At 72.1% G+C, this 57170-nt stretch carries 49 protein-coding genes, 5 tRNA genes and 2 pseudogenes (1 of these 56 running past the window's edge); 40 read left to right on the forward strand and 16 right to left on the reverse strand.

The features are described from left to right. From AB0F03_RS20605 to AB0F03_RS20620, 4 genes are all read right to left on the reverse strand, one after another. On the reverse strand, positions 1-242 hold a 242-nt coding region (locus tag AB0F03_RS20605), incomplete at its 3' end, for an ATP/GTP-binding protein (RefSeq protein ID WP_361993800.1). After that, positions 223-621, reverse strand: coding sequence for a DUF742 domain-containing protein (locus tag AB0F03_RS20610; RefSeq protein ID WP_019058642.1), 399 nt, complete (start codon positions 619-621; stop codon positions 223-225). The genes AB0F03_RS20605 and AB0F03_RS20610, both read right to left, overlap by 20 nt. Positions 622-732: 111 nt before the next feature. Continuing rightward, positions 733-1146: a roadblock/LC7 domain-containing protein gene (locus tag AB0F03_RS20615; RefSeq protein WP_023546525.1), complete on the reverse strand. Its 414-nt coding sequence runs from the start codon at positions 1144-1146 to the stop codon at positions 733-735. Between the two features lie 9 nt (positions 1147-1155). After that, a complete protein-coding gene (locus AB0F03_RS20620) occupies positions 1156-4944 on the reverse strand; it encodes a nitrate- and nitrite sensing domain-containing protein (RefSeq protein ID WP_361993803.1) in 3789 nt (1262 codons plus the stop codon). 557 nt (positions 4945-5501) lie between these two features. Between AB0F03_RS20620 and AB0F03_RS20625 the strand changes: the two genes are divergently transcribed. The 11 genes from AB0F03_RS20625 to AB0F03_RS20675 all read left to right on the forward strand — a co-directional run bounded on the left by AB0F03_RS20625 (position 5502) and on the right by AB0F03_RS20675 (position 11604). Further along, the gene (locus AB0F03_RS20625) at positions 5502-5696 is read left to right on the forward strand and encodes a hypothetical protein (RefSeq protein WP_361993806.1); all 195 of its coding nucleotides are present in this window, start codon (positions 5502-5504) and stop codon (positions 5694-5696) included. 335 nt (positions 5697-6031) lie between these two features. Continuing rightward, the gene (locus tag AB0F03_RS20630) at positions 6032-6817 is read left to right on the forward strand and encodes a fumarylacetoacetate hydrolase family protein (protein ID WP_361993809.1); all 786 of its coding nucleotides are present in this window, start codon (positions 6032-6034) and stop codon (positions 6815-6817) included. Further along, positions 6810-8291: a glutamate--tRNA ligase gene (gltX, locus tag AB0F03_RS20635; RefSeq protein ID WP_361993811.1), complete on the forward strand. Its 1482-nt coding sequence runs from the start codon at positions 6810-6812 to the stop codon at positions 8289-8291. Before AB0F03_RS20630 ends, gltX begins: the two co-directional genes overlap by 8 nt. Positions 8292-8571: 280 nt before the next feature. Beyond that, positions 8572-8643: transfer RNA gene (locus AB0F03_RS20640), tRNA-Gln, on the forward strand. 21 nt (positions 8644-8664) lie between these two features. Next, positions 8665-8737 (forward strand) — tRNA-Glu (locus AB0F03_RS20645). 29 nt (positions 8738-8766) lie between these two features. Then, positions 8767-8839, forward strand: a tRNA-Glu gene (locus AB0F03_RS20650). A 21-nt stretch (positions 8840-8860) separates the two neighbouring features. Continuing rightward, positions 8861-8932, forward strand: a tRNA-Gln gene (locus AB0F03_RS20655). 28 nt (positions 8933-8960) lie between these two features. After that, positions 8961-9033, forward strand: a tRNA-Glu gene (locus tag AB0F03_RS20660). A 393-nt stretch (positions 9034-9426) separates the two neighbouring features. Further along, complete coding sequence (locus AB0F03_RS20665) at positions 9427-10188, forward strand: GAF and ANTAR domain-containing protein (protein ID WP_361993814.1); 762 nt, start codon at positions 9427-9429, stop codon at positions 10186-10188. Further along, on the forward strand, positions 10181-10975 hold the full coding sequence (locus AB0F03_RS20670; RefSeq protein ID WP_361993817.1) for a GAF and ANTAR domain-containing protein: 795 nt from the start codon (positions 10181-10183) through the stop codon (positions 10973-10975). Before AB0F03_RS20665 ends, AB0F03_RS20670 begins: the two co-directional genes overlap by 8 nt. Before the next feature lie 278 nt (positions 10976-11253). Further along, on the forward strand, positions 11254-11604 hold the full coding sequence (locus AB0F03_RS20675; protein WP_361993820.1) for an ANTAR domain-containing protein: 351 nt from the start codon (positions 11254-11256) through the stop codon (positions 11602-11604). Between the two features lie 92 nt (positions 11605-11696). On the opposite strand, the gene ndgR is transcribed toward AB0F03_RS20675, so the two are convergent. Further along, the gene (ndgR, locus tag AB0F03_RS20680; RefSeq protein WP_356822533.1) at positions 11697-12413 is read right to left on the reverse strand and encodes an IclR family transcriptional regulator NdgR; all 717 of its coding nucleotides are present in this window, start codon (positions 12411-12413) and stop codon (positions 11697-11699) included. A gap of 205 nt (positions 12414-12618) precedes the next feature. On the opposite strand from ndgR, the gene leuC reads away from it, so the two are divergent. The 4 genes from leuC to AB0F03_RS20700 all read left to right on the forward strand — a co-directional run bounded on the left by leuC (position 12619) and on the right by AB0F03_RS20700 (position 15930). Beyond that, on the forward strand, positions 12619-14046 hold the full coding sequence (leuC, locus tag AB0F03_RS20685; RefSeq protein ID WP_361993823.1) for a 3-isopropylmalate dehydratase large subunit: 1428 nt from the start codon (positions 12619-12621) through the stop codon (positions 14044-14046). Positions 14047-14048: 2 nt separating this feature from the next. Then, positions 14049-14642: a 3-isopropylmalate dehydratase small subunit gene (leuD, locus tag AB0F03_RS20690; protein WP_361993826.1), complete on the forward strand. Its 594-nt coding sequence runs from the start codon at positions 14049-14051 to the stop codon at positions 14640-14642. Positions 14643-14915: 273 nt separating this feature from the next. Beyond that, positions 14916-15146, forward strand: a complete 231-nt coding sequence (locus tag AB0F03_RS20695; RefSeq protein WP_361993829.1) for a hypothetical protein — start codon at positions 14916-14918, stop codon at positions 15144-15146. 136 nt (positions 15147-15282) lie between these two features. Further along, a complete protein-coding gene (locus AB0F03_RS20700; RefSeq protein ID WP_361993832.1) occupies positions 15283-15930 on the forward strand; it encodes an HU family DNA-binding protein in 648 nt (215 codons plus the stop codon). Between the two features lie 70 nt (positions 15931-16000). On the opposite strand, the gene AB0F03_RS20705 is transcribed toward AB0F03_RS20700, so the two are convergent. After that, the gene (locus AB0F03_RS20705; RefSeq protein ID WP_361993834.1) at positions 16001-16204 is read right to left on the reverse strand and encodes a hypothetical protein; all 204 of its coding nucleotides are present in this window, start codon (positions 16202-16204) and stop codon (positions 16001-16003) included. 98 nt (positions 16205-16302) lie between these two features. Next, positions 16303-16941, reverse strand: a complete 639-nt coding sequence (gene cofC, locus AB0F03_RS20710; protein WP_361993837.1) for a 2-phospho-L-lactate guanylyltransferase — start codon at positions 16939-16941, stop codon at positions 16303-16305. Between the two features lie 154 nt (positions 16942-17095). Here cofC and AB0F03_RS20715 point away from each other — a divergent pair, with 154 nt between their 5' ends. The 3 genes from AB0F03_RS20715 (at position 17096) to AB0F03_RS20725 (ending at position 20318) form a co-directional block, all read left to right on the forward strand. Then, on the forward strand, positions 17096-18028 hold the full coding sequence (locus tag AB0F03_RS20715; protein WP_361993840.1) for a lysophospholipid acyltransferase family protein: 933 nt from the start codon (positions 17096-17098) through the stop codon (positions 18026-18028). After that, the gene (locus tag AB0F03_RS20720; protein WP_361993843.1) at positions 18025-19035 is read left to right on the forward strand and encodes an NAD(P)H-dependent glycerol-3-phosphate dehydrogenase; all 1011 of its coding nucleotides are present in this window, start codon (positions 18025-18027) and stop codon (positions 19033-19035) included. The genes AB0F03_RS20715 and AB0F03_RS20720 overlap by 4 nt, the downstream gene beginning before the upstream one ends. Positions 19036-19160: 125 nt before the next feature. Beyond that, the gene (locus AB0F03_RS20725) at positions 19161-20318 is read left to right on the forward strand and encodes a D-alanine--D-alanine ligase family protein (protein ID WP_361993846.1); all 1158 of its coding nucleotides are present in this window, start codon (positions 19161-19163) and stop codon (positions 20316-20318) included. A 13-nt stretch (positions 20319-20331) separates the two neighbouring features. Here AB0F03_RS20725 and AB0F03_RS20730 read toward each other — a convergent pair whose 3' ends face one another. Continuing rightward, the gene (locus AB0F03_RS20730) at positions 20332-20853 is read right to left on the reverse strand and encodes a DUF3515 domain-containing protein (RefSeq protein WP_361993848.1); all 522 of its coding nucleotides are present in this window, start codon (positions 20851-20853) and stop codon (positions 20332-20334) included. Between the two features lie 20 nt (positions 20854-20873). After that, positions 20874-21107 carry an Lrp/AsnC ligand binding domain-containing protein gene (locus AB0F03_RS20735; protein WP_121786712.1) on the reverse strand — a complete coding sequence of 78 codons (234 nt, stop codon included), beginning with the start codon at positions 21105-21107 and terminating at the stop codon, positions 20874-20876. A gap of 271 nt (positions 21108-21378) precedes the next feature. On the opposite strand from AB0F03_RS20735, the gene AB0F03_RS20740 reads away from it, so the two are divergent. Further along, positions 21379-22344, forward strand: coding sequence for a thiamine-phosphate kinase (locus AB0F03_RS20740; protein ID WP_361993851.1), 966 nt, complete (start codon positions 21379-21381; stop codon positions 22342-22344). Beyond that, positions 22341-23141 (forward strand): bifunctional hydroxymethylpyrimidine kinase/phosphomethylpyrimidine kinase, encoded by an 801-nt coding sequence (thiD, locus tag AB0F03_RS20745; protein ID WP_361993854.1) that lies wholly within the window; start codon positions 22341-22343, stop codon positions 23139-23141. The genes AB0F03_RS20740 and thiD overlap by 4 nt, the downstream gene beginning before the upstream one ends. A gap of 129 nt (positions 23142-23270) precedes the next feature. Here thiD and rpmB read toward each other — a convergent pair whose 3' ends face one another. Continuing rightward, on the reverse strand, positions 23271-23456 hold the full coding sequence (gene rpmB, locus AB0F03_RS20750) for a 50S ribosomal protein L28 (RefSeq protein WP_004924906.1): 186 nt from the start codon (positions 23454-23456) through the stop codon (positions 23271-23273). Positions 23457-23713: 257 nt separating this feature from the next. Between rpmB and AB0F03_RS20755 the strand changes: the two genes are divergently transcribed. Then, on the forward strand, positions 23714-25465 hold the full coding sequence (locus AB0F03_RS20755; protein ID WP_361993857.1) for a DAK2 domain-containing protein: 1752 nt from the start codon (positions 23714-23716) through the stop codon (positions 25463-25465). An 82-nt stretch (positions 25466-25547) separates the two neighbouring features. On the opposite strand, the gene AB0F03_RS20760 is transcribed toward AB0F03_RS20755, so the two are convergent. Further along, on the reverse strand, positions 25548-28556 hold the full coding sequence (locus tag AB0F03_RS20760; protein ID WP_361993860.1) for a tetratricopeptide repeat protein: 3009 nt from the start codon (positions 28554-28556) through the stop codon (positions 25548-25550). Continuing rightward, the gene (locus AB0F03_RS20765; protein ID WP_361993863.1) at positions 28553-30391 is read right to left on the reverse strand and encodes an HSP90 family protein; all 1839 of its coding nucleotides are present in this window, start codon (positions 30389-30391) and stop codon (positions 28553-28555) included. The genes AB0F03_RS20760 and AB0F03_RS20765 overlap by 4 nt, the downstream gene beginning before the upstream one ends. Before the next feature lie 198 nt (positions 30392-30589). Between AB0F03_RS20765 and recG the strand changes: the two genes are divergently transcribed. From recG to mutM, 8 genes are all read left to right on the forward strand, one after another. After that, positions 30590-32821, forward strand: a complete 2232-nt coding sequence (recG, locus tag AB0F03_RS20770; RefSeq protein ID WP_361993866.1) for an ATP-dependent DNA helicase RecG — start codon at positions 30590-30592, stop codon at positions 32819-32821. A 392-nt stretch (positions 32822-33213) separates the two neighbouring features. Next, entirely contained in the window at positions 33214-33801 is a 588-nt protein-coding gene (gene rsmD, locus AB0F03_RS20775; protein ID WP_361993869.1) for a 16S rRNA (guanine(966)-N(2))-methyltransferase RsmD, read from the forward strand. 26 nt (positions 33802-33827) lie between these two features. Then, positions 33828-34307, forward strand: coding sequence for a pantetheine-phosphate adenylyltransferase (gene coaD / locus AB0F03_RS20780; RefSeq protein ID WP_361993872.1), 480 nt, complete (start codon positions 33828-33830; stop codon positions 34305-34307). A 57-nt stretch (positions 34308-34364) separates the two neighbouring features. Beyond that, positions 34365-35459 carry an ATP synthase F0 subunit B gene (locus AB0F03_RS20785; RefSeq protein WP_361993875.1) on the forward strand — a complete coding sequence of 365 codons (1095 nt, stop codon included), beginning with the start codon at positions 34365-34367 and terminating at the stop codon, positions 35457-35459. A 129-nt stretch (positions 35460-35588) separates the two neighbouring features. Further along, positions 35589-36233 carry a YceD family protein gene (locus AB0F03_RS20790; protein WP_361993878.1) on the forward strand — a complete coding sequence of 215 codons (645 nt, stop codon included), beginning with the start codon at positions 35589-35591 and terminating at the stop codon, positions 36231-36233. Between the two features lie 2 nt (positions 36234-36235). Then, on the forward strand, positions 36236-36409 hold the full coding sequence (gene rpmF / locus AB0F03_RS20795; RefSeq protein WP_003951102.1) for a 50S ribosomal protein L32: 174 nt from the start codon (positions 36236-36238) through the stop codon (positions 36407-36409). 8 nt (positions 36410-36417) lie between these two features. After that, positions 36418-37251 carry a ribonuclease III gene (gene rnc / locus AB0F03_RS20800; RefSeq protein ID WP_361993881.1) on the forward strand — a complete coding sequence of 278 codons (834 nt, stop codon included), beginning with the start codon at positions 36418-36420 and terminating at the stop codon, positions 37249-37251. 101 nt (positions 37252-37352) lie between these two features. Beyond that, positions 37353-38225 (forward strand): bifunctional DNA-formamidopyrimidine glycosylase/DNA-(apurinic or apyrimidinic site) lyase, encoded by an 873-nt coding sequence (mutM, locus tag AB0F03_RS20805; RefSeq protein WP_361993884.1) that lies wholly within the window; start codon positions 37353-37355, stop codon positions 38223-38225. A gap of 49 nt (positions 38226-38274) precedes the next feature. On the opposite strand, the gene AB0F03_RS20810 is transcribed toward mutM, so the two are convergent. Beyond that, positions 38275-38712 carry a helix-turn-helix domain-containing protein gene (locus AB0F03_RS20810; protein WP_361993887.1) on the reverse strand — a complete coding sequence of 146 codons (438 nt, stop codon included), beginning with the start codon at positions 38710-38712 and terminating at the stop codon, positions 38275-38277. A gap of 268 nt (positions 38713-38980) precedes the next feature. Here AB0F03_RS20810 and AB0F03_RS20815 point away from each other — a divergent pair, with 268 nt between their 5' ends. From AB0F03_RS20815 to AB0F03_RS20835, 5 genes and pseudogenes are all read left to right on the forward strand, one after another. Next, a complete protein-coding gene (locus AB0F03_RS20815) occupies positions 38981-39283 on the forward strand; it encodes a hypothetical protein (protein ID WP_361993890.1) in 303 nt (100 codons plus the stop codon). A 153-nt stretch (positions 39284-39436) separates the two neighbouring features. Beyond that, positions 39437-40033 (forward strand): hypothetical protein, encoded by a 597-nt coding sequence (locus AB0F03_RS20820; protein WP_361993893.1) that lies wholly within the window; start codon positions 39437-39439, stop codon positions 40031-40033. Between the two features lie 212 nt (positions 40034-40245). Continuing rightward, positions 40246-41633: pseudogene (gene repSA / locus AB0F03_RS20825) on the forward strand (replication initiator protein RepSA). Positions 41634-41642: 9 nt separating this feature from the next. After that, positions 41643-41750 (forward strand): annotated as a pseudogene (locus AB0F03_RS20830) (DNA-binding protein); the annotation flags it as partial. After that, the gene (locus AB0F03_RS20835; protein WP_361993896.1) at positions 41750-42991 is read left to right on the forward strand and encodes a site-specific integrase; all 1242 of its coding nucleotides are present in this window, start codon (positions 41750-41752) and stop codon (positions 42989-42991) included. The pseudogene AB0F03_RS20830 and the gene AB0F03_RS20835, both read left to right, overlap by 1 nt. 20 nt (positions 42992-43011) lie before the next feature. Here the strand turns inward: AB0F03_RS20835 and AB0F03_RS20840 are convergent, their stop codons facing one another. Then, positions 43012-44214 carry a CAP domain-containing protein gene (locus AB0F03_RS20840; protein WP_361993899.1) on the reverse strand — a complete coding sequence of 401 codons (1203 nt, stop codon included), beginning with the start codon at positions 44212-44214 and terminating at the stop codon, positions 43012-43014. Between the two features lie 210 nt (positions 44215-44424). Here AB0F03_RS20840 and AB0F03_RS20845 point away from each other — a divergent pair, with 210 nt between their 5' ends. The 4 genes from AB0F03_RS20845 (at position 44425) to AB0F03_RS20860 (ending at position 51141) form a co-directional block, all read left to right on the forward strand. Further along, the gene (locus AB0F03_RS20845; protein WP_361993902.1) at positions 44425-44706 is read left to right on the forward strand and encodes an acylphosphatase; all 282 of its coding nucleotides are present in this window, start codon (positions 44425-44427) and stop codon (positions 44704-44706) included. A 381-nt stretch (positions 44707-45087) separates the two neighbouring features. Continuing rightward, positions 45088-45291, forward strand: a complete 204-nt coding sequence (locus tag AB0F03_RS20850; protein ID WP_031167290.1) for a hypothetical protein — start codon at positions 45088-45090, stop codon at positions 45289-45291. A 249-nt stretch (positions 45292-45540) separates the two neighbouring features. Continuing rightward, positions 45541-49494, forward strand: a complete 3954-nt coding sequence (locus AB0F03_RS20855; protein WP_361993906.1) for an AAA family ATPase — start codon at positions 45541-45543, stop codon at positions 49492-49494. A 228-nt stretch (positions 49495-49722) separates the two neighbouring features. Next, positions 49723-51141 carry a sugar porter family MFS transporter gene (locus AB0F03_RS20860; RefSeq protein WP_361993909.1) on the forward strand — a complete coding sequence of 473 codons (1419 nt, stop codon included), beginning with the start codon at positions 49723-49725 and terminating at the stop codon, positions 51139-51141. A 910-nt stretch (positions 51142-52051) separates the two neighbouring features. On the opposite strand, the gene AB0F03_RS20865 is transcribed toward AB0F03_RS20860, so the two are convergent. Continuing rightward, positions 52052-53506 (reverse strand): cytosine permease, encoded by a 1455-nt coding sequence (locus AB0F03_RS20865; protein WP_361993912.1) that lies wholly within the window; start codon positions 53504-53506, stop codon positions 52052-52054. Between the two features lie 170 nt (positions 53507-53676). Between AB0F03_RS20865 and ftsY the strand changes: the two genes are divergently transcribed. Then, positions 53677-54882, forward strand: coding sequence for a signal recognition particle-docking protein FtsY (gene ftsY, locus AB0F03_RS20870; protein WP_361993915.1), 1206 nt, complete (start codon positions 53677-53679; stop codon positions 54880-54882). Between the two features lie 106 nt (positions 54883-54988). On the opposite strand, the gene AB0F03_RS20875 is transcribed toward ftsY, so the two are convergent. Further along, positions 54989-55645: a bifunctional DNA primase/polymerase gene (locus tag AB0F03_RS20875; protein WP_361993918.1), complete on the reverse strand. Its 657-nt coding sequence runs from the start codon at positions 55643-55645 to the stop codon at positions 54989-54991. A gap of 456 nt (positions 55646-56101) precedes the next feature. Here AB0F03_RS20875 and AB0F03_RS20880 point away from each other — a divergent pair, with 456 nt between their 5' ends. Continuing rightward, positions 56102-57170, forward strand: partial view of a hypothetical protein gene (locus tag AB0F03_RS20880; RefSeq protein WP_361993921.1) — the 5' portion only. It continues 410 nt past the right edge of the window; the window shows 1069 of its 1479 coding nt (coding positions 1-1069); the start codon lies at positions 56102-56104; its stop codon lies beyond the right edge, outside the window.

Raw genomic sequence — 57170 nt, forward strand, 5'->3', positions numbered from 1 at the left:
ATCAGGTCCTGGTCCAGGGTGATACGGCCGAAGTCCATGGCCACCGTGGTGGTGGTCTTGTCCCCGGTGTGGGTCAGGTCGTCGATGCCCGCGGAGGCGGACGTCATGACGGCCTCTGTGCGCAGCGGGTTGATCTCCGAGACGGCGCCGACGAACGTGGTCTTGCCCACGCCGAAGCCGCCCGCCACCACGATCTTCGCGGAGGTGGTGGCCCGACCCGCGTCAGAGCTTGCGAAGTCCACTGAGCACCCTTTCGAGCAGCGTCACGTCAGGAGCGCCGCCGTTGTTCTCGTCGCCACCCGGCTGATGGATGGCGACCAGGCCGGCCTCGGCGAGGTCGGCGACCAGGATCCGGGCCACTCCGAGCGGCATGGCCAGCAGCGCGGAGACCTCCGCGACCGACTTGACCTCGCGGCACAGGTGGCAGATGCGCTGGTGCTCAGGGAGCAGTCCCATGAGCGCTGCCGGATCGGCCGTGGTGCTGATCAGCGCCTCGATGGCCAGCTGATACCGCGGCCGGGTCCGGCCGCCGGTCATCGCGTACGGCCGTACGAGCGGCTGGTCGCCCTCGTCCCCGTACGGCTCCGCGTACGGATCATGAGAGGCGGTGGGCGGGGTCATGAATCCTCCGGGCGGGACAGCAAGTCGGTCAGTCAAGCCGTCTGACGGGGCCGGTGGGGGGATTGTGGCGGCCGGACGGTGTTTTTGTGAGGTGGGTGGTGCCGGGGGCGGTCAGTGAAGCAGACTGCCCTGGAGTTCGGCGCGCAGGTCCGGGGTGAGTACCGCACCCGCGCGGTCGACGAGCAGTGCCATCTCGTAGCCGACGAGGCCGATGTCGCACTCGGGATGGGCCAGAACCGCGAGGGACGACCCGTCCGAGACGGACATCAGGAAGAGGAACCCGCGTTCCATCTCGACGACCGTCTGCGCCACCGTGCCGCCCTCGAAGATCCGGGATGCCCCGGCCGTCAACGAGGTCAGCCCGGACGCGACGGCAGCGAGCTGGTCGGCGCGGTCACGGGGGAAGCCTTCGGACATCGCCAGCAGAAGGCCGTCGGCGGAGACCACCACTGTGTGGGACACCCCAGGGGTGTTGTCCACGAAGTTGGTGATCAACCAGTTCAGGTTCTGTGCCGCCTGGCTCATCGGACTCAACTAACGCTCCTGCTGGTGAGTGGGGCTCGGGAAGCTGCCGGTCTGGCCGCTGCCGGCCTGACGGCCCTGAGCGATGCCCCGACGAAGATTGGTCAGCCGTCCGCGTACGTCGTCAGGCGCACGCGAGACCTGCGGACCGGCTTGGTGCTGCTGCTGCTGAGCGGTCCCCGGGACGAGGTTCGCCCGGGGCACGCGGCGCGGCAGGCCGGAGGTGGTGATCCCGCCCGCGGCGGGCTGCCGTACGCGCTCGGCCTGCCGGACGAGTTCGTCGTTCGGCGAGGTGCGCCAGGAACCGGTGTTCGAGGCGGACCGCTGGGGAGCCGGGGCGGGTGCCTGCGGCTGCTGCGGCGCGGGCGCGTTCTCCTGCTGCTGGGTGCCGTGGAACCAGTTGGTCTCCAGCGTGTCGTACAGCGGGGTACGGCCGTCACCCGGTCCACTCGCCGGCGGCAGCGCCTCCGGCTCCTGGCGGACCGGACGCTGCTGCGGCTCCTGGCGGACCGGACGCTGCTGCGGGGCCGGCGGGCGCGGGGCGCCGAACTCGTCCCGGCCGGCCGGCTGCTGGCGCTCGAACTGCCCGGTCTGCGCGGGGTTCTGGCGGCCCGGCAGGGCGTGCTGACCGGTGGAGCCACTGTCGTAGCCGCCGTTGAAGCCCTGCGGAGCCTGGGGGGTCTGGGGGGTCTGCGGTGCCTGCGGGGCCGGGAACCGGCCCGTGTGCCGGTCACCTTCGTCCTGCCGCGCGGGCGGCGCCGACGTGCCGAACACGTCGGAGCGGACGAACGGATCGGAATCCTGCCGGCCGCCGGCGTCGGGACGCGCGTACCGGCCCGGCTGCTGCGCGGTGTCCGGGCGGCCCATCCGGCCGGGGTGCGCGGCGGATCCGGGGCCGTCGGACAGCTCCGGGCGCGGGTACTCGCCCGTGCCGGACGGACCCGGGCCCTGCCGGTCGTCCACGCGCGGCATGGGCGCGGTCTGCGCCGGGTCCTGCTCGTCGTGGCCGCGCGGGGTGTCCAGCGAGGCACGCGACAGCGGGGCCTGGGAGGTGCCCCAGTCGGGCGTACGGCCCTGCTGCGGTCCGCCGCCGGGCAGCTCGGCCCGCGGACCGCCGCGCGGCGGCAGCTGGGGCTGGCGGCCCTGGTCGGAGCCGGCGGGCCGCTGCGCGTTACGGCCGCCGAAGGCGTCCTGCTGCGGTCCGCCCGGGTTCGCCGCCTGGAGGCCCTGCGGGCCACCCGGCATCTGACCGCCGAAGGCACCCGCACCGGCACCGGCGGCGGGGGGCGTGCCCTGCTCGAACGCCGACGTGGGCCTGGGGCCCTGCCGGCCGTGCTGCGGACCACCGGCGCCGCCCTGCGGGCCACGCGCTCCGCCCGGCGCGCCGGGTCGGCCGCCCTGGCCCGCGCCGGGCAGCGCGGCCCGGGGACCCTGGCCGGAACCGACCTGGCCGCGCGGGCCGGGCCCGGCACCGAGCAGACCGCCACCGCCGGGGGCGCCACCGAGGGCACCGCCGGTGTTGCCGTTCGCCCGCCGGGCCGCGGCCGCGCCGGCGGCTGCCTGCGCGGCGGCCGGACCACCGGTCGACACGGGCGCGCCGGACTTGCCCGGGGCGGGCTTCTTGCCACCCTGGGCGACGTCCACGGGCAGCATGACCAGCGCGGTCGTACCACCGGAGTCGGAGGGGCGCAGCTGGATGCGGATGCCGTGGCGCTGCGACAGGCGGCCGACCACGAACAGACCCATGCGGCGGGAGACCGAGACGTCCACGGTGGGCGGCGCGGCGAGCCGCTCGTTGATCGCGGCGAGGTCCTCGGGGGAGAGGCCGATACCGGTGTCGTGGATCTCGATCAGCACGCGCCCGTCGGGCAGGGCGTGACCGGTGACCTTGACCTTGGTCTGCGGCGAGGAGAACGACGTCGCGTTCTCCAGCAGCTCGGCGAGCAGGTGCACGAGGTCGTTGACCACGCGGCCGGCCACTTCGGTGGTCGGCACGGAGGCCAGCTCGATGCGCTCGTACTGCTCCACCTCGGACGCGGCGGCACGCAGCACGTCGACCAGCGGCACCGGACGCGTCCAGCGGCGGCCGGGCTCCTCACCCGCGAGGACGAGGAGGTTCTCACCGTTACGGCGCATACGGGTGGCGAGGTGGTCCAGCTTGAACAGCGAGGACAGCTGGTCCGGGTCGGCCTCGCGGGACTCCAGCTCGGAGATGAGCGACAGCTGACGCTGGATCAGGCCCTGGGAGCGGCGCGAGAGGTTGGTGAACATCGCGTTGACGTTGCCCCGCAGCAGGGCCTGCTCGGCGGCGAGGCGGACCGCCTCGCGGTGCACGTCGTCGAAGGCCGCGGCCACCTGGCCGATCTCGTCCCGCGAGTGCACACCGACCGACTCCACGGAGGTGTCGACGTCCTGCGGGTCCGTCTCCGACAGCTGCTTGACCAGCTCGGGCAGCCGGTCCTGGGCGACCCTCGTCGCGGTCTCCTGGAGCCGGCGCAGCGACCGGATCATGGACCGGGCCACGACGAACGCGCCGACCAGCGACACACCGAGCACGAGCAGGATCAGCGCACCGGAGATGATGGCGTCACGCTGGGTGGCGCTCTTCAGCTCGCGGGCCTTCTGCTCCATCTCCTCGAGCAGCGTGTGCTCGATCTTCTTCATCTGCTCGAGCTTGGTCGAGCTGGCGTCCACCCAGTCGCGGTACGAACGCGCCGGCAGCTGCTGGAGGCCGTCCGGGGACTCGAAGGAGCGCTTGGCGTACGTGTCGGCCGTCTTGATCGTCGCGTTGCCGTCGTCGATCGGCTGGAGGAGCAGCTCGGCGTCCTGGTTGGCGTAGATCTTCCGGAAGATCGCCAGCTCGGAGCCCTCGCTCTCGTAGGCCGACTGGCCGTAGAGGCGGTCGTTCTCGGAGAGGTCACCCTTGGTGGCGTTGGTCGCGGGCAGCGCGGCGGCGATCATGGCGCGCTGCACGGACGCGTACTCCTTGGCGGTGGAGAAGGCCGCCAGGGCGCGGGTGCGCGAGATCATCTCCGGGTTGCTGGACGCCTCGGCCATGTCCTGGGAGAGGCCGATCAGCTGGGTGATGAGCCGGTGGTAGGACTCGACCGTCTGGGTCGCGTTGTCCTTGGACACGTACGCCTTGTCGCGGATCTTGGCCAGGTCGTCCAGCTGGTTGGCGAGACCGACGAGCGCGTCACGCACGCCCTGGAGGTTGCCGTCCTTGCTGGCCGCGTCGATCTGCTCGGAGGCGTCAAGGAAGTTGTCGCGGGCCCGGTTGGTCTTCTGCTGGTAGGCCTTGACCTGGTAGTCGTTCGCCTTCAGGCCGCCGTGCGACAGGGGACCGGCGGACTGGTCGCGCTCGTCCTGGAGCGCGGCGGCCAGCTCGGTCGCCTGCTTGGTCATGTCCGTCAGCAGCTTCATGTTGTCGAGCTGCTGGATGTCGTTCATGTTCTGGTCGATGCGCAGCGCGCCGAGCGAGGTCGCCGCGACCACGGGCAGCGCGAGCAGCGACACCAGGCGCGTGGAGATACGCCAGTTGCGCAGCATCAGGCGTGAACCGGCGGTCGGGACCTGCGGGGAATTCGCCGCCGGCGCGGGGCTGCCCGCGGACGCCGCCGTCGTGGCGCCCGACGAGGCCGGCGCACCGTGGCGCCCGCCACGCTCACCGCCGTCTCCGGACGGGCCCGGACCCTGGCTGTGGGCGTGCTGGGGCGAGGAGCTGCCCTTCATGGGGCCAGTCCCGTCGTGCGACTCCGGCTCCGCCGAAGCGCTGCCATCCCTCTTGAAACGTCCCTGCACTAGCGTCGCAACCTCTGGACCAGGCGCCCCTCCGCGTGAACGGAGGGACACGGTGTCGGCGTCGTGGAGAGCGCCCTGAATACGCCCCCCGGGTGGTCTTGAGTGACCGGCGCTGGTTCCCCCCTGTCCCGCCGCCGCTCGGCGCTGCGTAGCGCCCCCTGCACCGGCTCGATCCCGCGGCGGTCCGTGGAATTCCAGCACAGTGCAGGATCTCCAACAAGGGCAGTGAGCCGAGCTGTGACCTACGTGACGGGGTGTGAGGGGTGGGTTACCAGCCGTGGGGTCGATCTCGGTGCAAACCGGGCGTACCGCTGTGTGTCGCCGCTGGGTACGAGGTGTCCCAGTCGCCATGATCAGGAGCGGAATGATCGGTTCAGGGGGTCAATGTCCGTTTCGCTGAACCGGGTTGGCGGCCGGAATTGACCGATTTGCCCGTGAGTTCGTGAGCAAACTCACAGGCATGTCGTGCGCGGTCGGCGCCTTCGGCGGGGAATCGGATGTTTAGCCTGACGCTTTACAAGAGCGGCCACTCCGACCAGAGGCACAGGACGACAACGGTGAAGACGACGATGATGTTCCGCCCGATTGCCAACCCGCGGCGCACGACCCTGGCGCACCTCGAGGACGCCGGCGACCTGGCCACGCCCGAGCTGCCGGAGCACACGATCGACCTCCCCGCCCAGACGGCCAACCCCCGGCGCACGGTCCTCATGGAGGTCCCGGCCGGCGCCGGAGCCCCGGCCGGCGTGTAGCGCGGACAGCACCGCCGGGCGCGGCCGGACGGATCGCACGACGATCCCTCCGGCCGCGCCCGGCTTTTTCCGGCGAACCCCAGGCGCGATTCACGCGCGCGCGTGTCCCCCCGAGCCTCTCCGGCCGCTCCCGCGAACAACAGGCCTTTCCCGCCCGCCGACCCCGTCAACCGCGCCTGACCTGCGGCGAAGCCCCCGGAATGGCACTCCTCCGCGCCGGTTCCCGCGGCCGGGAAACGCCCGGCCGGCCGTCGTACCAGCCGAACGCGCGGCAGTCCGACCGGTTAACCTGGGGCGTCAGTACGCCGGTTCTCAGTGAGGGGCGCAAGGATCCCGTGCGCATCGCCAGGTTCTCCATCGACGGGAACGTCGCCTTCGGCGCGGTCGAGGGCGACAAGCAGGACGAACTCGTCCTCGACATCATCAAGGGCATCCCGTTCGCGGACTACGAGCTGTCCGGGACGAAGGTGCCGCTCGCCAAGGTCAGACTGCTCCCGCCGGTCCTGCCCAACAAGGTCGTGGCGTTCGGCCGCAACTACGCCGACCACGCGCGCGAACTGGGCAACGAGGTGCTCGAGGCGCCGTTCGCCTTCTTCAAGCCCTCCACCTCGGTGATCGGCTCCGGCGACGACATCCAGTACCCGTCGTTCACCGAGGAACTCCACCACGAGGCCGAGCTGGCCGTCGTCATCGGCCGCATGTGCCGCGAGGTGCCGCGCGAGCGCGTCAAGGACGTGATCTTCGGCTACACCTGCGCCAACGACGTCACCGCCCGCGACGTCCAGCGCCGCGAGAAGCAGTGGGCCCGCGCCAAGGGGTTCGACACCTCCTGCCCGCTCGGCCCGTGGGTCGAGACGGACCTCGACCTGGAGCGCGCGAACGACCTGACGATCCAGCTCACGGTCGGCGGCGAACAACGCCAGCTGGGCCGCACGAGTGAGATGCTCCACTCCATCGAGGACCTGGTCGTCAACATCTCCGAGGCGATGACGCTGCTCCCCGGTGACGTCATCCTCACCGGCACCCCGGCGGGGGTCGGCCCCCTGCACGTCGGCGACGAGGTCGCCGTCACCATCGAAGGCATCGGCACTCTCACCAACAAGGTTGTCAAGCGTGGCTAGCGCACCCGGCTCCCCCGTACGCGTCCGTTTCTGTCCCTCGCCCACCGGTAACCCCCACGTGGGCCTGATCCGTACGGCCCTGTTCAACTGGGCGTTCGCGCGGCACCACCAGGGCACCCTGGTCTTCCGCATCGAGGACACCGACGCGGCCCGCGACTCGGAGGAGTCGTACCAGCAGCTGCTCGACGCGATGCGCTGGCTCGGCTTCGACTGGGACGAGGGCCCCGAGGTCGGCGGCCCCCACGCGCCGTACCGCCAGTCGCAGCGCATGGACATCTACCGGGACGTCGCCCGCAAGCTGCTGGACGCCGGCCACGCCTACCACTGCTACTGCTCCCAGGAGGAGCTGGACACCCGCCGCGAGGCCGCCCGCGCCGCCGGCCGGCCCTCCGGCTACGACGGCCACTGCCGCGACCTGAGCGCCGAGCAGGTCGAGGAGTACGAGGCCCAGGGCCGCACCCCGATCGTCCGCTTCCGGATGCCCGACGAGACGATCACCTTCACCGACCTGGTCCGCGGCGAGCTGACCTTCACCCCGGAGAACGTGCCGGACTACGGCATCGTCCGCGCGAACGGCGCCCCGCTGTACACGCTGGTCAACCCGGTCGACGACGCCCTGATGGAGATCACCCACGTCCTGCGCGGCGAGGACCTGCTCTCCTCCACCCCGCGCCAGGTCGCCCTGTACCGGGCGCTGACCGAGCTGGGCATCGCCAAGGGGACCCCCGCCTTCGGCCACCTGCCGTACGTGATGGGCGAGGGCAACAAGAAGCTCTCCAAGCGCGACCCGCAGGCGTCCCTGAACCTCTACCGCGAGCAGGGCTTCCTGCCCGAGGGCCTGCTCAACTACCTGTCGCTGCTGGGCTGGTCGCTCTCCGCGGACAGGGACATCTTCACGATCGACGAGATGGTCGCGGCCTTCGACATCACCGACGTGAACCCCAACCCGGCGCGCTTCGACCTGAAGAAGTGCGAGGCGATCAACGCCGACCACATCCGCATGCTCGAGGTGAAGGACTTCACCGAGCGCTGCCGCCCGTGGCTGCGGGCGCCGTTCGCCCCGTGGGCGCCGGAGGACTTCGACGAGGCCAAGTGGCAGGCGATCGCCCCGCACGCCCAGAGCCGGCTGAAGGTCCTCTCCGAGATCACCGCCAACGTCGACTTCCTCTTCCTGCCGGAGCCGGTCTACGACGAGGCGTCGTGGGCCAAGGCGATGAAGGAGGGCTCGGACGCGCTCCTGCGTACGGCCCGCGAGAAGCTGGAGCAGGCCGACTGGAGCTCCGCGGAGTCCCTCAAGGAGGCCGTCCTGGCCGCCGGTGAGGCGCACGGCCTCAAGCTCGGCAAGGCCCAGGCCCCGGTCCGCGTGGCCGTCACCGGCCGCACCGTCGGCCTGCCGCTCTTCGAGTCCCTGGAGATCCTGGGCCGTGAGCGGACGCTGGCCCGCATCGACGCGGCGCTGGCGAAGCTCGCGTAACCGGACGGACCACGGCAGGGGCGGCACCCGGAGTTCCGGGCGCCGCCCCTGCGTCGTCGGTACGGGTGTCCCGCGCCCCAGCCGCGCACCCCGCCCGGGAGGCCGCCGCCCACCGCGTCCCGGCCGCCGCCGAACTCCCGGCGCTCCTCCACGCGGATAGCCGTTTTGGAGCCCCGTCCACCTTCGGGTAATGTTCTTCCTGCGCCGAGGGGAGCGGGCCGGAAGGCCGGAACCCCCGGAGCACGCTTGAACGAGATCCCCGCAGGGGCTTGAGTTCCAGTGGCCTATGGTGTAATTGGCAGCACGACTGATTCTGGTTCAGTTAGTCTTGGTTCGAGTCCAGGTAGGCCAGCTCGCAGAGCTCATCTGCAAAGCCCCCGTTGTGTAGCGGCCTAGCACGCTGCCCTCTCAAGGCAGTAGCGCCGGTTCGAATCCGGTCGGGGGTACTGATCTCGACGATGTCGGGATCGCTAGGGCCCCCGTTGTGTAGCGGCCTAGCACGCCGCCCTCTCAAGGCGGTAGCGCCGGTTCGAATCCGGTCGGGGGTACTGTCTGGTCTAAACCATCATTGGTCTATGGTGTAATTGGCAGCACGGCTGATTCTGGTTCAGTTAGTCTTGGTTCGAGTCCAGGTAGACCAGCTCGGATCTGCGGAAACGTAAGATCCAGGCCCCCGTTGTGTAGCGGCCTAGCACGCCGCCCTCTCAAGGCGGTAGCGCCGGTTCGAATCCGGTCGGGGGTACACACAGGCAAGGCCCTCCACTTCGGTGGGGGGCCTTCGCCGTTTCCGCCCCCGTAACTCCACGCGCCGCATGAGCGGTTCCGCGCCCTCGTCGTACCCGCCCCGTCGTACCCGCCCCGTCGTACCCGCCCCGTCGTACCCGCCCCGGCGGCGCAGCGGCCGGACCACCGACGCGGCCGGTGAGCCGGTGCCGGCACGCCCGCTGCCCGGGGACCGCCGCCGCGCCGCCGGTCCCCGGGCTCCGGCGGCGCGGCGGGCTACGATCGAGGAGAAGGTCTCCGAGCGCAATGGCACGTGACGGGTCGCGCCGGAGCGGGCAGAGCCGGGCCCGCTGACGCGGCAGTGATCGGACGTGTCGGTCGAGGGTTGGGCGCGCGCGGGGAGGTGAGGGCGATGTCAGGTGCGCCACCGGGCGGCGGAGACGCGGAGCGGGACGCGCATGCCCTGCGGGCCCGGATCGCCCGGGAGCTGATCGACGCGGTCCGGGACGTCCCACCCGCCTCCGTGCCCGGCGCCCTCTGCCGGATCTGCGAGACCTTCCTGCCGGACGTCTCGGGGCTGTCGCTGTCGGTCATGGGACGGAGCGCGGGGGTGGGAGTCGTCCTGTTCGCCAGCGACGGCGTGGCCGCCCAGCTCGCGGAGATCCAGTACACGCTCGGCGAAGGGCCGTGCACGGAGGCCGTCCGGCTGCGGGCCCCGGTGTTCGCCACCGACCTCGCCCTGCCCCCGGACACCCGCCGCTGGCCGCTCTTCTGCGCGCAGGCGGTCAAGGCGGGCGCCAGGGCCGCGTTCTCGGTGCCGCTGTCGGGTGTCGCGGGCGCGCTGGGCACCCTCGACCTGTACCGGGCGGCCCCGGGACCGCCCGGCATCGCCGAGGTGCGCACCGCGCTGCTGGTCGCCGACGCCCTCACCCTGGCCGTCACCACCCTCGACCACGGTTCGTCCGAGTCCGGTGGGGTCGTACTGTGGCTTCAGGGAGCCGAGTCGGAACGCGAGGAGGTCCACCAGGCCACCGGCATGATCATGGTGCGGTTGGGTGTGAGCGCGGAAGAGGCGCTGCTGAGGCTGCGCGCCCGGGCGTTCGCCCGGGGCAGTACGTCCCTCGACACCGCGCGGGCCGTCATCGACGGGACCATGGACATGGGCCATGAATGAAGAGCTGAACATGCGGGACGACAGTGCCAGGGAGGCGAGCATGAACCGCGAGCGGGAGCTGGCGACGGCGTTCGTCGACCTGGCGGACACCTATGCGCCGGGCTTCGACCCCCTGCGCCTGTTCCACCGGCTGGTGCACACCTGCCGGGGACTGCTGGCCGTGGACGCGGCGGCGGTGATGATCGCCGACGCCCGGGGCACCCTCAAGACGATGGCCGCCACCGAGGAGGAGGCGGCGTTCATCGAGCTGATGCAGATGCAGACCGGGAGCGGCCCCTGCATGGACTGCTACCGCACCGGCAGGGCCCGCAGAGTCCCCGACATCGCCACCGAACGCGAGCGCTGGCCCGCACTGGTCCCCGCCATGTCCGCCGCCGGATACCGGTCCCTGAACACCGTGCCGGTACGGCTGCACGACCGCTCCCTGGGCGCGCTCACCCTGCTGAACGCCCGCACCGGACACCTCCCGGACGGTGACCTCCACCTCGCGCAGGCCCTCACGGACTCCGCCGCGCTGGCGCTGATGCACTGGCCCACCGAACCGCGCGGCGACGACGTCGTCACGCGCGTGCAGAGCGCCATCGCCGCCAAGTCCGCCCTGGAGACCGCCAAGGGCATGATCGCCGCGTACCACGGGCTGCCCGTGCACGAGGCGGGACGTCTGCTGGCCGACTACGCCGACGGCCACGGCGTCAGCCTGGCCGACACCGCGCAGGCCCTGGTCGGCCGCACCATGGAACTCGCCGTCATCCTCGACGGGAACGAGAACGAGACCGCCGGGTCCTGACCGCCGCCCACGGCGTCCACCGCCGGCTCGGCCGGAACCCGTGCCCCGAGATCAGCTCCCCCGGCTCGTGGCCGAACCGGGGGAACCTCGCGCTGATGGGCTCCCGGGAACCGACCTCCGCGTACCCCCCACGCTACTCCGCGCCGGGGACACGGGACGCGGAACGGCGGTCACGGCGGGTACGGATCACCGGTGTTCGCGGGTAGAAGGGGAAAGGTCACCCTTGACCCCGACGACGGCGGAGCCGGCGCTCGGAGCACTTCCGGGATGTGATCACGATGGATGTCCGGCACGACGCCCGACCTGACCCGGCCGCGACCCGGCCGACGCCGGAGCCCGCCGGTCCCGCGGCCACGATCACCGACCTGGAGCGGGAAAGACTCCAGCTGCGAGAGGCCCTCACCTCCCGCGCCCTGATCGACCAGGCGATCGGCGTGGTCATCGCCCTCGGCGGACTGCACCCCCGGCAGGGCTTCGACGTCCTCCGGGACGCCTCCCAGCACACCAACAGGAAGCTGCGTACGGTTGCCGGCCTCGTCGTCGACGGGGTGAGCGGCGGACCGCTGCCCGACGACGTCCGGCAGGCCCTGGACGCCGCCCTGTCGCGGGCGGGCGCCCGGCCCGGCTGACCGGGAGGACCACCGGTCCGTCCGCTCCCGTCGGAGAAGGGCCGCCGCGGCGTCGGGGCCGCCCTTTCCCGGCGGGAGCGGACCGGCCGCTCTCAGCCCGAGCGGCGCAGGGCCTCGGACAGACGGCCGGCCGCGTCGATGACCGCCTGGGCGTGCATCCGGCCCGGGTGGCGCGTCAGGCGCTCGATGGGACCGGAGACGGACACGGCCGCCACCACCCGGTTCGACGGCCCGCGCACCGGCGCGGAGACGGACGCGACGCCCGGCTCCCGTTCGCCGATCGACTGGGCCCAGCCCCGCCGCCGTACGCCCGACAGGGCCGTCGCCGTGAAGCGGGCGCCCTGGAGGCCGCGGTGCAGGCGCTCGGGCTCCTCCCAGGCCATCAGGATCTGCGCCGAGGAGCCGGCCTTCATCGTGAGCGTGGAGCCGACCGGGACGGTGTCCCGCAGACCGGACAGACGCTCCGCCGCGGCCACGCAGATCCGCATCTCACCCTGGCGGCGGTAGAGCTGCGCGCTCTCGCCGGTGACGTCACGGAGGTGGGTGAGCACGGGGCCCGCCGTCGCCAGCAGGCGGTCCTCGCCCGCCGCCGCCGCGAGTTCCGCGAGGCGCGGGCCGAGGATGAACCGGCCCTGCATGTCGCGTGCCACCATGCGGTGGTGTTCCAGGGCCACGGCCAGGCGGTGGGCCGTGGGTCGTGCCAGTCCGGTGGCCCCGACCAGACCCGCGAGGGTGGCCGGACCGGACTCCAGAGCGCTCAGGACGAGGGCCGCCTTGTCCAGAACGCCGACGCCGCTACTGTTGTCCATGCAACGATACTCACGTCTCACTCTGTGAAACGCAAGTTCAATTTTCCGTGGAACGCGCCACCCTGGAATCACACAGCGGCCCGCACACCGACGGGCCCGGCGGTGCACGCCCGGAATCACGACTTCAGGGGCCCGAGAAGGGCAGTCGCCGCTCCTCAAGATCTCTAGTTGGGCCGGTGGACGTTTGCCGGCCGGAGGGAAAGCGATGGGTAGGACACTCGCGGAGAAGGTCTGGGACGACCACGTCGTCCGGCGCGCCGAGGGCGAGCCCGACCTCCTCTACATCGATCTGCACCTGCTGCACGAGGTGACCAGCCCCCAGGCCTTCGACGGGCTCCGCAAGAGCGACCGCCGGGTCCGCCGCCTCGACCTCACCATCGCCACCGAGGACCACAACACCCCGACCCTCGACATCGACAAGCCCATCGCCGACCCGGTGTCCCGCGCCCAGCTGGAGACGCTGCGCAAGAACTGCGCCGAGTTCGGGGTGCGCCTGCACCCGCTGGGCGACATCGAGCAGGGCGTCGTCCACGTCGTCGGCCCGCAGCTGGGCCTGACCCAGCCCGGCACCACCGTGGTCTGCGGCGACTCGCACACCTCCACGCACGGCGCCTTCGGCGCGCTGGCGTTCGGCATCGGCACCTCCCAGGTCGAGCACGTGCTGGCCACCCAGACGCTGCCGCTGGCCCGCCCCAAGACCATGGCCATCACGGTCGACGGCGAACTGCCCGAGGGCGTCACCGCCAAGGACCTGATCCTGGCGATCATCGCGCGCATCGGCACCGGCGGCGGCCAGGGCTACATCCTGGAATACCGCGGCTCCGCCATCGAGAAGCTCTCGATGGAGGCGCGGATGACCATCTGCAACATGTCGATCGAGGCCGGCGCCCGCGCGGGCATGATCGCCCCCGACGAGACGACCTTCGCCTACCTCAAGGGCCGCCCGCACGCCCCCGAGGGCGCCGACTGGGACGAGGCCGTCGCCTACTGGAAGACCCTGCGGACGGACGACGACGCGGTCTTCGACGCCGAGGTGGTCATCCGCGCCGACGAGCTGTCGCCGTTCGTCACCTGGGGCACCAACCCCGGCCAGGGCGCGCCGCTTTCGGCGGACGTCCCCGACCCGGCTTCGTACGAAGACGCTTCGGAGCGCGTCGCCGCCGAAAAGGCCCTGGAGTACATGGGGTTGGCGGCCGGACAGCCGCTGCGGACCATCACGGTGGACACCGTCTTCGTAGGCTCCTGCACCAACGGCCGCATCGAGGACCTGCGCGCCGCCGCGGACATCCTGCGGGACCGCAAAGTCGCCGACGGCGTACGGATGCTGGTCGTCCCGGGCTCCGCGCGCGTGGGTCTCCAGGCCGTCTCCGAGGGGCTGGACGTCGTCTTCAAGGAGGCCGGCGCCGAGTGGCGGCACGCGGGCTGCTCGATGTGCCTCGGCATGAACCCCGACCAGCTGGCCCCGGGCGAGCGCTCCGCCTCCACCTCCAACCGCAACTTCGAGGGACGGCAGGGCAAGGGCGGCCGTACCCACCTGGTGTCGCCGCAGGTCGCGGCGGCCACCGCCGTCCTGGGCCACCTGGCCTCCCCGGCCGACCTGACCGACGACCGTACGCCCGCTGGAGTCCGATAACCATGGAAGCCTTCACCACCCACACCGGCCGGGCCGTGCCGCTGCGCCGCAGCAACGTCGACACCGACCAGATCATCCCCGCCCACTGGCTCAAGAAGGTCACCCGGGACGGCTTCGAGGACGGGCTGTTCGAGGCCTGGCGCAAGGACCCGGAGTTCATTCTCAACCGCCCCGAGCGGCGGGGCGCCACCGTCCTGGTCGCCGGCCCGGACTTCGGCACCGGCTCCTCCCGTGAGCATGCCGTCTGGGCGCTCCAGAACTACGGCTTCAAGGCCGTGATCTCCTCCCGCTTCGCGGACATCTTCCGGGGCAACTCGCTGAAGAACGGCCTGCTCACGGTGGTCCTGGACCAGAAGACCGTGGACGCGCTGTCGGAGCTGACCGAAGCCGACCCCACGGTCGAGGTCACGGTGGACCTCGAGGCCCGCGAGGTGCGCGCCCCGGGCATCACCGCCCCCTTCGAGCTGGACGAGAACTCCCGCTGGCGGCTGCTGAACGGCCTGGACGACATCTCGATCACGCTCCGGGACGAGCCCGACATCGCCGCCTACGAGGCCGGGCGGCCCGCCCACAAGCCGCGGACGCTCCCGGTCTGATCCGGCGCCGCCCGGACCCCCGAGCGGGTCGGGTTTCGGCCACCCAACACCCCGCCTGTACCCCCGATCGCCACGATTGGGGGTACAGCCATGTCTGCACCCGAACGGTCCCGCGCATCCCCCCTGGTCCACCCAACTTCCCACGTTACGGCGGCTGTTGCTCGGGTAGGTGAGTGCTGTGTTCGCGCCCTCCGCAAGTGCCTGGAAGGCCATTTGAGGCGGCAGTTGCCCCCTGCGCAGGCGACAACTCGCCCCAGATGGCACAATCTGTGCATGGAACACGACGGCCAACTCCAGCTCTATGCGGCGGTCGCGAACCAACTCAAAGAAGCGCACTCGAAGGTGCGCGCACTGCAAGTCCCGGAGGGCGTACGGATGGCGCTGACCCGGAAGCTGCTGGTCATTACGGCCGCGGCCAAGCACGATCTCGCCGACGCGGCAAGGCGGCTCGATCGGTTCACCGCGGACCTCGACGCGGGTCGGATCCCCGGAGAGGACCGCTGAACCGTCCGGGACGGCCGAGTCCGTTGCGGCACAAGGGTGATAAGCCCGTTTCGTGTTTGATTTGCGGTATATATCTGCCTAACGTGCGAAAAAGCTTGAACACTTTCGTTCTGGCGATGTCTCCGAAGGGGAAGACGTGAACAAGGCGCAGCTCGTAGAAGCGATTGCCGACAAGTTGGGCGGCCGACAGCAGGCCGCCGACGCCGTCGATCATGTCCTGGACGCCATCGTCCGCGCGGTCGTCGCGGGCGAGCGGGTCTCGGTCACCGGCTTCGGCTCCTTCGAGAAGGTGGACCGCCCGGCCCGCTACGCCCGGAACCCGCAGACGGGCGAGCGGGTTCGGGTCAAGAAGACCTCCGTGCCGCGCTTCCGCGCCGGTCAGGGCTTCAAGGACCTGGTGAGCGGCTCGAAGAAGCTTCCCCGCGGCGGCGAGGTGTCCGTCAAGAAGGCGCCCAAGGGCAGCCTGTCCGGCCCGCCGCCCACCATCGCCAAGGCCGCCGGCAAGAAGGCCGCCGCCAAGAAGACCGCGGGTGCGGCGAAGAAGACCACGGGCGCCGCCAAGAAGACGACGGGTGCGAAGAAGACCACGGCCACCGCCAAGAAGGCCCCGGCGAAGCAGGCGCCCGCCAAGAAGACGACGGGGACCGCCAAGACCACCGCCAAGAAGGCCACGGCCAAGAGCGCTCCGGCGAAGAAGGTCACCGCCAAGAAGGCCCCGGCCAAGAAGTCGACGGCCCGCAAGACCACCGCGAAGAAGGCCACGGCCCGCAAGACGACGTCGTAAGGCCGCCAGGGCATCACACGCCGGGCCGGACTCCCCGAGGGAGTCCGGCCCGCGGCGTGTGCGGGGGCAGTTACAGGGTGTGAAGAGTCACGAGGGTGATCCGCGCGGCGTCGCCCTCGCCCTCCGTCTCGATCCGCACCCGCTGCCCGGGCCGCAGCAGCCGCAGCCCGCCCCGGTCGAACGCCACCGCGTCGAAGGGCACGGGCGTGCCGTCGTCGAGCAGCACCTGTCCGCTGCGGGTACCGGGGTCGTACGTGTACGCGGTCGCCTGCATGACGGCCAGCGTAGTGCCTCCGGCGGCGCACCGCCGGGCCGCGGGCCGCGGGCCCGGCGTGGCCACGCACGGAGTTTCCCGCGCCCTCCCGGGATTTGTCAGCACTCCGGGATCAGCAGCCCCGCCGACACCGCCGCCGTATACCGGCCCACCCCCAGCGCCAGCGCCGCGCGCAGATCCGCGCCGGTGTCCACGTCCTGCCGTACCGAATCGACTCCCGTCAGCGCGAGTTCCGTCGCGCCCGACGCCCGGTGCCGGGAACGGGAATCGACGCCGAACGCCGGCCGCAATTCCCGGCCCGGCGCAGCGGCGAGCAGTGTCGTGCCCAGTGCCGCCGCATCCGCGAGAAAAGCACGCGGGAATTCCGCGGCCGACTCCAGCACCCGCGACAGTTCCGGTGGACGCAACGCCGGCAGATCGGCGTTCAGCGCCGCCACGGCGGCGCCGGGGAGTCTTTCCCGTACGGCGGTCGCGCCGTGCGCCAGGGCGGCGTTCAGGCCGCTGCCCGGAGCGTCCGGGACGATCCGCGCCCCCAGCGCCGCCAGCTCCCGGCCGGCCAGCCCGTCGTCCGTGACGACCGCCACATCCCGGACCGCCGCGCAGGCCAGCGCCGCGGCCACCGTGTCCTGCGCGAACGCCAGGGCCAGGCCCGGACGGACGCCGTCGTCGGCGGTGTCCGCGAGCCTGCTCTTGGCCCGCGTGAGGGGCTTCAGGGGGATGACCAAGGTCCACTGCACCGGCGTACCGTCCCTCTCTTGTCGCGCTCATTGTCACCCGGGGGCCTCGGGCCGCCCGCGTGTCGGGGCGTACGGTGTTCTCGACAGACCGGCGGCCCGGGGCCAGACTTGTGCGGCCCCCGCCGGGGTGGCAGCCCTAGAGGAAGGTGTCCTTGTGCCCCGCCGCAGAATCGGCTTCTGGTACCGCTTCGCCGCGGTGCTCTGCAAACCGCCGCTGGTGGTTCTGATCAAGCGGGACTGGCGTGGAATGCAGCACATTCCGGCCGAGGGCGGCTTTATCACCGTGGTCAACCACAATTCCCACGTGGACCCCTTCGCGTACGCGCACTATCAGTACAACACCGGGCGGGTTCCGCGATTCCTGGCGAAGAGCGGCCTTTTCCGTAAGGGATTCGTCGGCGCCGCCATGCGCGGCACCGGGCAGATCCCCGTCTACCGCGAGAGCACGGACGCGCTCAGCGCCTTCCGGGCCGCGATCGCCGCCGTCGAACGCGGTGAGTGCGTCGCCTTCTACCCCGAGGGCACCCTCACCCGCGACCCGGACGGCTGGCCCATGACCGCCAAGACCGGAGCCGCCCGCGTGGCCCTCCAGACCAAGTGCCCGGTCATCCCGGTCGCCCAGTGGGGCGCCAACGAACTGCTCCCGCCGTACGCCAGGAAGCCGAACCTCTTCCCGCGCAAGACCCATCACGTGCTGGCGGGCCCGGCGGTCGACCTGTCCCGTTTCTACGACAGGGAGATGACCCCGGAGGTGCTGAAGGAGGCCACCGAGGTCATCATGGCGGCCATCACCCGGCAGCTGGAGCACATCCGCGGCGAGAAGGCGCCCGAGACGCCGTACGACCCGCGCCGTGAGCGGATCGAGCAGCGCCGCCGCACGCAGGCGCAGGCACGGGCGCATGCGCAGGGGCAGACCCAAGCACGGGTCCAGGCCCAGGCGCAGGGGCAGACCCAAGCACGGGCGCAGGCGCAGACGCAGGGGCAGAGCCGAGCACGGGCGCAGGTGCAGGGGCAGACCCCGGCGCGGGCGCAGGCGCAGACGCAGACGCAGACGCAGGGCAAGCAAGCGGAAGGGCAGAGCACGTGAGCAAGCCTGTGCGGGCGGCCGTCATGGGCACCGGTTCGTGGGGGACCGCCTTCGGCATGGTCCTCGCCGACGCCGGCTGCGAGGTGACCCTGTGGGCCCGCCGCCCGGAGCTGGCCGAGGCGGTCAACTCCACGCGGACCAACCCCGACTACCTGCCCGGAGTGGAACTCCCGGAGAACCTGCGCGCCACCGCCGACGCGGCCCGGGCCCTCGGGGACGCGGACTTCACCGTCCTCGCCGTCCCCTCCCAGACCCTGCGCGCCAACCTCGCCGAGTGGACCCCGCTGCTCGCGCCGGACACCGTCCTCGTCTCCCTGATGAAGGGCGTCGAACTCGGCTCCACCATGCGGATGAGCGAGGTCGTCGAGGACGTCGCCAAGGTCGGCACCGACCGGATCGCGGTCGTCACCGGGCCCAACCTGGCCCGCGAGATCGCCGCCCGGATGCCCGCCCTGGCAGTCGTGGCCTGTACCGACGAACAGGTCGCCCAGCGGCTCCAGGCCGCCTGCCACACCCCGTACTTCCGGCCGTACACCAACACCGACGTGGTCGGCTGCGAACTCGCCGGCGCCGTCAAGAACGTCATCGGGCTCGCGGTCGGCATCGCCGACGGCATGGGACTCGGCGACAACGCCAAGGGCTCGCTCATCACGCGCGGCCTCGCCGAGACCACCCGGCTGGGCCTCGCCATGGGCGCCGACCCGCTGACGTTCTCCGGACTCGCGGGCCTGGGCGACCTGGTGGCCACCTGTTCCTCGCCGCTGTCCCGCAACCACACCTTCGGCACCAACCTCGGCAAGGGCATGACCCTCCAGGAGACCATCGCGGTCACCCGGCAGACCGCCGAGGGCGTCAAGTCCTGCGAGTCCGTGCTGGATCTGGCCCACCGGCACGACGTCGAGATGCCCATCACCGAGACGGTCGTCAGCATCGTGCACGAGGGCAAGCCGCCGGTCGTCGCCCTCAAGGAACTGATGGCCCGCAGCGCCAAGCCCGAACGGCGCTGAACCGCCCCCCACGCGGTCCCTGACGGCCTCCCGCGCGACGCTGCGCGACCGTCCGTGCGACGCTGAGCGACGGCCCGGAGGCGTGCGCTGACGTTGCCGCTGCCTCCGGGTACTCTCAACCCGATATGAGCACCGAGAACCTTCCCCAGAGCCCTGAGCAGCCGTCGCGCAAGCCGCGCGTGGCCGTCGTGTTCGGCGGGCGCAGTTCCGAACACGGAATCTCCGTGGTCACCGCCGGCGCCGTCCTCAAGGCCATCGACCGGACGAAGTACGACGTCCTGCCGATCGGCATCACCTCGGACGGCCGTTGGGCCCTGACGGCCGACGAGCCGGAGCGGATGGCCATCACCGACCGCCGCACGCCCACCGTGGACGAGCTGGCGGAGTCGCACGAGGGCGGCGTGGTGCTCCCCGTCGACCCGGCGAACCGCGAGGTCGTCTACAGCGAGCCGGGCTCCGTGCCCAAGGCGCTCGGCGAGGTCGACGTGGTCTTCCCGGTGCTCCACGGCCCCTACGGCGAGGACGGCACCCTTCAGGGACTGCTGGAGCTGTCCGGGGTGCCGTACGTGGGAGCGGGCGTGCTCGCCTCGGCCGTCGGCCAGGACAAGGAGTACATGAAGCGGGTGTTCACCTCCTTCGGGCTCGCGGTGGGCCCGTACGTGGTGATCCGGCCCCGCGAGTGGGCGCAGGACGAGTCCGCCGCCCGCAAGAAGATCGTCGACTTCGCCGGTGAGCACGGCTGGCCGCTGTTCGTGAAGCCCGCGCGCGCGGGTTCGTCCATCGGCATCACCAAGGTCGACGACCTGTCCGGCCTGGACGAGGCCATCGCCGAGGCACAGGCGCACGACCCGAAGATCCTCGTCGAGGCCGCGCTGCGCGGGCGCGAGATCGAGTGCGGCGTCCTGGAGTTCGAGGACGGCCCGCGGGCCTCCGTCCCGGCCGAGATCCCGCCGCCGGATGCGCACGCGTACTACGACTTCGAGGCGAAGTACATCGACTCCACGCCCGGCATCGTCCCGGCCCCGCTCACCGAGGAGCAGACCGCCGAGGTGCGCCGGCTGGCGGTCGAGGCGTTCGAGGCGGCTTCCTGCGAGGGCCTGGTGCGCGCGGACTTCTTCCTCACCGAGGACGGCGAGTTCGTGATCAACGAGATCAACACCATGCCCGGTTTCACGCCGATCTCGATGTACCCGAAGATGTGGGAGGCCACCGGCGTGAGCTACCCCGAGCTGATCGACCGGCTCGTGGGGGCCGCGCTGCGCCGCCCGACCGGTCTGCGCTGATCCCCGGGCCGGCTCAGCCCCGCATGGAGGCGATCCCCTTCGGGATCGCCTTCTTCACCGCCGGTGCCAGATCCATGAGGACCTGCGCGCTGTCGTCGGGCCCGGACCACTTCTTCGGCAGCGTCACCTGCACGTAGGCACGGCGCTCGGACGTGGTGAACCGCCAGGTGCCGTCGCTCTCCTTCTCCATCAGCCAGTCGACGCCGTTGACCCCGCCGCCCATCGCGTCGGGGTCGTCGCCCAGTGCCACCTTCGGGTCGACCATCTTCGGCGGCCGGACGATGCCGCAGCGCAGTATGATCGCCGGGCTTCCCCAGCCCGCCGTGTAGACGGACCGGGGCTCGGGGTCGGCGCGGGTCTGCCCGTTCACCTTCCGGGGCAGCACCCGGTCCAGGTCGCGGCACGCCGGCGCGGTCTTCGCGTCGGGGGTGGGAACCGCGACCGTGGTGCTGCCGTCCGCCGGGGAACAGGCCGCGGCCGCGAGCAGCAGGGCGGGCGCGAGCAGGGCGAGAGGCCGGTGACGGAAGATGTTCACCGGCCAAGCGTAGACGGGGGCTACAGATGCACGACCGGACAGGTCAGGGTGCGCGTGATGCCGTCCACCTGCTGGATCTTCGCGACCACCATGCGGCCGAGGTCGTCGACCGTCTCGGACCGGGCGCGCACGATGACGTCGTACGGTCCTGTCACGTCCTCGGCCTGGATCACTCCGGGGATCTTGCTGATCGTCTCGGCGACGGTCGACGCCTTGCCGACCTCCGTCTGGATCAGGATGTACGCCTGTACCACGGAACCTCCAGGGCGGCCACGAGGATCATGTGGGGAAAAGGAACGCCACGGTATCGCGTCCCCGCTCCCCGCGGGGAGACCCGCGGGAACCGGGCTTGCGCGCCAGGGTGCAGGCGCGACGGACGTTGACGGTCGCCCGGACCGCGGACCGACGGTCACCACGGCCGTTCCCGGCGGCCGTGCCGACCGCGACGGCGGTCATCTCGACCGTATCGGGGACACTGATGACGCGCGACCGGGCACGGCAAGGGAGAGAAGGGGAGCAAGGGACATGAAGGGCACTGTTGGTGAGCTCGGGGAGTTCGGGCTCATCAGGGAGCTCACCTCCCGTCTCACCACCACCCCGGCGGTCCGGGTCGGCCCCGGCGACGACGCCGCGGTGGTCGCCGCACCGGACCGCCGGGTCGTGGCGAGCACCGACATCCTGCTGGAGGGGCGGCACTTCCGCCGCGACTGGTCCACGGCCTACGACGTCGGCCGCAAGGCCGCCGCGCAGAACCTCGCGGACATCGCCGCGATGGGCGCCGTACCGACCGCGCTGCTGCTCGGCCTGGTCGTCCCGGCCGAACTGCCGGTCGCCTGGCCCAGCGAGCTGATGGACGGCCTGCGCGACGAGTGCCAGGTCGCCGGCGCCGCCGTGGTCGGCGGGGACGTCGTACGCGGCGACACCATCACGGTGGCGATCACCGCGCTCGGCGATCTGCGCAACCATGAGCCGGTCACCCGCGCGGGTGCCCAGCCCGGCGACCTCGTGGCCGTCACGGGCTGGCTGGGCTGGTCCGCGGCCGGCTACGCGGTGCTCTCCCGCGGCTTCCGCTCGCCGCGCGCCTTCGTGGAGGCCCACCGGCGTCCCGAGCCGCCGTACCACGCGGGCCCGGCCGCCGCCGGGCTCGGCGCCACCGCGATGTGCGACGTCAGCGACGGCCTGATCGCCGACCTCGGGCACATCGCCGAGGCCAGCAAGGTCCGGATCGACATCCGGTCCGGCGCCATCGACATCCCGACGCAGATGAACGACATCGGGCAGGCCGTCGGCGTCGACCCGCTCCAGTGGGTGCTGAGCGGGGGAGAGGATCACGCGATCGTGGCGACCTTCCCGGCGGACACCAAGCTCCCGGCCCGCTGGAAGGTCATCGGCGAGGTCCTCAACCCGTCCGCGCTGCCCCAGGTGACCGTCGACGGGGCACCTTGGACCAGCAAGGGCGGCTGGGACCACTTCGGGGACATCGAGTCATGATCCCCCGCGTGCTGACGGTGGCGGGGTCGGACTCCGGCGGGGGCGCGGGCATCCAGGCCGACCTGAAGACGATGCTGGCGCTCGGCGTGCACGGGATGAGCGTGCTCACCGCGGTGACCGCGCAGAACTCCCTGGGCGTGCAGGGCGCCTGGGAGCTGCCCGTGGCGGCGGTACGGGCCCAGTACCGCAGTGTCGTGGACGACATCGGCGTCCAGGCCGTCAAGACCGGCATGCTGTCCTCGGCCGAACTGGTTGAGGAGGTCGCCGAGTTGATCACCGGTACGGACGCGCCGGCCGTGGTGGACCCGGTCGGCGTCTCCAAGCACGGCGACCCGCTGCTGGCCGCGTCCGCACTGGACGCCGTACGGACGAGGCTGCTGCCGGCGGCGACCGTGGCCACCCCGAACCTGGACGAGGTGGCGCAGCTCACCGGGGTGCGGGTCGAGTCGGAGGCCGACCTGCGGCGGGCCGCGGCGGCCGTGCTGGAGTACGGGCCGCGGTGGGTGCTGATCAAGGGCGGCCACCTGGCGGACCCGGAGCAGGCGGTGGACCTGCTGACCGACGGCCGTGCCGAACACCTGCTGCGGGCACCGCGCCACGACAACCGGCACACCCACGGCACCGGCTGCACCCTCGCCTCCGCGATCGCGTGCGGCCTGGCGAGAGGGCGGTCCGTGCCGGAGGCGGTCACGGCGGCCAAGGAGTACGTCACCGGGGCGATCGCCGCCGGGTTCTCCCTCGGCGCCGGGATCGGGCCCGTGGACCACGGGTGGGCCCTCGGGCGGGACACTCCCTGAGACCGGGCGGACGGCGCCGCTCCCGGCACGCACCGGCGCCACCCGCGGGTACGGCAAAAAGCCGGCCCACCCGGAGGTGGACCGGCTCAGTGCACGAACCAGGCAGTGGCCGCGCGCTCAGCTGTAGCGTCAGCGCGAGACCTTGCCGGCCTTGATGCACGAGGTGCAAGCGTTCACGCGCTTCGGCGTCCCGCCGACCACGGTACGCACACGCTGGATGTTGGGGTTCCAGCGACGGGGCGTACGGCGGTGCGAATGCGAGATGTTGTTGCCGAAGCCCGGGCCCTTGCCGCAGACGTCGCAGTTGGCAGCCACGGGTCACTCCAAAGACTTCAGATGCACTTACGGTTGATCCCGGCATGCCGGGATCGAGATCGTACGACCTGTGATCTGAGTGGCGCTGCCAGGGGGAATGGCCCGATCGGATCGGGCAACCGGAGCAGCATACAACGACTGCGTCCGTACAGCGAAACTACCATGACAGCTCAGGCCCCCGCTCCCGGCCTCCCGCCGCAGGCCACCGCCGCGGGGTCTACGCTGCGTCCACGTCCAGCCAGCTCAGGGAGGCGCAGGTGGCGCAGGTGCCGCAGACGTTCTTCGATGCTCTCGCGGTGCGCACCTGGTGCGGTCTGGCGCTGCGCGCGCTCGGGCGGGCCCGCGAGGAGATCGACGCGATCAACGTCTACCCGGTGGCCGACGGCGACACCGGGACCAACCTGTATCTGACGCTGGAGTCGGCGGCGACGGCCGTGGAGGCCGTGTTCGCCGGCTACGCGACCGGCACCGGGGAGCCCTCGCTGGCCGACGCCGTCCACGCGATGGCCCACGGGGCGCTCATCGGGGCCCGCGGCAACTCCGGGACGATCCTCGCGCAGCTGCTGCGGGGCATGGCACAGGTGCTCGCCGGGAACGGGGACGCGTCCCGCGGCGACGGTACGGAACTGCGGCTCGCCCTGCGCCGGGCCGCCGACTCAGCCCGGCAGGCCGTGGCCCACCCCGTGGAGGGCACGGTGCTGACGGTCGCCTCGGCCGCCGCCGACGCCGCGGAAGGCACCGAGGGGGACTGCGGGAGCGTCGCGCGCGCCGCCTACGAGGGCGCGCGGGCGGCCCTGGCGGCCACTCCGCGCCAGCTGGCCGTGCTGGAACGGGCCGGCGTGGTCGACGCGGGCGGCCGGGGCCTCGTGGCGGTGCTGGGGGCCCTGGTGGAGGCGTGCACCGGGGAGCCGGTACGGGAGACCTCCGAGCAGCCCGAAGCCACGCCCCACGCGCGCGTGGAGGTAGTTTCCGGTGCGGGCCTGTGCGCGGAAGGGGCGCAAGCCGGTGCCCACGCGTGCGTGGAGAGGGTTCCCGGTGCCGGGGTGTGCGCCGACGCGGCCGAAGGGGGCGGGCCGGGGCCGGCGTCCGGGCCCGCGTTCGAGGTGATCTATCTGCTGGAGGCCGGCGACGCGGCCGTGGCCCGGCTGCGCGCCCGGCTCGACGCCCTGGGGGACTCCCTGGTCGTGGTCGGCGGCGACGGGCTGTGGAACGTCCATGTGCACGTGGACGACGCGGGCGCCGCCGTGGAGGCCGGCGTGGAGGCCGGGCGGCCCCACCGGATCCGGATCACCCACTTCGGGGCCGCCGACGTGCACACCGGCCGCGGGCGCCCGCCGCGTGAGCGCTCCCAGCGGGCCGTCGTCGCCGTCGTACCGGGCGAGGGACTGGCCGGGCTGTACGCCGAGGCCGGCGCGACCACCGTCCTCGCGCGCCCCGGGGAACCGCCCGCCAGCGGCGAGCTGGTGCAGGCGGTACGGCGGGCCCACGCGCGCGAGGTGGTGCTGCTGCCCAACGACGCCGAGCTGCGCCACACCGCCGCCGCGGCGGCCGAGCAGGCCCGCACCGAGGGCATCCGGGTGGCCCTGATCCCGACCCGCTCGGCGGTCCAGGGCATCGCCGCGCTCGCGGTGCACGAGCCGGAGCGCCGCTTCGACGAGGACGTGGTCCAGATGACCTCCGCCGCGGGCGCCACCCGGTACGCGGAGGTCGTCGTCGCCGAGCACCGGTCGTGGACGACGGCCGGCATCTGCCAGGCCGGCGACGTGCTGGGCCTGATCGACGGCGACGTGGCGGTGATCGGCGACGACGTCACGGCCACCGCCGGGACCGTCCTGGACCGCATGCTCCAGGCCGGCGGCGAACTGGTCACCCTGGTCGTCGGCGACGAGGCGTCCGAGACGGTCGCCGGCCACCTGGAGGCCCGGGTACGGGACTCCTACCTGGCCGTGGACACGGTGGTGTACCGAGGCGGCCGACAGGGCGCACTGCTGCTCATCGGCGTGGAATGACGCACCCCGGCGACGGGCTCCTCGGCCCCGCTGCCCGGGCGGGTGCGTCCGTCGGCTTCTTGCTCCGCCGGCGTGGAGCGACTCAGGCCCGGGGGCCGGGCGGTGGGTCCGTCGGCTCCTCGCCGCCCTCGTCCCGGACCGCCTCCAGCATCTGTGCCGCCTCCGCCCGCCGGGCCCGGACGGTCTCGTCGGCGTCGTCAGCACCCTCGTACGCCGCGAGCACGGCACGCGCGTGTGCCGCCGCCCGCGCCGGACGGTTGAGGTCCGCCTCCAGCCAGCCGGCGCCCAGTTCCGCGCCGGTACGGCTGTGCAGCCCGGCCGCGCCGAGCGCGCCGAACACCGCCGCGGCCCGGGTCATCTGCTCCAGCGCCGCCTCGAAAGCGGCCCGGATCGCCGGATCCTCGGCCTCCTCGGACGCCGAGCGGGCCAGCAGCTCCGCGAACTGCCGGTGCGTCCCGCCGAGTTCGTCGGTCAGCTCCTCCCGGTCCGCCGGGCCGGCCGCCGCCAGCGCCGTCTCGCACTCCCGCACCGCCCGCGCCATCAGCGCGCGGGCGTCCTGCGCACCGGACTCGCCGCGCAGCGCCAGCCAGGCACGGGCCCGCAGCGCGCGGACCAGGAACGGCGCGTTGCCGAGCGCCCGCCACAGGTCGCCCGCGCGCACGTAGGCCCGGTCCGCCTCGTCCGCCAGGCCGGCGGCGCCCAGCGACTCGGCGGCGAGGTGGGCGAGCGTGGCGTGGTCCTGCTGCTCGGGCCAGTGCCGGGCGATGTCGGCGGCCTTGAGCCGGTGTTCGGCCGCGGCCCGGTGTTCGCCCAGCTCGCCCAGGCAGTCCCCGAGCCACCACCGGGTCTGGACGACCGCCCCGTCGCCGTGCGTCTCGGCGCGCAGGTCGGCCAGCGCGGACTCCAGCACCTCGGCGGCCTCCGCGTACCGGGCCTCGCGCAGCAGGAAGCCGCCCAGCTGCTGCCGCGCCCAGGCGCCCAGCGTGCCGCTCTCGCCGGCCTCGTCGGCCCAGTGCGCGGCCTCCAGCGCGTGCTCGGCCGCCTCACCGGCCGCGTCCCGGCCGCCGAGCACCTCGGCGAGCTGGAGGTGCAGCTGAGCCCGGCCGACCGGCTCCACGTACGGCCCGCCGTGCTCCAGGGCCGCCCGCAGCGCCCGTTCGGTCTCGTCCAGGTCACCGGCATGGTGGGCCAGCGCGGCGACCTGCGCCTCGTACTCCACCGCGAACCACGGGAGCCCGGCGGCCACGTACGCGCCGGCGGCCCGCCGGAACAGCTCCGCCGCCCGCCCGGCGTCCCCGCGCAGCCCGGCCAGCTCGGCGAGCATCGCCCGCGCCTCCGCGGCCCGCGCGGCCGGCCGCACGTCGTCACCGCCGTGCCCCTCGACGAGCGCCAGGACCTCACGCACGGCCGCCTCGGCGTCCGTGACGGCGTCTTCGCCGTCCTCTCCGGCGGTCTCGTGCACCCGCCGCATCAGGATCCGCGCCCGGCTCATCACCACCGACGCGGTCTGCCGTACACCGGTGCCCTCGTCGGCGTACAGCGCGAGCACCTCGTCGTACAGGCCCGTGACGGCGTCCAGGGCCGCGTCCACCTCGCCCGCCAGCGCGCGGACGTACGCCCCCCGCGCGCGTGCCGCCAGCGCCTCGCCGGGGTCGCCCGCCTCGGCGTACAGCTCCGCCGCCCGCTCGAACAGGGCGATGCCCTCGGCGCCGAGGGCCATCGCCTCGTGGTCGGCGATCTCCGCGCGGTCGCGGGGTTCCAGCGCGGCGCCGTCCCGCGCGGCCCGTGCCACCGCCGCCCACGCCTGGAGCGCGTGCGGCCGCAGGGTGTCCGACAGCCGCCGTGCCTCGGCGAGCAGGGCGGGCAGTCCGGGCGCCGTGGTCTCCTCGGCGGCCTGCCCGCCGGTCTGCTCGGCCGTCTCCCGCGTGGTCCCTCCGGGGACCGGGGGAGGGGCGGTCACCGGCGCCGTCGCGGGCCGCGCCGCCCGTACCCCCAGCGGCAGCCGCTCCACCAGCGGGCGTTGCGCCATCCGCGCGCGGATCCGGTCGCCGACGCACGAGGTGCCGTTGCGCCGGTCGAACCGGCCGGCCAGCTCCGTCGCCTCCACGCGCGCGTGCCCGGCGAGCTCCCGCGCGGTCCAGGTCCGCCCGGCCGGCCCCGGCACCTGCCGCTCGCCGAGGCCCAGCCCGGTCAGCCGGTCCATCAGCAAGGTCACCACGGCCAGGAAGTCCAGCCGGCTGCGCGGATGCCCGGTGTCCGTGAAGTACGCCGGCCGCTCGGCCAGCAGCTCCAGAGCGCGGGCCTCGTTGCCGGTCAGCGCGCAGAACTCCACGTGATCGGCGTACGCGCCGCGCATGCTCTCCATGGGCCGCACCAGCCGGAAACCGCGCAGATGGTGCGCGCGGGCCTCCTCGACGCGGCCGAGACGCAGCAGCGGGCCCAGCGAGGCGGCGAGCACGGTGTGCGGCTCGTGCGCGCAGCAGAACTCGCCGTCCAGCACCGGCCGCCACAGCTCCAGCGCCCTCGCGTCCCGGCCGCACCGCACCTGCCAGGCGCCCTGCGCGCCCAGCTCGCAGGCGTGGCAGTCGGCCATCGCGTCCCGGTCGGCGGCCAGCCACGCGGCGTACGCCCGCTCCGCGCGCGCGAGGTCCCCGACGTGCGCGGCCACCGTGAACTCGGCGCTGCGCACGGCCCGTTCGGAGTGACCGGCGAGCCGGTAGCGGTGCTCCATCTCGGCGAGCCACTTCTCGACCGAGGCGAGCGGGACGTGCGGCTGGTCCAGCATGCCCGCCGACATCCACTTGAAGAACCAGTGCAGCGAGTGCGTCTCGTCCTCGTCGAAGTCCCCGGGCCGTTCGTCCCACATGCGCAGCAGCCGCGCGAACGGGACGAACATGCGGTCCTTCTCGGAGCTGTAGTTGTAGACCCTCAGCAGGTGCCCGAGCGCCTCGATCACGGCGAGCGGGACGTCCAGCCGCTCGGCCTCGGCGAGCAGCTGCTCCGCGCGCGCGTTGCGGGCCGGGCCCTCCGGCTGCCCGGAGTTCTCCGCCAGCTCCCGGCGCAGCGCGTCGAGGTCCGTGACACCGCTCATCGTCCGTCACCCTCTCCCTGGGTCGCCCACCCGAGCAGCCCGATGAACGCCCGGTTGAGCAGCGCCGAGTCCGCCGGCCGCAGCGGACGCTGCGCCATCAGCAGCGCCTGCCCGTACAGCGACTCGGTCGCGGTGCCGATCAGTTCCCGGTCCCTGATCGCGGCGATCCGCCGGACCAGCGGGTTGAGATGGTTGAGCACCAGACGCGCGCGCGGGGCGCTGCCGCGCAGCGAGCCGAGGATGCCCGCCCACAGGTCGTCGGCCCGGTCCTCGGCCGCCGCGCGGGCCTGCTCGTGCCGGGCGTCCCGGTCGTCCAGGTGCAGTGCGGGCACGGACAGCGGATGGAACGACCGGAGGACGACGTCGCAGCCCAGCGGATCCAGCGTGGCCCGTGCGGCGGCCAGGAACCCGGACAGCGCCAGCTCCTCACCCGGGTCGACCGCGTCCAGGTGCGCGGTCACGGTCTCCGCGTCCAGTTCGGCGACCACCGCCCCCGGCAGCACCAGCGGCAGCGCCTGCACCAGCTCGCTGTCGTACGTGTAGCCGCCGTTGACGACCCCGACGCCCTGCGCCGAGGCGATCGGCGCGACCTGCCGGAACTCCTCCACGGTCCGCGTGAAGTGCACCACCGGGTGCCGGCGTGCGAACTCCGCCAGGGACAGCTGCCCGTCGGTCGTCTCGAACGGCAGCCACGGCAGCATCGTGCGCAGCATGTCCCGGTCGTGCCGGGCCAGGGACTTCACGCCCAGGTGGTGCACGGCCAGGAACGCGGCCAGCCGCTCCGGGTCACCGGCGGCGAGCCCGGTCAGCCAGGACCGGATCCGCTCACCGAGCGCCTCCCGTACGGCGGCGAGGGTCTCGTCCTCGTACAGCGACTCGCGCGAGGCGGTGGGCCGCAGACTGTCGGTGTCCAGCACACAGCGCACGAAGAACGCCCAGTCCGGCAGCAGCTGTTCGGCCCGCTCGGTGAGCAGCATGCCCTTCAGGTGCACGCGGTGCGTCGCCCGCTGGGCCGGACTGACCGCCGACGGCAGCACGTACGCCACCCCGCGGATCCCGGCCAGCGGCACGTCCAGGTCGATGGAGTCCAGCGGGGTGAAACCGAACAGCTCGCGGCAGTGCCGGGCCAGCGCCGCCCGCCGGCCGGCGGGACCGGGATACGCGCGGTCCCAGGGCGCGGGCAGCTCCGTGACCGGCTCGTCGCCGACCCGGACGTCGTACGGCAGCAGCGCGCCGAAGTCCCGGGCCAGGGCGAGGACCCGCTCCGGCGCCAGCCACTCGGCCGCCCCGGCCCGCGCCGTCAGGTACACGGTCGTGCCCGGCTCGGGCCGCTCGGCCCCGGGCAGGGTCCGCACGGTGTACGAACCGTCGTCGCGCGCCGTCCACTCCACCGGCGGCGCCTGTGGCGTGCGGGCGCTGCGGCTGACCACCCGGATCCGTTCGGCGACCACGAAGCAGGCCAGCAGGCCGATGCCGAACTGGCCGAGGAACTCCGACCGCGCCTCCTGGAGGCCCTCGGCCCGCTTGGAGCTGCGGCCGATGGTCGCCAGGAGACTGTGCACGTCCGACTCGGTGAGCCCGACGCCGCTGTCCTCCACCCGCAGCGTGCCGTCCACCGCGTACAGCCGGACCCGCGCCGGGGCGTCCGGTTCCGCGGCCCGCCGGGCGGTGATGGCGTCCACGGCGTTCTGGAGCAGCTCGCGCAGATAGACCTTCGGACCGGAGTACAGGTGATGGGAGAGCAGGTCCACCAGGCCACGCAGGTCGACCTGGAAGGTGTGAGGTGGCTGGGGCGACTGGGATGCCGGGGAGGGCTGCGAGGTCTGGGAGTCCATCGTCACTGCGCCGGAGGGGGAGTGCGTGCGGCGCGGGGTCGGGCGGTCCCCGAGGGGTCGGTGACCGCGAAGATGGCCGGAGCGGGCCATCCTAGAGCCGGAACAGCCCACCTGACCAGGGGTTTCCCGGACGAGTGCGACGTGTCGGGAGGAATCCCCGGGACAGCGGCTACGGCATTGTCAGTGCCGTGGTGTGCAATGGATCTCGTGCCCGCACTGGAAGAACCACTGAAGCAGCCCCTGAAGTCAGTGCTCGGCCCCGCCACCGCGAAGGTGATGGCCGAGCACCTCGGCCTGCACACCGTCGGCGACCTCCTCCACCACTACCCGCGCAGATACGAGGAGCGCGGTCAGCTCACGCACCTCGCCGACCTCCCCATGGACGAGCACGTCACGGTGGTCGCCCAGGTCGCCGACGCCCGCCTGCACACCTTCGCCTCCGCCAGGGCGCCCCGCGGCAAGGGCCAGCGCCTGGAGGTCACGATCACCGACGGCAGCGGCCGGCTCCAGCTGGTCTTCTTCGGCAACGGCGTCCACAAGCCCCACAAGGAACTGCTGCCGGGCACCCGCGCGCTGTTCGCCGGCAAGGTCTCCGTCTTCAACCGCCGCCTCCAGCTCGCCCACCCGGCCTACGAACTGCTCCGGGGCGACGGCGAGGAGGGCGAGGAAGCGGTCGAGACCTGGGCCGGCGCCCTCATCCCCCTGTACCCGGCCACCGCCAAACTGGAGTCCTGGAAGATCGGCAAGGCGGTGCAGACGGTTCTGCCCAGCGCCCGGGAGGCCCTCGACCCCCTCCCGGACGCCCTGCGCTCCGGCCGCGGTCTGCTGCCGCTGCCCGAGGCCCTGCTCAAGATCCACCGCCCGCACACCAGGGCCGACATCGCCGACGCCCGCGCCCGCCTGAAATGGGACGAGGCCTTCGTCCTCCAGGTCGCCCTGGCCCGCCGCCGCCACGCCGACAGCCAGCTCGCCGCCGTGCCCCGCGTCCCCAGGCCGGACGGCATCCTCGCCGCCTTCGACGACCGCCTGCCCTTCACCCTCACCGAGGGCCAGCTGAAGGTCTCCCAGGAGATCTTCGCCGACCTCGCCACCGACCACCCGATGCACCGGCTCCTGCAAGGCGAGGTTGGCAGCGGCAAGACGATGGTCGCCCTGCGCGCCATGCTGGCCGTGGTCGACGCCGGCGGTCAGGCGGCCCTGCTCGCGCCCACCGAGGTCCTCGCCCAGCAGCACCACCGCTCGATCACCGAGATGATGGGCGAGCTGGCCGAGGGCGGCATGCTGGGCGGCGCCGACCACGGCACCAAGGTGGTCGTGCTCACCGGCTCCATGGGCACGGCGGCCCGCCGCCGGGCCCTGCTCGACCTGGCCACCGGCGAGGCCGGCATCGTCATCGGTACGCACGCCCTCATCGAGGACCGGGTCCAGTTCCACGACCTCGGCCTGGTCGTGGTGGACGAACAGCACCGCTTCGGCGTGGAACAGCGCGACGCCCTGCGCGGCAAGGGGAAGCAGCCCCCGCACCTCCTCGTCATGACGGCCACCCCCATCCCGCGCACGGTCGCCATGACGGTCTTCGGTGACCTGGAGACCTCGGTCCTCGACCAGCTCCCGGCCGGGCGCTCCCCGATCGCCACCCATGTCGTCCCCGCCGCCGACAAGCCCCACTTCCTGTCCCGCGCCTGGGAACGCGTCCGCGAGGAGGTGGCGGGCGGCCACCAGGCCTACGTCGTCTGCCCCCGCATCGGCGACGACGAGGAGGCGGCCGGCGCCAAGAAGGGCGGGAAGAAGCCCCCCGAGGACGGGGCCGACAAGCGCCCGCCGCTCGCCGTCCTGGACGTGGCCGGCGAGCTGGCCGGCGGTCCCCTGCGAGGCCTGACCGTGGAGGTCCTGCACGGCCGTATGCACCCGGACGACAAGGATGCCGTGATGCGCCGCTTCGCCGCCGGCGAGACGGACGTCCTGGTCGCCACCACCGTCATCGAGGTCGGCGTCAACGTCCCCAACGCCACGGCCATGGTGATCATGGACGCCGACCGCTTCGGCGTCTCGCAGCTGCACCAGCTGCGCGGCCGGGTCGGCCGCGGCTCCGCGCCCGGCCTGTGCCTCCTGGTCACCGAGATGCCCGAGGCCGTCGCCGCCCGCCAGCGCCTGAACGCGGTGGCGTCCACCCTCGACGGCTTCGAGCTCTCCCGTATCGACCTCGAACAGCGCCGGGAGGGTGACGTCCTCGGCCAGGCCCAGTCCGGCGCCCGCTCCAGCCTCCGGGTCCTGGCGGTCATCGAGGACGAGGAGGTCATCGCCGAGGCGCGACAGGAGGCCACGGCACTCGTGGCGGCCGACCCCGGCCTCGAACGCCTGCCCGGCCTCCGCACAGCCCTGGACGCCCTCCTGGACGAGGAGCGGGAACAGTACCTGGAAAAGGGCTAGACGCACGGGCCGGCGACACCGCCGTACCGGTACCGGCCCTCGGCGCCGCCGTACTCGTACGGGCTCGCGGTGGTGCCCTACCGTCACCGGCCGGTGACGGTAGGGCACCCGCACCGGCCCGTGGCGGCGACGCACTGGTACCGGCCCGTAGCGGTGCCGCACCGGTACCAGCCCTCGGCGCCGCCGTACTCGTACCGGCTCGCGACGGTGCCCTACCGTCACCGGCTCGTGGCGCCGCCGTACCCGTACCGCTCCCCGGCGCCGCCGTACCCGTGCCGCCCGCGGTGGTGCCGCACGCGTGCCGCCCGCGGTGGTGCCGACGGCGGTCGGCGGGTGCTCGTGGGGCCTGCCAGACTGATCCCGAAAGCCGCCGACGACGAAGGACTCCCGACATGACCCGCGTGATCGCCGGCGCGGCCGGCGGCCGTCGCCTCTCGGTACCGCCCGGCACCGGAACCCGGCCGACCTCGGACCGCGCGCGCGAGGGCCTCTTCTCGACCTGGCAGTCCCTCCTCGGCGGCCCCCTGGACGGCGAACGCGTCCTCGACCTCTACGCCGGCTCGGGCGCCGTGGGCCTGGAGGCCCTCTCCCGGGGCGCGAGCCACACCCTCCTGGTCGAGGCGGACGCCCGCGCCGCGAGAACGGTCCGCGAGAACGTGCGGAGCCTGGGACTCCCGGGCGCCGAGGTGCGCACGGGCAAGGCCGAACAGGTCATCCGGACCGCGTCCCCCGCCGAGCCGTACGACCTGGTCTTCCTCGACCCCCCGTACGCCGTCACGGACGACGATCTTCGGGAGATCCTGCTCACACTCCGCTCGGAAGGCTGGCTCACCGCCGAAGCCCTCGTCACCGTGGAGCGCAGCACCAGAGGCGGCGAATTCCACTGGCCGGACGGCTTCGAGGCGCTCCGGTCCCGTCGCTACGGCGAGGGAACGTTTTGGTACGGTCGCGCCGCCTCTACGTGCGAAGACGCACGATGACCGGACCGGAGAGCGAGGGATCACAAGTGCGCCGCGCCGTCTGTCCCGGGTCGTTCGACCCGATCACCAACGGACACCTCGACATCATCGCCCGAGCCTCCCGTCTCTACGACGAGGTCTACGTCGCGGTGATGATCAACAAGTCCAAGAAGGGCCTGTTCGAGATCGAGCAGCGGATCGAGCTGATCCGCGAGGTCACCTCCGAGTACGCCAACGTCCGCGTGGAGGCCTTCCACGGCCTCCTCGTCGACTTCTGCAAGCAGCGCGACATCCCCGCCATCGTCAAGGGCCTGCGCGCCGTCAGCGACTTCGACTACGAACTCCAGATGGCGCAGATGAACATCGGCCTCACCGGCGTCGAAACGCTGTTCGTGCCCACCAACCCCACCTACAGCTTCCTTTCCTCCTCCCTCGTCAAGGAGGTCGCGGCCTGGGGCGGCGACGTCTCCCACCTGGTGCCGCCCCCGGTCCTGGCGGCCCTGAACGAGCGCCTCGCCAAGGGCTGATGGGGCTACAGTCGTCCCGTCCGTCTCCAACCCGGCTGTAGAGAGTGGCGAGCACAGGTGGACGTGCAGAAGAAGCTCGACGAGATCGTCTCCACGGTCTCCGGCGCCCGGGGCATGCCCATGTCGGCGTCCTGCGTGGTCAACCGCGCCGAACTGCTCACGCTGCTCGAAGAGGTGCGCCAGGCGCTGCCCGGTTCCCTCGCGCAGGCGCAGGAGCTGATCGGCGACCGTGAGCAGATGGTCGAGCAGGCCCGCCTGGAGGCCGAGCGGATCATCGGCAACGCGCACGCCGAGCGGGGCTCGCTGATCTCCGACACCGAGATCGCCCGCCGCTCCCAGGCCGAGGCCGACCGGATCCTCGCCGAGGCCCGCCAGGAGGCCGAGGAGATCCGCGCCGAGGCCGACGACTACGTCGACTCCAAGCTCGCCAACTTCGAGGTCGTCCTCACCAAGACCCTCGGCTCGGTCGGCCGGGGCCGCGAGAAGCTGCTCGGCACCGGGCCCGGCCTGGACGAGAACGGCTACGAGGACGAGGACGCCCCGGAGCGCAGCCAGGACCCGCAGACCCTGCGCCACAACGCGGACGCCTACGTCGACGCCAAGCTGGGCGCCTTCGAGGCGGTCCTGGCCAAGACCCTGGAGGCCGTCGGCCGCGGCCGGCAGAAACTGCACGGCCGGATCGCCACCGACGACCTCGGTGCCCTCGCCGACGACACCACGACCTTCCAGCACTCCAGCGACGCGGACTACCTCGCCGACCTCACGGCCCTCGCGGACAGCGACCGCGCGGCCCAGCGGCAGCACGAGCCGTCGTACGCGCAGCAGCCCGCCTACCCCACGTCCCCCGGCTACGCGCCCGCGGCGGCGGCCCCCGCCGAGCAGCAGCAGGACCCGTACGCCGGTTTCCCGCACCAGCCGGACTACGCGCAGCAGCCCGACCCCTACGGCTACCAGCAGGCCGACCCCTACGCCTACCAGGGCTCCTACGACCCCCAGCAGGCCGGCTACGACCCGCAACAGCCTCAGCAGACCCAGCAACCCCAGCAGCAACAGCCCCAGCAGGGCTACGCGCTCGACGAGACGAGCCTCTTCGACACCGGCATGATCAGCGCCGAGCAGCTGAGGGCGTACGAGCAGGGCCGGGGCCTGTAGCCGGACCGGATTGGGTCCTGAGCGCAAGGTCCAGTATCCTGGCTCTTCGGTCGTGTGTATGTCCGCGATCAGCGCTGCCCGCCGCACCTGCGGACGGCGTCCCTCAGAGTTCACAGATCGAAAGCAGGAATGGCTCCTCACGCCCGCCTCGACCACCGCAACCCCCTCGTGATCGACACGCACGAGCTGGGTCGGCGTCCTGGCGCGCTCAAGCGCCTCACCCGCCAGATCGACGCCCCCAGGGATCTCGGCATCCAGGGGGTCATCGGAGTGCCGCAGGGCGCCCCGGTGGAACTCGAACTCCGGCTCGAGTCGGTCATGGAAGGTGTGCTTGTCACAGGCACCGCCCGTGCGACCGCCGAGGGGGAGTGCGTAAGGTGTCTGGAGCCGGTCGAGCTGGAGCTCGAAGCGGACTTCCAGGAGATGTTCTCGTACCCTGACGCCGATGACCGGGGCCGCGTGATCGCGGAACCGGGCGACGACGCCGAGGACGACGAGGACAGGCTCTACATCGAGGACGGTCTGATCGACCTCGAGACCGTGCTGCGTGATGCGGTGGTGCTCGCACTGCCGATGCAGCCGGTGTGCCAGGACGACTGCCCGGGCCTGTGCTCCGAATGCGGAGTGCGGCTCGCGGACGACCCGGGCCACCACCATGACGCCGTCGACATCCGTTGGGCGGCTTTGCAGGGACTCGCCGGTTCGACGACGGACGGCGAGAAGGACGAGATGAGCGGCGCCGAAGCGGGCGTCGACGAGAAGCAGGAGAAGTAGCCGTGGCTGTTCCGAAGCGGAAGATGTCGCGCAGCAACACGCGCCACCGCCGGTCGCAGTGGAAGGCTGCGGTCCCCACCCTGGTTGCGTGCGAGCGCTGCCACGAGCCCAAGCAGCAGCACATCGCGTGCCCGTCTTGCGGCACCTACAACAAGCGCCAGGTCCTCGAAGTCTGAGCGGGCTGGTGAGAGGCACTGTGTCCAGTCCCAAGAAGGACGCCAAGGCGGACGGTTCCGCCAGGAAAAAAGTGGACAATCAGGCCTCGTCCCACGCGCTTCTGGAAGGGCGGCTCGGCTATCGGCTCGAGTCCGCCCTTCTGGTGCGCGCGCTGACCCACCGTTCCTATGCGTACGAGAACGGCGGTCTGCCGACGAACGAGCGGCTGGAGTTCCTCGGGGACTCCGTGCTCGGCCTCGTCGTCACGGACACGCTGTACCGCATCCACCCCGACCTGCCCGAAGGCCAGCTGGCCAAGTTGCGGGCCGCGGTGGTCAACTCTCGTGCACTGGCGGAGGTGGGGCGCGGCCTCGACCTGGGCGCCTTCATCCGGCTCGGCCGTGGTGAAGAGGGCACAGGCGGCCGGGACAAGGCGTCCATTCTCGCCGACACCCTGGAAGCGGTGATCGGCGCGGTCTATCTCGATCAGGGCCTCGACGCGGCGTCCGAGCTGGTGCACCGGCTCTTCGACCCGTTGATCGAGAAGTCGTCCAATCTCGGCGCAGGCCTGGACTGGAAGACGTCCCTACAGGAGCTGACCGCGATCGAGGGGCTCGGCGTGCCCGAGTACCTGGTCACGGAGACCGGCCCCGACCACGAGAAGATCTTCACTGCTGCTGCCCGCGTCGGAGGCGTCTCGTACGGCACCGGCACCGGCCGCAGCAAGAAGGAGGCGGAGCAGCAAGCCGCCGAGTCCGCCTGGCGGTCCATCCGGGCCGCGGCGGACGAGCGTGCCAAGGCGGCCGAGGAGGCCGTCGGGAACGCTGTGAAGAACGGCGACACGTCGTCCGCGACCGCCTGACAGAGCACCACCCGAGCGCCCGTCCCGTCTGTACGGGGCGGGCGCTCGGTCCGTCCACGGCGTTACGCTGCCGCTGCCCGCAGATCTGCCCGAGGAGCCCCGTGCCCGAGCTGCCCGAAGTAGAGGTCGTCCGGCGTGGCCTGGAACGCTGGGTCGCCCACCGCACCGTCGCCGAGACCGAGGTGCTGCACCCGCGTGCGGTCCGCCGGCACGTGGCCGGCCCCGACGACTTCGCGCACCGGCTCAAGGGCCACCACATCGGCGTCCCGCGCCGGCGCGGCAAGTACCTGTGGCTGCCGCTGGAGGAGACGCACCAGTCGGTCCTCGCCCACCTCGGCATGAGCGGCCAGCTGCTGGTCCAGCCGCACACGGCGCCCGACGAGAAGCACCTGCGCGTCCGCGTCCGGTTCGCCGACTCCCTCGGCACCGAACTGCGCTTCGTCGACCAGCGCACCTTCGGCGGGCTGTCGTTGCACGACAACACCTCCGAGGGCCTGCCCGACGTCATCGCGCACATCGCCCGCGACCCCCTGGACCCGCTCTTCGACGACGAGGCCTTCCACCAGGCGCTGCGCCGCAAGCGGACCACGATCAAACGGGCCCTGCTGGACCAGTCGCTGATCAGCGGGGTGGGCAACATCTACGCGGACGAGGCGCTGTGGCGCGCCCGCATCCACTACGAACGCCCGACGGCCCGCCTCACCCGCCCGGTCACCGCCGAACTGCTCGGCCACGTCCGGGACGTGATGAACGCGGCCCTGGCGGTCGGCGGCACCAGCTTCGACAGCCTGTACGTCAACGTCAACGGCGAGTCCGGCTACTTCGACCGCTCCCTGGACGCGTACGGCCGCGAGGGCGAGCCCTGCCGCCGCTGCGGCACCCCCATCCGCCGCCGCCCCTGGATGAACCGCTCCAGCTACTTCTGCCCCACCTGTCAGCGAGCACCCCGCGCCGAGGTGCCCGGCCGCGGCTGAGGGCCCCGGCCGGGGCGCCGCGGCTCCGGCGGTCGGTCAGGTTCCGCGGCTACGCCGGCCGCCGGCCGTCGTACGCCGTGCGCGCCGCCAGTACGTCGTCCATCGCGCCCTCCACGCAGTGGATGAGCGCGAGCAGCCGCTCGGCGACCCGACGGCCCAGGGGAGTCAGTTCGTAGTCCACGCGGGGCGGGTTGGTCGGCTGGGCCTCGCGGTGCACCAGGCCGTCGCGCTCCAGCGCGTGCAGCGTCTGGGACAGCATCTTCTCGCTCACCCCGTCGACGCGGCGGCGCAGCTCGTTGAAGCGCAGCGAGCTCTCGTACAGCGCGCCGAGCGTGAGCCCGCCCCAGCGGCCCGTGACGTGCTCCAGCGTGCCGCGCGACGGGCAGGCCCTGGCGAAGACGTCGTAGGCGAGGTCCTGGTGGCCCGGGGCGGTGTCCCCGGCGGGGTGCCCCGACGTGTCCCCGGTGGTGGCGCTCGTACCGCTCATCCCACCAGCGTACGCGAGCACAGCGCCCACCGACAGGTCGCGCTAACCCAGGGTTAGCCAGTGTCCGGGCCGTGGCTCAGTAGCCGAAGAAGTGAGGGGTCGGGTCTCTGACCTGCTGCCGCGTAATCGATCAACACTGCGACCTGCGACTTAGCTGTCGGTGGTTGTCAGCGTTGGTCGTCGTTGAGCGCCCTCGCACGGCCCAGGCGCGGCCCGAGGGCGCGGGCTCTGGGAATGGGATGATCCTTCCGGAGGGGTGCGAGTGGACATGCTTGAACTGATGGAGTGGCTGGCCGAGCGCGGAGTCACGACCGTGTTCAAGGTCGACGGTGACCGCATGGTTGAGCGCAGGAAGGCGTGGATGGTCATCGTAAGTGGTGGGCCGCTTGGCGAGGAATCGTTCTTCCGCGCTGACCTGGCTACAGCAGACGCATGCCTCGACTCGCTGATCGCTCATCTGGAGAGCAAGGGCCTGTCGCCGTTCGCGAGTTGCTGCCACTCGATGCGAACTACGGGCGGGGCGGTCGCTGAGGTCTGTGGAGCTAGTCATCCGGGTGCCTGCGGTCGGTGATGACCGGCTACGGTCGGGGTGGTTGCTGTACTTCGCTGCTGTACCGCAGCGCTGGATGAGGCCCGGGTGTCCTCACCCCGCAGCTTTACAAATCTGTATGTAAGGCGTCGCGAGGCCTGCCATGCTGGGACAGTCCAACATAGGGGGCCTCTGTTGATTGAGTTCACGTCAAACCCAGACCTTTTCAGAGCGATTGGCCGAGTGGCAGTTGAAAGCGCTCAAGTCGATGAGATGTTGCGGGAGATGATTTCTGATCTTCTGCCGGAGAGTGCTGATGACGTTTGGATTCTCTTCGAAGGTCAAAGCAGTGAATGGTTGAGCGAGACGTTCAAAACAATGCTCGCGCACGTTGATGGCAGATATCACTTGTGGGCTCGTGAAGATCACGAAGAGTTCCGTAAGCTCCTGGGGGTGGCAGCTCAACTGCGCGTTCTCCGCAACGCGGTAGTCCATGGCACTTGGCGTGAAGAGTTCACCCTTGGCTGGTCGGAGGGCGATGACTACATCGGCCGCCCTTGGAAGGACGGCCAGCCAGACGAGAAGATCTTTTGGTGCATTCGAAGCAGGCAGCGAAAAGGTTTGCAGGAGCGAGAGTTCTCAATCTCGGACGTTGAGCGGCTTGCAACAGAAATAGCGGAAAATCGACAGAGGATCGCCGATCTATTTCGAAAAGAGACGAAAACTCACCCTGGCGCTGGGAATACGTTGAAGAGATGGCCTAGCGTGAATGGTCAGACTGCCGCAAGCTAAGGCCGGCGGAGCGACTTTGGCCGGGAGCTGCTTTGGCGCGAGTGATCATGGCCCCGTAAGCTTCCGGCGCGTCGGGCAGTCTGTGGACCTGGCTCCGTGTCCGGCACGGTCGGCGCGGAGATCCCCTGCTCCTGCTCCGCTCCCGACGCCACCCCGGCACCGGCCCTGCTGGCGGTGGCCGCGTGACGGTCTTCCCCGTCGCCCCGGAGGCCGTGGCCGGCGCTGCGTCCTCCATGGGCACCGACCCCATCACCCTCGCGACCTGCTGAGGGTGGCGAACTCGCCCGGCTTCGACCGCTGGCAGGAACAGATCCGCCGTACCGGCGGCTGCGCTCACCCGATCCGCCTGCGCGGCGAGACCGTCACCCGCGACCGTGCGACCGGTGATGTCCTCTACTCCTACAGCACCGAGCAGGAGCCGGGCGGCATGCTCCGGGTCGCCTGTGGCAACCGCCGGGCCTCCCGCTGCCCTGCCTGCGCCTGGACCTATGCCGGAGACACCTACCACCTGATCCGGGCCGGGATCACCGGCGACGAACGCAAGGACGTACCGGCCACTGTCCGGGATCACCCCCGCGTCTTCGCCACCCTGACCGCCCCGTCGTTCGGCCCGGTTCACAACCGACCCGACACTGGCCGCTGCCGCTGCGGCAGCTCCCACGCCGAGGACGACCCGGCCCTGGGCACGGCCCTGGACCTGCAGCGCTACGACTACGCGGGCGCGGTGCTGTGGAACAACTTCGCGGGGGATCTGTGGCGGCGCTTCACGATCTACCTACGCCGGGAGTTCGCCGCCCGCGCGGGCCTGACCCAGACGGCGTTACGGGAGGGGTGCCGGGTCTCCTTCGGCAAGGTCGCCGAGTTCCAGAAGCGCGGCTCCGTGCACTTCCATGCCGTGGTCCGCCTCGACGGCCCGGAGGGCCCCGACTCCGCCCCGCCGGCGTGGGCCACGGTCGCGCTCCTGGACGATGCGATCCGGGCCGCCGCCGCCCGTGTCTCAGTGCCCGTCCCTGCATCCGGCGACCACCCGGCCCGCGTGCTGCGCTGGGGCTCTCAAGTCGACGTCCAGGCCATCGGCGCTCTGGGCCAGGAGGAGCTGACGGAACAGGCCGTGGCCTCCTACGTCGCCAAGTACGCCACCAAGGCGGCCGAGACCACCGGCACCGTGGACCACCGCATCGGGGAGCTGTCCGAACTCGACAAGCTGCCGTTGCCTGCCCACACCCGACGCCTGATCGAAGCCTGCTGGGACCTGGGCGACGCCTACCCGGAACGGCTCCTGGCCCGCTGGGCTCACATGCTCGGCTTCCGCGGACACTTCTCCACCAAGTCCCGCCGCTACTCCACCACCCTCGGCGCCCTGCGCCAGGTCCGCGCCGACTACCGCGCCCGCCAGGACCGCCGCGAACGCGGGTTCTCCGAAGACCTCGACGACACGGAGGGTTCCACGCTCGTGCTCGCCCACTGGGCCTACGCCGGACAGGGCCACACCCCCGGTGAATCCTGGCTCGCCGCATCGATCGCGAAGGAGATCCGACTGAACCGAGAGACAGCACGTGAAGCGCTGGCCGACCTGGACGACTGGGAGGTGTGCGCATGAAGCGCCCGGCGGCGCAAGGGCACCGGTCCCCGCGGCTTCCGCGTCGGTCGGCACCTCCGCTTCGACCCTGAGGACGTGCGCGCCTGGGTCGCCTCCCTGATGGAAGGGGCCGCCTGATGGCCGGACACATCCAGGACCGCTGGTACAAGAGCGAGCCAGGGCCGGACGGCAAGCCTCGCAGGGTGAAGACCGAGCGTTATGGCGTTGGCCTGCGTTACCGAGCGCGCTATGTCGGCCCGGACGGGCCCGAGAAGTCCAAGAGCTTCCCGGACAAGGAGAAACGCAAGGCCGAACAGTGGCTGGCCAACATCGAGGCCGACATGTCGCGCGGCGACTACGTCGACCCCGACGCAGGCAAGGTCACGTTCGAGCAGTACGCCACGGAGTGGATGGCCACGCAGATCACGGATCCGCTAACCCGTGAGTCAGTGGAGAGCCGTCTACGGCTGCACGCGATCCCGTATCTCGGCATGCGGCCGCTGGGATCGTTCACCCCCTCGCACCTGCGCCTCTGGCTGCGCACCCTGGAAGACCGTGGGCTCTCTGCTGGCTACCGGCGCGGCATCTTCGCGCACGTCTCCACGGTGTTCACTGCTGCGGTGGAAGACCGGCTCATCCGGGCCAACCCATGCAGCGCCCGGTCCGTGCGAGCGCCCCGCCTGGAGCCTCGCAAGGTCAAGCCGTGGCCTGCCGAACGAATCAAGGCCGTGCGGTTGGCGCTGCCGGACCGCTATCAGGCCCTCGTCAACGTCGCGGCCGGGTGCGGTCTGCGGCAGGGTGAGGCCTTCGGCCTGGCCGTGGAACACGTGGATTTCCTCGGGGGAGTGGTGCACGTCGTGCGGCAGGTGAAGCTACTGCGGCTGTCCCGGCCGGTGTTCGCACCTCCGAAGGGCGGCAAGGAGCGTGAGGTTCCTCTGCCAGAGTCCGTCGCCTTCGCGCTGGCCGGTCACCTCAAGCGCCACCCGGCCGCAAAGATCACGCTGCCGTGGAAAACCCTCGACGGTCCGCCCGTCACGGCATCGCTAATTTTCACCGGCTCCATGGGGCTGCCGCTGGATCGGAATCGCTTCAACGACCGCGTCTGGCGGCCGGCGCTTCGGGCTACGGGTGTCGAGACCGGGCGGGACAACGGCATGCACGCACTGCGGCACTTTTACGCCTCGGTGCTGCTGGACGCGGGGGAGAGCATCAAGGCTCTGAGCGAGTACCTGGGCCACCACGACCCCGGCTTCACGCTGCGGACGTACACGCACCTGATGCCGTCGAGCGGGACCCGGACCCGGGCCGCCGTGGATCGCGTCTTCGCGGACGAGCAACCCACGAGTGACGGCCCGGACACGGCCCAGAAGGGTGCTTAGCCGTCTGACCTGCGGTTATCTCAATAGCCGAAGTCCTGGGTCCACCACGGGCCGCCCGGCCCGAAGTGCACGCCGACGCCGAGGGTCTTGAAGTCGGGGTTCAGTATGTTGGCGCGGTGGCCGGGGCTGTCCATCCACGCCCGCACCACGGCGGCCGCGTCGGTCTGGCCGCGGGCTATGTTCTCGCCGCCGAGGTCGGTGATGCCGGCCCGCGCGGCCCGGTCCCACGGCGTACGGCCGTCGGGGTCGGTGTGGTCGAAGAAGCCGCGCGCGGCCATGTCGTCGCTGAACACCCCGGCCAGCGAGGTGAGCGAGGAGTTCGCCGACAGCGGGCTGGAACCGGCCTTCGCGCGCTCGTCGTTGACCAGCTTCAGCACCTCGGCCGCGGCGGCGGCCTCCGCCGACACGGTCACCGGCGCGGCGGTCGGCGTGGGCGCCTTGGTGGCCCTACGCGACGGGGCGCCGCCGGGCTCGGCCGACGCGGAGGGTGTCGCCCTGGGTGTCGTGCGCGGCGCCGGCTTCCTGGGGGCCGTCTCGGACGGGGCCGGCGCGTGGGAGGCGGCCGGCTTCGACGGGGAGGCGGAGGCCGATGCGGAGGCGGAGGCGGAGGCCGAGGCGGCGGGGGACGCGGAGGCCGACGGGCTCGGCGGCCGGGTGCGCCCGGTGCCCGGGGCGGCGGTGCCGGGGCCGTGGTTCTCGGCGGTGCCCGAGGTGCCGCCCTGCTCGCTCGCCGTGTTGCCGGGCGTGTCAACGGTCTGCACCTGGTCCCCGCCGGTGGTGTGCGTGCCGCCGCCGAGCTGGTAGTGCTCCAGGCCCGGCACCACACCCGTGGCCACCGCGACCGTGCCGAGGGCGACGGCCGCGGACACCCCGAGCAGACCCGTACGCACCGGCCGCGCGGCCTTCCCGCGGCGCCGGCCGCCGGGCAGGGTGGATCCGCCGGGCAGGGTGGATGTGCCGGGCGGAGTGGATCCGCCGCCGCCCGGGTGACCGGACGGGGACGCCGGCGCGGCCGGTGCCTGGCCGGCGTCCGTGGAGAACAGATAGGCCTGCGCCCTGGCGGTCGTCTCGGCGTAGGCCTCCGGGTTCAGATACGGGGCGATGCCCATGGGCGCCGGACGGTCCCCCGCGGACGAGTGCCGGGCGTCGCCCCCGGTGCCGGACGGCTGCGTGCGGGCGGCCCCGGCGGCGCGGCCGGCGGCTGAGCGTCGGTGGCGTCCCATTCCTTGCCCTCTTCCTCGTGCTCGCGGTCGGCCGGTGCCCGCACGGCGCGCACCTGTCCGGCCGCGGCCTCCGTGGCGAGTGACTCCCTCTGACCCACCAGACTCACTCGATCGAGTGAGTTTCATGTGCGATTCATTGGGTCCGGACGGTACCCCATGCCGCCGGGGGACGACGTGTCCCCGACGACAACGGCCGGTTAGGTTGCAGCCATGAGTGAGGAAGTACGACTGGTCGCCTGGGTCCGTGGACACGTGCAGGGTGTGGGTTTCCGCTGGTTCACGCGTGCCAGGGCGCTGGAGATCGGCGGCCTGAGTGGTTTTGCTCTCAATCTGGCCGACGGCCGGGTCCAGGTGGTCGCGGAGGGGACCAGGGAGCAGTGCGAGGGACTGCTGGACTGGCTCCAGGGTGACGACACGCCCGGGAGCGTGGACGGCGTCACCGAGATCTGGGACACACCGCGGGGCGGTTACGAGGGCTTCGCGATCCGCTGAGCCCGTTCCGTACGGACCTGCGGACGGGGGCGCACCGCGCCCCCGCAGGTGCCCATAGAAAGCAGAAACGGCCTGGTGGTTGCCAAGAACGGCCCGGCGTGGCAGGCTCCGCAGGTACTGCTGGTCGCCACGCCCTGAGGGTCCGGAGGAGTCACAGCGCCGCCGGTCTCCCGGTCGCGCGCCCCGGTTCGCCCGCCAATACAGGGCGTGATCGTGTTGACCGTCAAACTTTTTGGTGAGACGCTGAAAGCCCCGCGCACCTTAGCTGTTTGGCATGGAGCAACACCAGGGCAACACTCGGATGTGCCAAGCACCGCGGGTGCGAATCCCTCACGACCCACACCGCATCGGTCGGTCACTCAGTGTGGAGGACCATCCATCATGGCAAAGGCGCTTCTCGGTTACGTCGGCGGCTCCGACCCTCGACTCCTCGCCGAGATGCGACGGTTGCAGCAGCGCGTCCAGGACCTGGAGTCCGAGTTGGTACGGATCCAGGCCGAGAACGAAGCGCTGTCGGCTGCCGCCTCTCAGGACAGGATCATGGAGAGCATCGACGCACACCAGGCGGAGCCTGCGCTCACCTGACAGCTGCATCGCTCCACGACAGCGGTAGCAGCGAACGGGCTGCCCCCTATCAACCGCTCAGTTGATCGGACGGCTGCGACCCAGCCGTCAGAACTGCAAGGGACGCTCCGGCGTCCCTTCTTTCTTTCTCTCCCCCGTGCATCCTTTCACCCTCTTAACGTCTGGTGTGCCCTGTCCGTTCAATGGCGAAACCGGGGGGTTGCGAGTGTCCGTGGAGTGAGATAGCGGCGGCGGGTAAAGTCCAGCGGCGTGCACCTCAAGGCCCTGACCCTCCGTGGGTTCAAGTCGTTCGCCTCCGCCACCACGCTCCGGTTCGAACCCGGGATCACGTGCGTCGTCGGCCCGAACGGCTCGGGCAAGTCCAACGTCGTGGACGCGCTCAGCTGGGTCATGGGCGAGCAGGGCGCCAAGTCGCTGCGCGGCGGCAAGATGGAGGACGTCATCTTCGCCGGCACCACCGGGCGCCCGCCGCTCGGCCGCGCCGAGGTGTCCCTGACCATCGACAACTCCGACGGCGCCCTGCCCATCGAGTACGCCGAGGTCACCATTACGCGGATCATGTTCCGCAACGGCGGCAGCGAGTACCAGATCAACGGCGACACCTGCCGCCTCCTGGACATCCAGGAACTCCTCTCCGACTCCGGCATCGGCCGCGAGATGCACGTCATCGTCGGCCAGGGGCAGCTCGACTCCGTGCTGCACGCCGATCCGATGGGCCGCCGCGCCTTCATCGAGGAGGCGGCCGGTGTCCTCAAACACCGCAAGCGCAAGGAGAAGGCGCTCCGCAAACTGGACGCGATGCAGGCCAACCTCGCGCGCGTACAGGACCTGACGGACGAGCTGCGCCGCCAGCTGAAGCCCCTGGGCCGGCAGGCGGCGGTCGCGCGCAGGGCCGCCGTCATCCAGGCCGACCTCCGCGACGCGCGCCTGCGCCTGCTCGCCGACGACCTCGTCCGCCTGCGCGAAGCCCTGCGGGCCGAGATCGCCGACGAGGCGGCCCTGAAGGAACGCAAGGAGACCGCCGAGCAGGAGCTGAAGAAGGCCCTGCACCGCGAGACGCTGCTGGAGGACGAGGTGCGGCGGCTCACCCCCCGCCTCCAGCGGGCGCAGCAGACCTGGTACGAGCTGTCCCAGCTGGCCGAGCGCGTACGCGGCACCGTCTCGCTGGCCGACGCCCGCGTGCACAGCGCCACCTCCGTGCCCCCCGAGGAGCGGCGCGGCCGGGACCCCGAGGACCTGGAACGCGAGGCCGCCCGCATCCGCGAACAGGAGGCCGAGCTGGAGGCGGCCCTGGAGGCGGCGCAGCGGGCGCTGGACGACACGGTCGCCCACCGCGCGGAACTGGAGCGCGAGCTGGCCGTGGAGGAGCGCCGGCTGAAGGACGTCGCCCGCGCCATCGCCGACCGCCGCGAGGGACTGGCCCGGCTGTCCGGGCAGGTCAACGCGGCCCGTTCACGCGCCGCCTCCGCGCAGGCCGAGATCGACCGGCTGGCCACGGCCCGCGACGAGGCGCGGGAACGCGCGGTCCGGGCGCAGGAGGAGTACGAAGCCCTGAAGGCCGAGGTCGACGGCCTCGACGCCGGGGACGCGGACCTCGCCGAGCGGCACGAGGCGGCCAGGCGGCGGCTCGCGGAGGCGGAGGCCGCCCTCGGCGCGGCCCGCGAGGCGGCCACCGCGGCCGAACGCCGGCGCGCCGCGACCCAGGCCCGCCACGAGGCGCTGGCGCTCGGTCTCCGGCGCAAGGACGGCACCGGCACACTGCTCGGGGCACGGGACCGGCTGACCGGAGTGCTGGGTCCGGCGGCGGAGCTGCTGACGGTGACCCCCGGCTACGAGGCCGCCCTCGCCGCCGCCTTCGGTGTTGCGGCGGACGCGATCGCCGTGACCACCCCGGCGTCGGCGGCCGAGGCACTCCGCCTCCTGCGCAAGCAGGACGGAGGCCGCGCGGCACTCCTGCTGGCCGGCCCCCCGGAGCAGCCACCGCCACCACCCGCCCCGGCCACGTACCGCCCGCCCGCCGTCCCCGGCGGGACCGGTCCGGTGCGCCGGCCGGGCACCCGTGACGCGGACCCGCACGCCGCCCCGGCTGACACGCTGGGCCGTACCGGCGGGGTGGGTGCCGGTGCGCCGGTCCCCGCCGACGGTGACGCGCCCGTCGCCGGGGCCGGCGCCGCCCCGGGCCGCACCGCCGCCGACGCCCCCGCTCCCGGCGGACTCCTGCCTGCCGACGCCTCCGCCGGCCGTGATGCCGCGACCGCCGCCCCCGCCGGCCCTGACGCCGGGCCCGTCAGCCCTGCTGCGGAGCCTGTCGACCACGCCGCCGAGCCCCCTACCTCCCGCACCGAGTCCGTCGGCCGTGCTGTCCGCGGGGTTCCGGTCCGGTCCGATGCGCGCTCCGGTGCGCTGCTTCATGCCGCCGATCTCGTCCGTGGACCCGGTGAACTCATGCCCTCCGTAAGCCGGTTGCTGCGGGGGATCGTCGTCGTCGACGATCTGGAGGACGCCGAGGCCCTCGTCCACGCGTGTCCGGAGCTGACCGCCGTCACGGCCGAGGGCGACCTGCTCGGGGCGCACTTCGCGCACGGCGGTTCGGCCGGTGCGCCCAGTCTGCTGGAGGTGCGGGCCTCCGTGGACGAGGCCGCCGCCGAGCTGGCGGAACTGGCGGTGCGCTGCGCGGAGCTGGCCGAGGAGCAGCGGGTCGCGGCCGAGCGGCGTGCCGAGGCGGCGGCGCTCGTGGAGGAGCTGGGGGAGCGGCGCAGGGCCGCCGACCGGGAGAAGTCGGGGGTCGCCCAGCAGCTGGGCCGCCTCGCCGGGCAGGCGCGCGGCGCCGCCGGGGAGGCGGAACGGTCCGCCGCAGCGGCCGCACGCGCGCAGGAGGCGTCGGAGAACGCCGTACAGGAGGCCGAGGAGCTGGCCGAACGGCTGGCGGTGGCCGAGGAGATGCCGGCCGAGGAGGAGCCGGACACCGCCGTGCGGGACCGGCTCGCCGCCGACGGCGCCAACGCGCGGCAGACCGAGATGGAGGCCCGGCTCCAGGTGCGTACGCACGAGGAGCGGGTCAAGGGGCTCGCGGGCCGGGCCGACTCGCTGGACCGGGCGGCCCGGGCGGAACGCGAGGCACGCGCGCGTGCCGAGCAGCGCCGCGCCCGGCTCCGGCACGAGGCGGCCGTCGCGGGAGCGGTCGCCTCCGGAGCCCGCCAGTTGCTCGCGCACGTCGAGGTGTCCCTGACCCGCGCCGAGGCGGAGCGCGCCGCGGCCGGGACCGCCAGGGCCCGGCACGAGGAGGAGCTGACCGCCGCCCGCACCGCGGGACGCGACCTGAAGGCCGAACTCGACAAGCTGACGGACTCGGTCCACCGCGGCGAGGTGCTCGGGGCCGAGAAACGGCTGCGCATCGAGCAGCTGGAGAGCAGGGCGCTGGAGGAGCTGGGCGTGGAGCCGGAGGCGCTGGTGACGGAGTACGGCCCGCACCAGCCCGTGCCGCCCTCGCCCCCCGCCGACGGCGAGGAGCTGCCGGACGACCCCGGGCATCCCCGTAACCGGCCGCGCCCCTTCGTGCGCGCCGAGCAGGAGAAGCGGCTGAAGGCGGCCGAGCGGGCGTACCAGCAGCTGGGCAAGGTCAACCCGCTGGCGCTGGAGGAGTTCGCGGCACTGGAGGAGCGGCACCAGTTCCTCGGCGAGCAGCTGGAGGACCTGAAGAAGACCCGCTCCGACCTGCTTCAGGTGATCAAGGAGGTCGACGAGCGTGTCGAGCAGGTCTTCACCGAGGCCTATCGGGACACCGCCCGCGAGTTCGAGGGCGTCTTCGGCCGGCTGTTCCCCGGTGGCGAGGGCCGCCTGGTGCTGACCGACCCCGGCAACATGCTCGCCACCGGCGTGGACGTCGAGGCCCGTCCGCCGGGCAAGAAGGTCAAGCGGCTGTCCCTGCTGTCGGGCGGTGAACGGTCGCTGACGGCCGTCGCGCTGCTCGTGTCGATCTTCAAGGCCCGGCCGAGCCCGTTCTACGTGATGGACGAGGTCGAGGCCGCGCTGGACGACACCAACCTCCAGCGGCTGATCGGGATCATGCGGGAGCTACAGGAGGCCTCGCAGCTCATCGTGATCACGCACCAGAAGCGCACGATGGAGGTCGCCGACGCGCTCTACGGCGTGTCCATGCAGGGCGATGGTGTGTCGAAGGTCATTTCCCAGCGCCTTCGGTAGCCCGTCTGTCAAGATCAACTGACTCGGTGTTCACTTCTTGAACACGAAGTGTCGATCTGTATCTCAAAGCTCACAGTCGTCGGACTATTGACTTCGAAACTTGAAGGCATAGTCTCTGCAACGTTGCTTTTACCTTCAGGTGTGAGTGGTGTGAAGTTGTGCCCCACTGGATACCTGGAAGGGATCTACCCCACCCCGGCAGCGTTGCCGCGGCCCGAGGAGTTTTCCGTGACCAGCACAGCGCAGGCACCTCAGTCAGGAGCCAGGACGGCTCACCCCGATCATCTCGGGCACGTCATCTTCATCGCGGCGGCCGCCGCCATGGGCGGTTTCCTGTTCGGTTACGACAGCTCCGTCATCAACGGTGCCGTCGAGGCCATCCGCAGCCGCTACGACGTCGGCTCGGCGGCCCTCGCCCAGGTCATCGCGATCGCCCTGATCGGCTGCGCCATCGGCGCCGCCACCGCCGGCCGCATAGCCGACCGGATCGGCCGCATCCGGTGCATGCAGATCGCCGCCGTCCTGTTCACCATCAGCGCCGTCGGCTCCGCGCTGCCCTTCGCGCTGTGGGACCTCGCCTTCTGGCGCGTCATCGGCGGCTTCGCCATCGGCATGGCCTCCGTCATCGGCCCCGCCTACATCGCCGAGGTCGCCCCGCCCGCCTACCGCGGCCGGCTCGGCTCCTTCCAGCAGGCCGCGATCGTCATCGGCATCGCCATCTCCCAGCTGGTCAACTGGGGCCTGCTCAACGCCGCCGGCGGCAACCAGCGCGGCAAGCTGATGGGCCTGGAAGCCTGGCAGGTCATGCTCGGTGTGATGGTCGTCCCGGCCGTCCTGTACGGCCTGCTGTCCTTCGCGATCCCCGAGTCGCCCCGCTTCCTGCTCTCCGTCGGCAAGCGTGAGCGTGCCCGCGAGATCCTCGCCGAGGTCGAGGGCAAGGGCATCGACCTGAACGCCCGCGTCGCCGAGATCGAGCACGCGATGAAGAGCGAGCACAAGTCCACGTTCAAGGACCTGCTCGGCGGCGGTTTCTTCTTCAAGCCGATCGTCTGGATCGGTATCGGCCTGTCGGTCTTCCAGCAGTTCGTCGGCATCAACGTCGCGTTCTACTACTCCTCGACGCTGTGGCAGTCGGTCGGCGTCGACCCGACGGACTCGTTCCTCTACTCGTTCACGACGTCGATCATCAACATCGTCGGCACCGTGATCGCGATGATCTTCGTCGACCGCGTCGGCCGCAAGCCGCTCGCCCTCATCGGGTCGGTCGGCATGGTCGTGGGTCTCGCGCTGGAGGCCTGGGCGTTCTCCTACGACCTCGTCGGCGGCAAGCTGCCCGCCACCCAGGGCTGGGTCGCCCTGATCGCCGCCCACGTGTTCGTCCTCTTCTTCGCCCTCTCCTGGGGCGTGGTGGTCTGGGTCTTCCTCGGTGAGATGTTCCCGAACCGGATCCGCGCCGCCGCCCTCGGCGTGGCCGCCGCCGCGCAGTGGATCGCCAACTGGGCCATCACCGCGAGCTTCCCGTCCCTGGCCGACTGGAACCTCTCCGGCACGTACGTGATCTACACGGTCTTCGCCGCCCTCTCCATCCCGTTTGTCCTCAAGTTCGTCAAGGAGACGAAGGGCAAGACCCTGGAGGAGATGGGCTGAGCCTCGTAGCGAGGCCTCCCCGAACTCGGGGAGAAGGGCCAAGTCCCCGCTGCCCCTCTCCTCGTACCGTCCGCCGCCCCCGGCCCGGCCACTGCCCGGACCGGGGGCGGCGGTGCGCTGTCCGGCCTCACGGCCGCCGAAGCCGCCGGAGCGGCAGGAGCCGAAGCGCGTGGGAACCGAAGCCGCCGGAGCCGGGCGAGCCGGAGCCGCGGGCGCCGGCCTCCAGGATGCGGCGCGGCGCTACGCAGCCTTCGCCCCGGCGGCCCGGGCGTCACCGGCGGCCCCGGCGGCCCGGGCGTCACCGGGTGCGGAGACGCGGACTTCCGGTCGCCGGCGTCGGTGACCGAGCCAGGAACACCACCCGCTCCGCGAAGAGCGGCGGACCCGCCACCTTCCGCCCCCCCAGCGGGGTCGGGTCGGGCGCCCGGCAGAAACGGCAGCCCGTGGGCCGGAGCCGGGCCAGCCGAAGCCGCCGTAGTCGCGGTCGCGGGCCTGCCGGTGGGACACGCGGTCGCCGCGCCCCCCTCATCGGGTGCGGAGGCGCGGACATCCGGTCGCCGGCGTCGGTGACCGAGCCGGGTCAGCACCCGCTTCGTGAACAGTGGTGGACCCCGCCGCCCCCCGTCTCCCACCGGCGGCCCCCAGTGCCGCCGTACTCGGCGGTGCAGCAGCCAAGGGTCCGGGGCCGGAGCCGCGGGCGCCGGTCGCCCGGATGCGGCGCGGCGGTACGCAGCCTTCTCCCGGGCGGCCACGGAAGTCACCGGGTGCGCAGGCGCGGGTCGCCGGTCGCCGGCGTCGGTCCGGGCGCCCGGCAGGAACGGTAGCCCGGGATCGGGACGTGCCACCGCCGCGGGCACGCGAAGTCCCCCTCCCCGAGTGGCTCGGGGAGGGGGACGGTGGCCGGTGTGGGTCAGACGGTCAGGGGCTCGGGTTCGGACTCCGGCGCGGGCGTGACGGTCGCCGGGCGCGCGACCGCGGGCTTCGGCAGCACCAGGTACAGCACACCGGAGATCACGACGGTCGCCACCCAGCCGAGGCCGTACTCGCCGATCACGTTGTTCTTGGCCAGCGGGCCGGTGAACCAGTCGGACGTGGTGAACATCAGCCCCGACAGCAGGCCGATCGCCCACGCGGCCACGGCCGCGGGGGAGAAGCCGCCCCGGTACCAGTAGGCGCTGGTGCGCGTGGTGTCGGCCATGGCCCGGCCGTCGTACTCCGTGCGGCGCAGCATGTCCGCGCCGAAGACGCCGACCCAGGCGGAGAAGGCGACCGCGAGCAGCGACAGGAAGGCGATGAAGGAGCCCATGAAGCTCGTCGCCACCAGCATCAGCACGCCGCCGAAGATCAGCGAGATCACCGCGTTGACCGAGACGGCCCAGTGGCGCGGCACCTTGAAGCCGAGGGTCTGCGCGGTGAAGCCCGCCGAGTACATCGACATCGAGTTGATCAGCAGCATGCCGATCAGCGCGATGACCAGGTACGGCACCGCGATCCACGTCGGCAGGATCTCGCCGAGGAACGACACCGGGTCGGTGGCCGAGGCCAGGTCCGGCGTGGACACCGCCATGACCGCGCCCATCAGGACCATGGGCAGGACGACGACACCGGCGCCGCCCACCGCCGTCCCCACGATCGCCTTCGAGGACGCCGTACGCGGCAGATAGCGGGTGAAGTCCGGTGCGGACGGGATCCAGCTGACGCCACCGGCCGCGATCATGCCGACGCCGGTGATCACCGAGGCCGTGGAGCCGGCACCGTGGTGCATGACCTTCGTCCAGTCGGTGTTCGCCACCAGGTAGCCCAGGACCAGCACGGAGAAGACACCGAAGAGGTACGTCGCGTACTTGTTGCACTTCTGCACGGCGTTGATGCCGAGCCCGGAGATCACGAAGGTCGCGACGACGAACGCCAGCAGCATCACCATGTCGAGGACGCTGTTGGCCCTGATGCCGAACAGGATGTCCAGGATGGTGAGCATCGCGTAGGCGCCGGTCACCGCGTTGATCGTCTCCCAGCCCCAGCGCGCGACCCAGATCAGCGAACCGGGCAGCAGGTTGCCGCGCTGTCCGAAGACCGCGCGCGACAGCGCCATGCCGGGCGCGCCGCCCCGCTTGCCCGCGATGCCGATCAGCCCGACGAGGCCGTACGACACGACCGGCGCGGCCACGGCGACGACCAGCGCCTGCCAGATGTTCAGGTGGTAGGCCACGACCAGGCTGGCGCCCATCGTCAGCAGCAGCACGCTGATGTTCGCGCCGACCCAGGTGGGGAACAGCTCGCGGGTCCTCGCCGTGCGCTCGTGGTCGGGGACCTGCTCGATGCCGCGGGTCTCGAGAGCGCCTTCGGTCTCGACGGTTTTGCTCATGAAAGAGGTGCCAGACATGGGGGGACAGGGGGACGAGGGGACTCTACGCGCGTGGACAGCGGTGTCACCATCGTACTTTGCTCCGAGTCCTTGCGTTAAGTGGCGTTTGTCTCTGAGAGGAAGCCACAAACGAGGTTCCCGGGATGCCCATGGCCGATACTGGTCGGGTTATGGAAACCGTCATCCTTGCTGTAGTCATCGCCGTGGTCGTGCTCGGCGCGCTCGGCGGGCTGATCGTGGGCAGCCGGCGCCACAAGCCGCTGCCCCCGCCGCCCCCGAGGACGCCCGACATCACCGCGCCACCGGCCGAGCCGCACGTCGGCGACGAGGCCGAGACGCCGCGCGACGAACCGCGCCGGACGATCGAGGAGGTGGATCTCCCGGGCGGCCCCGCGCCGGTCGCCGTCGAGGAACCCCCCGTAGTCGAGGCTCCTGTCGGGATCGAGATCCCGGAGCCCACCGCAGGCCGGCTGATCCGGCTGCGCGCCCGCCTGTCCCGCTCGCAGAACGCCCTCGGCAAGGGCCTGCTCACGCTGCTCTCCCGTGAGCACCTCGACGAGGACACCTGGGAGGAAATCGAGGACACGCTGCTCACCGCCGACGTCGGCGTGCAGCCCACCCAGGAACTGGTCGAGCGGCTGCGCGAACGGGTGCGGGTGCTCGGCACCCGCACCCCCGTGGAGCTGCGCGCCCTGCTGCGCGAGGAACTGCTCCACCTGGTCGGCACCGACGTCGACCGCGCGGTCAGGACCGAACCCGAGGGCCGCAGGCCGGGCATCGTGATGGTCGTCGGTGTCAACGGCACCGGCAAGACCACCACCACCGGCAAGCTCGCCCGGGTGCTGGTCGCCGACGGCCGCACCGTCGTCCTGGGTGCCGCCGACACCTTCCGGGCCGCCGCCGCCGACCAGCTCCAGACCTGGGGCGAGCGCGTCGGCGCCCACACCGTGCGCGGCCCCGAGGCCGGCGACCCCGCCTCCGTGGCCTTCGACGCGGTCAAGGAAGGCAAGGAGATGGGGGTCGACGTCGTCCTCATCGACACCGCCGGCCGCCTGCACACCAAGACCGGCCTCATGGACGAGCTGGGCAAGGTCAAGCGTGTGGTGGAGAAGCACGCGCCGCTGGACGAGGTGCTGCTCGTCCTGGACGCCACCACCGGCCAGAACGGCCTGGTGCAGGCCCGCGTGTTCGCCGAGGTCGTCAACATCACCGGCATCGTGCTGACCAAGCTGGACGGCACGGCCAAGGGCGGCATCGTCGTCGCGGTCCAGCGCGAGCTGGGCGTGCCCGTGAAGCTGATCGGGCTGGGCGAGGGCGCGGACGACCTCGCGCCGTTCGAGCCGGAGGCGTTCGTGGACGCGCTCATCGGCGAGTAGGGGAGCAACCGCGGCGGGGGAGGCGTCCCGCGCCGCGCAAGGGACGAGAAGCGCCCGCCCCCGAGGTGCAGTCGGGGACGGGCGCTTCGCCATGTGCGCCCGCCGGTCAGTGCCGGGAGCGGTGCGCCACATAGGCCAGCGCGCCCAGCAGCAGCCGGGCCGCCGGGGGGCGTGTCGCCGCGTCCAGCGCGGGCGGGCGCAGCCATCGCACCGGGCCCAGTCCGCCCCGGTCGGACGGCGGCGCGGTGAGGTACGTCCCCGGTCCGAGCCCGCGCAGGTCCAGCGCGCCGGGGTCGTCCCAGCCCATGCGGTACAGCAGCCGGGGGAGGTCCGCGGCACAGCCGGGTGCCACGAAGAAGTGGGCGCGGCCGTCCGGGCCGGCGGTGACCGGACCGAGCGGGAGGCCCATGCGCTCCAGGCGGACCAGGGCCCGGCGGCCGGCCGCCTCGGAGACCTCCAGGACATCGAACGCGCGGCCCACCGGCAGCATCACCGAGGCGCCCGGGAACTCGGCCCAGGCCTTGCCGACCTCGTCCAGCGTGGCCCCGGCAGGCACGGGCGGCGCGAAGTCCAGGGGGTGCGCGCCCGGCGCCGGGCAGTCGGGCCGTCCGCACGAACAGGCGCCCGCCGCGGCCCGCGCCCCCGGCACCACGTCCCAGCCCCACAGCCCGGTGAACTCGGCGACGGCGGTGCACTCGGCGGACCGGCTGCGCCGGCGCGTGCCGGAACGGATCTCACGGATGCCGCCGATCGTGAAGCCCATGCCCCCTCCAACGGGTGCTGCGCGCCGGTGGTTACGCCACGGAACGAGACGGAAGCGGAACGTAACGTTACGGCTCACCTGAGTCTGACGCTCCGGGGACAAAGCGGCGCTCGGAAGCACACCGAGTGGCACGTCGCGGGACACGCGCCCCCATGTGCACCACTTCGCCCGCTCCCGTTCGTCCTGTGTCAAGTCAATCGTGTGCAGCCGGCCGGGAGTTCATACGAAGGGGTGGCGAATGGTGGCGTTTCCGGGATTCCCGTGGCTGGGATCGTGATCGGGGGATTACTGTCAGTGTGCGAGTCCTGGGGGCGCATGTACCCGTGGGTATGCCGGAGGCAAGGCGTCAGCTCGTTCGAAGGGTGAGAAGCGGCGGACGGCAGACCGTCCTCACCGGCATTCTGATAGGGCTTGGCGCACTCGGCGACAAGTGGTCTCAGGGATGGGGGCGTTCCAGTGGGCGGCAACGGCGGTAGCGGGACGAACGCTGACAAGCACCCCAATGAGCTGCTCGGCTCGTGGTTCGTGCGCAGCGGTTGGTCCAAGGGCGAGCTGGCCCGCCAAGTGAACCGCCGGGCCCGCCAGTTGGGCGCCAACCACATCTCCACCGACACCTCGCGCGTGCGGCGCTGGCTGGACGGGGAGAACCCGCGCGAACCGATCCCGCGCATCCTCTCGGAGCTGTTCTCCGAGCGCTTCGGCTGCGTGGTCTCCATCGAGGACCTCGGCCTGCGCGCCGCCCGCCAGTCACCCGCCGCCTCCGGTGTCGACCTGCCGTGGACGGGCCCGCAGGCGGTCGCCCTGCTCAGCGAGTTCTCCCGCAGCGATCTGATGCTCGCCCGGCGGGGCTTCCTCGGCACCTCCCTCGCGCTGTCCGCGGGGCCCTCACTCATCGAGCCCATGCAGCGCTGGCTCGTGCCGGTCCCGGGCGTCACCGGCCCGTCCGAACCGCGGTCCGCCCTCGACTCCCGCCGGCCGGGCCGGCTCTCCCAGCCCGAGCTGGACCTGCTGGAGTCCACCACGCGCATGTTCCGCCAGTGGGACGCCCAGTGCGGCGGCGGCCTGCGCCGCAAAGCGGTCGTCGGCCAGCTGCACGAGGTCACCGACCTGCTCCAGGAACCCCAGCCCGAGGCCACCACCCGCAAGTTATTCCAGGTCGCCGCCGAACTGGCCGAACTGGCCGGCTGGATGTCGTACGACGTCGGCCTCCAGCCCACCGCGCAGAAGTACTTCGTCCTCGCCCTGCACGCCGCCAAGGAGGCCGGGGACAAGCCGCTCGGCTCGTACATCCTCTCCAGCATGAGCCGCCAGATGATCCATCTCGGCCGGCCCGAGGACGCCCTGGAGCTGATCCACCTCGCCCAGTACGGCAGCCGCGACTGCGCGAGCCCGCGCACCCAGTCCATGCTGTATGCGATGGAGGCCCGCGCCTACGCGAACATGGGCCAGCCCGGCCGGACCAAGCGCGCGGTCCGCATGGCCGAGGACACCTTCGCCGAGGCCGCCGAGTGGGACGAGCCGGACC

Origin of the sequence: Streptomyces sp. NPDC028722 (assembly GCF_040637655.1) — a bacterium.
Classification (GTDB): Bacteria; Actinomycetota; Actinomycetes; order Streptomycetales; family Streptomycetaceae; genus Streptomyces.

Excerpts from the sequence above, each read along its gene's own strand:
- AB0F03_RS20610 (WP_019058642.1), bottom strand. The coding sequence starts at position 621 with ATGACCCCGCCCACCGCCTCTCATGATCCGTACGCGGAGCCGTACGGG.
- thiD (WP_361993854.1), top strand. The coding sequence starts at position 22,341 with ATGATCCCCCGCGTGCTGACGGTGGCGGGGTCGGACTCCGGCGGGGGC.
- AB0F03_RS20670 (WP_361993817.1), top strand. The coding sequence starts at position 10,181 with ATGAATGAAGAGCTGAACATGCGGGACGACAGTGCCAGGGAGGCGAGC.
- AB0F03_RS20835 (WP_361993896.1), top strand. The coding sequence starts at position 41,750 with ATGGCCGGACACATCCAGGACCGCTGGTACAAGAGCGAGCCAGGGCCG.
- leuD (WP_361993826.1), top strand. The coding sequence starts at position 14,049 with ATGGAAGCCTTCACCACCCACACCGGCCGGGCCGTGCCGCTGCGCCGC.
- AB0F03_RS20850 (WP_031167290.1), top strand. The coding sequence starts at position 45,088 with ATGGCAAAGGCGCTTCTCGGTTACGTCGGCGGCTCCGACCCTCGACTC.
- AB0F03_RS20740 (WP_361993851.1), top strand. The coding sequence starts at position 21,379 with ATGAAGGGCACTGTTGGTGAGCTCGGGGAGTTCGGGCTCATCAGGGAG.
- AB0F03_RS20695 (WP_361993829.1), top strand. The coding sequence starts at position 14,916 with ATGGAACACGACGGCCAACTCCAGCTCTATGCGGCGGTCGCGAACCAA.
- AB0F03_RS20725 (WP_361993846.1), top strand. The coding sequence starts at position 19,161 with ATGAGCACCGAGAACCTTCCCCAGAGCCCTGAGCAGCCGTCGCGCAAG.
- AB0F03_RS20790 (WP_361993878.1), top strand. The coding sequence starts at position 35,589 with ATGGCTCCTCACGCCCGCCTCGACCACCGCAACCCCCTCGTGATCGAC.
- AB0F03_RS20705 (WP_361993834.1), bottom strand. The coding sequence starts at position 16,204 with ATGCAGGCGACCGCGTACACGTACGACCCCGGTACCCGCAGCGGACAG.
- ndgR (WP_356822533.1), bottom strand. The coding sequence starts at position 12,413 with ATGGACAACAGTAGCGGCGTCGGCGTTCTGGACAAGGCGGCCCTCGTC.
- AB0F03_RS20675 (WP_361993820.1), top strand. The coding sequence starts at position 11,254 with ATGGATGTCCGGCACGACGCCCGACCTGACCCGGCCGCGACCCGGCCG.
- recG (WP_361993866.1), top strand. The coding sequence starts at position 30,590 with ATGGATCTCGTGCCCGCACTGGAAGAACCACTGAAGCAGCCCCTGAAG.
- ftsY (WP_361993915.1), top strand. The coding sequence starts at position 53,677 with ATGGAAACCGTCATCCTTGCTGTAGTCATCGCCGTGGTCGTGCTCGGC.
- AB0F03_RS20845 (WP_361993902.1), top strand. The coding sequence starts at position 44,425 with ATGAGTGAGGAAGTACGACTGGTCGCCTGGGTCCGTGGACACGTGCAG.
- AB0F03_RS20840 (WP_361993899.1), bottom strand. The coding sequence starts at position 44,214 with ATGGGACGCCACCGACGCTCAGCCGCCGGCCGCGCCGCCGGGGCCGCC.
- AB0F03_RS20865 (WP_361993912.1), bottom strand. The coding sequence starts at position 53,506 with ATGAGCAAAACCGTCGAGACCGAAGGCGCTCTCGAGACCCGCGGCATC.
- AB0F03_RS20765 (WP_361993863.1), bottom strand. The coding sequence starts at position 30,391 with ATGGACTCCCAGACCTCGCAGCCCTCCCCGGCATCCCAGTCGCCCCAG.
- AB0F03_RS20875 (WP_361993918.1), bottom strand. The coding sequence starts at position 55,645 with ATGGGCTTCACGATCGGCGGCATCCGTGAGATCCGTTCCGGCACGCGC.
- leuC (WP_361993823.1), top strand. The coding sequence starts at position 12,619 with ATGGGTAGGACACTCGCGGAGAAGGTCTGGGACGACCACGTCGTCCGG.
- rsmD (WP_361993869.1), top strand. The coding sequence starts at position 33,214 with ATGACCCGCGTGATCGCCGGCGCGGCCGGCGGCCGTCGCCTCTCGGTA.
- AB0F03_RS20615 (WP_023546525.1), bottom strand. The coding sequence starts at position 1,146 with ATGAGCCAGGCGGCACAGAACCTGAACTGGTTGATCACCAACTTCGTG.
- AB0F03_RS20815 (WP_361993890.1), top strand. The coding sequence starts at position 38,981 with ATGCTTGAACTGATGGAGTGGCTGGCCGAGCGCGGAGTCACGACCGTG.
- AB0F03_RS20810 (WP_361993887.1), bottom strand. The coding sequence starts at position 38,712 with ATGAGCGGTACGAGCGCCACCACCGGGGACACGTCGGGGCACCCCGCC.
- AB0F03_RS20760 (WP_361993860.1), bottom strand. The coding sequence starts at position 28,556 with ATGAGCGGTGTCACGGACCTCGACGCGCTGCGCCGGGAGCTGGCGGAG.
- AB0F03_RS20665 (WP_361993814.1), top strand. The coding sequence starts at position 9,427 with ATGTCAGGTGCGCCACCGGGCGGCGGAGACGCGGAGCGGGACGCGCAT.